General features: G+C 68.4%; 53 protein-coding genes (2 of these 53 cut by a window edge). 30 read left to right on the plus strand and 23 right to left on the minus strand.

The features are described 5' to 3' along the window. The 7 genes from CSC78_RS08560 to CSC78_RS08590 all read left to right on the plus strand — a co-directional run. On the plus strand, window positions 1-1030 hold the 3' portion of the coding sequence (locus tag CSC78_RS08560; RefSeq protein ID WP_162337550.1) for a Do family serine endopeptidase. The gene continues 440 nt to the left of window position 1, outside the view; the window shows 1030 of its 1470 coding nt (coding positions 441-1470); its start codon lies beyond the left edge, outside the window; it ends in the stop codon at window positions 1028-1030. Window positions 1031-1210: 180 nt separating this feature from the next. After that, a complete protein-coding gene (locus tag CSC78_RS08565) occupies window positions 1211-1573 on the plus strand; it encodes a hypothetical protein (RefSeq protein ID WP_202924151.1) in 363 nt (120 codons plus the stop codon). A 9-nt stretch (window positions 1574-1582) separates the two neighbouring features. Next, window positions 1583-2056, plus strand: a complete 474-nt coding sequence (locus CSC78_RS08570) for a phage holin family protein (RefSeq protein ID WP_162337492.1) — start codon at window positions 1583-1585, stop codon at window positions 2054-2056. Then, window positions 2056-2487, plus strand: coding sequence for a hypothetical protein (locus CSC78_RS08575; RefSeq protein WP_162337493.1), 432 nt, complete (start codon window positions 2056-2058; stop codon window positions 2485-2487). Before CSC78_RS08570 ends, CSC78_RS08575 begins: the two co-directional genes overlap by 1 nt. A 170-nt stretch (window positions 2488-2657) precedes the next feature. Continuing rightward, window positions 2658-3755, plus strand: a complete 1098-nt coding sequence (locus CSC78_RS08580; protein WP_162337494.1) for an AI-2E family transporter — start codon at window positions 2658-2660, stop codon at window positions 3753-3755. A gap of 873 nt (window positions 3756-4628) precedes the next feature. Next, complete coding sequence (locus tag CSC78_RS08585) at window positions 4629-5369, plus strand: HAD family hydrolase (protein ID WP_162337495.1); 741 nt, start codon at window positions 4629-4631, stop codon at window positions 5367-5369. Beyond that, complete coding sequence (locus CSC78_RS08590; RefSeq protein ID WP_162337496.1) at window positions 5366-6739, plus strand: leucyl aminopeptidase family protein; 1374 nt, start codon at window positions 5366-5368, stop codon at window positions 6737-6739. The genes CSC78_RS08585 and CSC78_RS08590 overlap by 4 nt, the downstream gene beginning before the upstream one ends. Here CSC78_RS08590 and CSC78_RS08595 read toward each other — a convergent pair. The 5 genes from CSC78_RS08595 to CSC78_RS08615 all read right to left on the minus strand — a co-directional run bounded on the left by CSC78_RS08595 (window position 6724) and on the right by CSC78_RS08615 (window position 12250). Further along, the gene (locus CSC78_RS08595; RefSeq protein WP_162337497.1) at window positions 6724-8436 is read right to left on the minus strand and encodes a diguanylate cyclase; all 1713 of its coding nucleotides are present in this window, start codon (window positions 8434-8436) and stop codon (window positions 6724-6726) included. The two genes, CSC78_RS08590 and CSC78_RS08595, sit on opposite strands and share 16 nt — an antisense overlap. 104 nt (window positions 8437-8540) lie before the next feature. Next, complete coding sequence (locus CSC78_RS08600; protein ID WP_162337498.1) at window positions 8541-9143, minus strand: response regulator transcription factor; 603 nt, start codon at window positions 9141-9143, stop codon at window positions 8541-8543. Between the two features lie 200 nt (window positions 9144-9343). Beyond that, window positions 9344-10543 (minus strand): sensor histidine kinase, encoded by a 1200-nt coding sequence (locus CSC78_RS08605; protein ID WP_238391209.1) that lies wholly within the window; start codon window positions 10541-10543, stop codon window positions 9344-9346. 28 nt (window positions 10544-10571) lie between these two features. Further along, window positions 10572-11330, minus strand: coding sequence for an ABC transporter permease (locus CSC78_RS08610; protein ID WP_162337499.1), 759 nt, complete (start codon window positions 11328-11330; stop codon window positions 10572-10574). Then, window positions 11330-12250, minus strand: a complete 921-nt coding sequence (locus tag CSC78_RS08615) for an ABC transporter ATP-binding protein (protein WP_162337500.1) — start codon at window positions 12248-12250, stop codon at window positions 11330-11332. The genes CSC78_RS08610 and CSC78_RS08615 overlap by 1 nt, the downstream gene beginning before the upstream one ends. A 233-nt stretch (window positions 12251-12483) precedes the next feature. Here CSC78_RS08615 and CSC78_RS08620 point away from each other — a divergent pair, with 233 nt between their 5' ends. The 4 genes from CSC78_RS08620 to CSC78_RS08635 all read left to right on the plus strand — a co-directional run bounded on the left by CSC78_RS08620 (window position 12484) and on the right by CSC78_RS08635 (window position 17112). Continuing rightward, complete coding sequence (locus CSC78_RS08620; protein WP_162337501.1) at window positions 12484-13728, plus strand: efflux RND transporter periplasmic adaptor subunit; 1245 nt, start codon at window positions 12484-12486, stop codon at window positions 13726-13728. Between the two features lie 194 nt (window positions 13729-13922). Beyond that, entirely contained in the window at window positions 13923-14615 is a 693-nt protein-coding gene (locus CSC78_RS08625; protein WP_162337502.1) for an ABC transporter ATP-binding protein, read from the plus strand. Between the two features lie 12 nt (window positions 14616-14627). Next, the gene (locus CSC78_RS08630; RefSeq protein WP_162337503.1) at window positions 14628-15788 is read left to right on the plus strand and encodes an ABC transporter permease; all 1161 of its coding nucleotides are present in this window, start codon (window positions 14628-14630) and stop codon (window positions 15786-15788) included. A gap of 13 nt (window positions 15789-15801) precedes the next feature. After that, window positions 15802-17112 (plus strand): ABC transporter permease, encoded by a 1311-nt coding sequence (locus CSC78_RS08635; protein WP_162337504.1) that lies wholly within the window; start codon window positions 15802-15804, stop codon window positions 17110-17112. 39 nt (window positions 17113-17151) lie between these two features. Here the strand turns inward: CSC78_RS08635 and CSC78_RS08640 are convergent, their stop codons facing one another. After that, on the minus strand, window positions 17152-17757 hold the full coding sequence (locus CSC78_RS08640) for a nucleotidyltransferase family protein (protein ID WP_162337505.1): 606 nt from the start codon (window positions 17755-17757) through the stop codon (window positions 17152-17154). Beyond that, a complete protein-coding gene (locus tag CSC78_RS08645; protein ID WP_162337506.1) occupies window positions 17754-18713 on the minus strand; it encodes an XdhC family protein in 960 nt (319 codons plus the stop codon). Before CSC78_RS08645 ends, CSC78_RS08640 begins: the two co-directional genes overlap by 4 nt. A 171-nt stretch (window positions 18714-18884) precedes the next feature. Between CSC78_RS08645 and CSC78_RS08650 the strand changes: the two genes are divergently transcribed. From CSC78_RS08650 to CSC78_RS08660, 3 genes are all read left to right on the plus strand, one after another. Next, window positions 18885-19340 carry a (2Fe-2S)-binding protein gene (locus CSC78_RS08650; RefSeq protein ID WP_162337507.1) on the plus strand — a complete coding sequence of 152 codons (456 nt, stop codon included), beginning with the start codon at window positions 18885-18887 and terminating at the stop codon, window positions 19338-19340. A gap of 64 nt (window positions 19341-19404) precedes the next feature. Continuing rightward, on the plus strand, window positions 19405-21597 hold the full coding sequence (locus CSC78_RS08655; protein WP_162337508.1) for a xanthine dehydrogenase family protein molybdopterin-binding subunit: 2193 nt from the start codon (window positions 19405-19407) through the stop codon (window positions 21595-21597). Between the two features lie 8 nt (window positions 21598-21605). Continuing rightward, the gene (locus CSC78_RS08660; RefSeq protein ID WP_162337509.1) at window positions 21606-22187 is read left to right on the plus strand and encodes a hypothetical protein; all 582 of its coding nucleotides are present in this window, start codon (window positions 21606-21608) and stop codon (window positions 22185-22187) included. Between the two features lie 87 nt (window positions 22188-22274). Here the strand turns inward: CSC78_RS08660 and rarD are convergent, their stop codons facing one another. The 12 genes from rarD to CSC78_RS08720 form a co-directional block, all read right to left on the minus strand. Then, the gene (gene rarD, locus CSC78_RS08665) at window positions 22275-23180 is read right to left on the minus strand and encodes an EamA family transporter RarD (RefSeq protein WP_162337510.1); all 906 of its coding nucleotides are present in this window, start codon (window positions 23178-23180) and stop codon (window positions 22275-22277) included. Further along, window positions 23177-24082 (minus strand): drug/metabolite exporter YedA, encoded by a 906-nt coding sequence (gene yedA / locus CSC78_RS08670; protein WP_162337511.1) that lies wholly within the window; start codon window positions 24080-24082, stop codon window positions 23177-23179. Before yedA ends, rarD begins: the two co-directional genes overlap by 4 nt. A 228-nt stretch (window positions 24083-24310) precedes the next feature. After that, window positions 24311-25156: a methylated-DNA--[protein]-cysteine S-methyltransferase gene (locus CSC78_RS08675; RefSeq protein ID WP_162337512.1), complete on the minus strand. Its 846-nt coding sequence runs from the start codon at window positions 25154-25156 to the stop codon at window positions 24311-24313. Between the two features lie 155 nt (window positions 25157-25311). Beyond that, complete coding sequence (locus CSC78_RS08680) at window positions 25312-27492, minus strand: carboxy terminal-processing peptidase (RefSeq protein ID WP_162337513.1); 2181 nt, start codon at window positions 27490-27492, stop codon at window positions 25312-25314. Window positions 27493-27673: 181 nt separating this feature from the next. Continuing rightward, window positions 27674-28690: a lipoyl synthase gene (gene lipA / locus CSC78_RS08685; protein WP_162337514.1), complete on the minus strand. Its 1017-nt coding sequence runs from the start codon at window positions 28688-28690 to the stop codon at window positions 27674-27676. Window positions 28691-29181: 491 nt separating this feature from the next. Further along, a complete protein-coding gene (locus CSC78_RS08690) occupies window positions 29182-31359 on the minus strand; it encodes an AsmA family protein (RefSeq protein ID WP_162337515.1) in 2178 nt (725 codons plus the stop codon). 37 nt (window positions 31360-31396) lie between these two features. After that, complete coding sequence (locus CSC78_RS08695; RefSeq protein ID WP_162337516.1) at window positions 31397-32920, minus strand: carotenoid oxygenase family protein; 1524 nt, start codon at window positions 32918-32920, stop codon at window positions 31397-31399. Window positions 32921-32930: 10 nt separating this feature from the next. After that, complete coding sequence (locus CSC78_RS08700) at window positions 32931-33362, minus strand: DUF2141 domain-containing protein (RefSeq protein ID WP_162337517.1); 432 nt, start codon at window positions 33360-33362, stop codon at window positions 32931-32933. Window positions 33363-33463: 101 nt separating this feature from the next. After that, the gene (locus tag CSC78_RS08705; RefSeq protein ID WP_162337518.1) at window positions 33464-34543 is read right to left on the minus strand and encodes a 3-deoxy-7-phosphoheptulonate synthase; all 1080 of its coding nucleotides are present in this window, start codon (window positions 34541-34543) and stop codon (window positions 33464-33466) included. 214 nt (window positions 34544-34757) lie between these two features. Further along, on the minus strand, window positions 34758-35366 hold the full coding sequence (locus tag CSC78_RS08710) for a DUF6445 family protein (protein WP_162337519.1): 609 nt from the start codon (window positions 35364-35366) through the stop codon (window positions 34758-34760). Window positions 35367-35466: 100 nt separating this feature from the next. Next, window positions 35467-37107, minus strand: coding sequence for a chaperonin GroEL (gene groL / locus CSC78_RS08715; protein ID WP_162337520.1), 1641 nt, complete (start codon window positions 37105-37107; stop codon window positions 35467-35469). Between the two features lie 134 nt (window positions 37108-37241). Next, on the minus strand, window positions 37242-37535 hold the full coding sequence (locus tag CSC78_RS08720) for a co-chaperone GroES (RefSeq protein ID WP_162337521.1): 294 nt from the start codon (window positions 37533-37535) through the stop codon (window positions 37242-37244). Between the two features lie 207 nt (window positions 37536-37742). On the opposite strand from CSC78_RS08720, the gene cutA reads away from it, so the two are divergent. The 7 genes from cutA to accC all read left to right on the plus strand — a co-directional run bounded on the left by cutA (window position 37743) and on the right by accC (window position 43969). Continuing rightward, entirely contained in the window at window positions 37743-38078 is a 336-nt protein-coding gene (gene cutA / locus CSC78_RS08725; RefSeq protein WP_162337522.1) for a divalent-cation tolerance protein CutA, read from the plus strand. Window positions 38079-38082: 4 nt separating this feature from the next. Then, window positions 38083-40380 carry a protein-disulfide reductase DsbD family protein gene (locus CSC78_RS08730; RefSeq protein WP_162337523.1) on the plus strand — a complete coding sequence of 766 codons (2298 nt, stop codon included), beginning with the start codon at window positions 38083-38085 and terminating at the stop codon, window positions 40378-40380. Continuing rightward, complete coding sequence (locus CSC78_RS08735; protein ID WP_162337524.1) at window positions 40377-40970, plus strand: TlpA family protein disulfide reductase; 594 nt, start codon at window positions 40377-40379, stop codon at window positions 40968-40970. The genes CSC78_RS08730 and CSC78_RS08735 overlap by 4 nt, the downstream gene beginning before the upstream one ends. A 205-nt stretch (window positions 40971-41175) precedes the next feature. Next, a complete protein-coding gene (aroQ, locus tag CSC78_RS08740) occupies window positions 41176-41616 on the plus strand; it encodes a type II 3-dehydroquinate dehydratase (protein WP_162337552.1) in 441 nt (146 codons plus the stop codon). 52 nt (window positions 41617-41668) lie between these two features. After that, complete coding sequence (accB, locus tag CSC78_RS08745) at window positions 41669-42148, plus strand: acetyl-CoA carboxylase biotin carboxyl carrier protein (protein WP_162337525.1); 480 nt, start codon at window positions 41669-41671, stop codon at window positions 42146-42148. Between the two features lie 16 nt (window positions 42149-42164). Next, on the plus strand, window positions 42165-42545 hold the full coding sequence (locus tag CSC78_RS08750) for a four helix bundle protein (RefSeq protein ID WP_162337526.1): 381 nt from the start codon (window positions 42165-42167) through the stop codon (window positions 42543-42545). A 56-nt stretch (window positions 42546-42601) separates the two neighbouring features. Next, the gene (accC, locus tag CSC78_RS08755; protein ID WP_162337527.1) at window positions 42602-43969 is read left to right on the plus strand and encodes an acetyl-CoA carboxylase biotin carboxylase subunit; all 1368 of its coding nucleotides are present in this window, start codon (window positions 42602-42604) and stop codon (window positions 43967-43969) included. Between the two features lie 84 nt (window positions 43970-44053). Here accC and CSC78_RS08760 read toward each other — a convergent pair whose 3' ends face one another. Both CSC78_RS08760 and CSC78_RS08765 read right to left on the minus strand, forming a co-directional pair. Further along, complete coding sequence (locus CSC78_RS08760; RefSeq protein ID WP_162337528.1) at window positions 44054-44410, minus strand: hypothetical protein; 357 nt, start codon at window positions 44408-44410, stop codon at window positions 44054-44056. Beyond that, window positions 44407-45342 carry a hypothetical protein gene (locus CSC78_RS08765; RefSeq protein WP_238391210.1) on the minus strand — a complete coding sequence of 312 codons (936 nt, stop codon included), beginning with the start codon at window positions 45340-45342 and terminating at the stop codon, window positions 44407-44409. The genes CSC78_RS08760 and CSC78_RS08765 overlap by 4 nt, the downstream gene beginning before the upstream one ends. 137 nt (window positions 45343-45479) lie before the next feature. Between CSC78_RS08765 and prmA the strand changes: the two genes are divergently transcribed. From prmA to purD, 6 genes are all read left to right on the plus strand, one after another. After that, window positions 45480-46394, plus strand: a complete 915-nt coding sequence (gene prmA, locus CSC78_RS08770) for a 50S ribosomal protein L11 methyltransferase (RefSeq protein ID WP_162337529.1) — start codon at window positions 45480-45482, stop codon at window positions 46392-46394. Window positions 46395-46455: 61 nt separating this feature from the next. Beyond that, window positions 46456-47373 carry a DUF3426 domain-containing protein gene (locus CSC78_RS08775; protein ID WP_162337530.1) on the plus strand — a complete coding sequence of 306 codons (918 nt, stop codon included), beginning with the start codon at window positions 46456-46458 and terminating at the stop codon, window positions 47371-47373. 121 nt (window positions 47374-47494) lie between these two features. Continuing rightward, entirely contained in the window at window positions 47495-47767 is a 273-nt protein-coding gene (gene fis / locus CSC78_RS08780) for a DNA-binding transcriptional regulator Fis (protein WP_162337531.1), read from the plus strand. A 62-nt stretch (window positions 47768-47829) separates the two neighbouring features. Then, window positions 47830-49416 carry a bifunctional phosphoribosylaminoimidazolecarboxamide formyltransferase/IMP cyclohydrolase gene (gene purH, locus CSC78_RS08785; protein WP_162337532.1) on the plus strand — a complete coding sequence of 529 codons (1587 nt, stop codon included), beginning with the start codon at window positions 47830-47832 and terminating at the stop codon, window positions 49414-49416. Between the two features lie 37 nt (window positions 49417-49453). Beyond that, the gene (locus CSC78_RS08790; RefSeq protein ID WP_162337533.1) at window positions 49454-49888 is read left to right on the plus strand and encodes a hypothetical protein; all 435 of its coding nucleotides are present in this window, start codon (window positions 49454-49456) and stop codon (window positions 49886-49888) included. Window positions 49889-49898: 10 nt separating this feature from the next. After that, window positions 49899-51191 (plus strand): phosphoribosylamine--glycine ligase, encoded by a 1293-nt coding sequence (purD, locus tag CSC78_RS08795; RefSeq protein WP_162337534.1) that lies wholly within the window; start codon window positions 49899-49901, stop codon window positions 51189-51191. Window positions 51192-51195: 4 nt separating this feature from the next. Here purD and CSC78_RS08800 read toward each other — a convergent pair whose 3' ends face one another. Further along, window positions 51196-52302 (minus strand): NADH:flavin oxidoreductase/NADH oxidase, encoded by a 1107-nt coding sequence (locus tag CSC78_RS08800; protein WP_162337535.1) that lies wholly within the window; start codon window positions 52300-52302, stop codon window positions 51196-51198. Between the two features lie 142 nt (window positions 52303-52444). Here CSC78_RS08800 and CSC78_RS08805 point away from each other — a divergent pair, with 142 nt between their 5' ends. The 3 genes from CSC78_RS08805 (at window position 52445) to CSC78_RS08815 (ending at window position 55254) form a co-directional block, all read left to right on the plus strand. Next, a complete protein-coding gene (locus CSC78_RS08805) occupies window positions 52445-54340 on the plus strand; it encodes an MFS transporter (protein ID WP_162337536.1) in 1896 nt (631 codons plus the stop codon). A gap of 165 nt (window positions 54341-54505) precedes the next feature. Beyond that, complete coding sequence (locus CSC78_RS08810; RefSeq protein ID WP_162337537.1) at window positions 54506-54844, plus strand: CD225/dispanin family protein; 339 nt, start codon at window positions 54506-54508, stop codon at window positions 54842-54844. Beyond that, complete coding sequence (locus tag CSC78_RS08815) at window positions 54844-55254, plus strand: DUF2752 domain-containing protein (protein ID WP_162337554.1); 411 nt, start codon at window positions 54844-54846, stop codon at window positions 55252-55254. The genes CSC78_RS08810 and CSC78_RS08815 overlap by 1 nt, the downstream gene beginning before the upstream one ends. Before the next feature lie 48 nt (window positions 55255-55302). Here CSC78_RS08815 and CSC78_RS08820 read toward each other — a convergent pair whose 3' ends face one another. Further along, window positions 55303-56031, minus strand: the 3' portion of a protein-coding gene (locus CSC78_RS08820; protein ID WP_162337538.1) for a hypothetical protein. It continues 156 nt past the right edge of the window; only the last 729 of its 885 coding nucleotides appear in the window; its start codon lies off the right edge, out of view; its stop codon occupies window positions 55303-55305.

A 56031-nucleotide genomic window follows, 5' to 3' on the forward strand; every position in this document is an offset into this window, starting at 1 on the left:
CCAGGTGGAAGCCGAGTTCATCGGTTCGGACCCCGACACCGACGTGGCGCTGATCCGCATCCCGACCCAGGGCCTGACCGCGGTGCCGATGGCCAACAGCGACCAGCTGCAGGTCGGTGATTTCGTCGTCGCGATGGGCAACCCCTACGGCCTGGGCCAGACCGTGACCTCGGGCATCGTGTCGGCGGTGGGACGCAGCGGCATTCCGGTGGCGGGCTACCAGAACTTCATCCAGACCGATGCGTCGATCAATCCAGGCAATTCCGGCGGCGCGCTGGTCGACCTGCAGGGCCGGCTGGTCGGCATCAACACCGCCAGCTTCAACCCGCGCGGCAGCATGGCCGGCAACATCGGCTTGGGCTTCGCGATCCCGATCAACATGGCGCGCGGCATCATGGACCAGCTGATCGCCAACAACGGCGTGGTCCGGCGCGGCACGTTCGGCGTGGAATCGCAGGACGTGGACGAGCGCACCGCGCGCGGCCTCGGGCTGGACGTGGCGCGCGGCGCGCTGATCACCCGCGTGTATCCGGGTTCGGCCGCGGCCACCGCCGGCCTGCAGCCGGGCGACGTGGTGCTGTCGGCCAACGGCCAGCGCGTCGACAACCGCGCCGCCCTGCATAACTTCGAGGGCCTGCAACCGGTGGGCACGCAGGTGGCGCTGGACGTGCGCCGCGACGGCAAGCCGCTGCAGCTCAGCGTCGCGTTGAAGGAAGGCGTGCGCAACGCCGAGGGCGCGACGATCGATGCGCGCCTGACCGGTGCCACGTTGAAGGAGCTGGACGAATCGGCGCGGCAGCAGCTGCGCAGCATGATCCGCGGTGCGCAGGGCGGCGTGCAGGTCGGCAACGTGGTGCGCGACAGCCGTGCCTGGAACAGCGGCCTGCGGCCGGGCGACATCATCGTCGCCAGCAGCAGCGGCGAGTTCGGCGACCTGCCGGGCTTCCGCGCCAGCTTCGAACGCAAGCCTGCGCAGCTGGTGCTGAACATCCTTCGCGGACGCGGCACCGGTCGCCTGCTGATGCAGTGAGGGAGATGACGCGGGAATGGGGAATGGGGAATGGATTCTTGCGTCCGCCGAAAGTCGCCGGACTTCCGGCGACGATATCGCCTCATTCCCCGTTCCCCATTCCCTGCTCCACCTAACAGCCCGTTCACTCCCGTGCATTAGAGTGACCGCATCCCCCGCCTGCAGGAGACACCCATGAGCATGCCCACCAACACCGATGCCCTGAAGTCCAACCTCGGCGAAGCCGGATCGCACCTCGCCTCGGCCGCTGCCGCTGCCGGCGAAGCGATCAAGGGCGCGGCCAGCGCCGCCGGCGACGAACTGCGCCTGGGCAAGGCGAACATCAAGTCCGAGCTTGCCGACGGCGCGCTGTCCGGCCTGGCCGCGGCCGAAGCGGGCGGCGGCGCCGCCCGCGAGCAGGTCGATGCGCTGATGGACAAGGGCCGCGACCTGATCGACAGCGCCGCCGACCTGATCCGCGAGCGCCCGATCGCCTCGTTCGGCGTCGCCTTCGCCGCGGGCTGGATCATCGCCAAGCTGGCGCGCAGTGGCGGCGACAAGTAAGCCCGCCGCGTGAGCGACGCGCCCCGCGACACCGAGACGCCGCCACCGCCCGACCTCATCGACAGCCTGAAGGAGGTCGGTGAGGCTGGCCGTGCCGCGTACGGCTCGGCCAAGGACACCGGCCGCGCGATGCGCGCGCTGGTGTCGGCCGACTTCGGGCTGGCGCGCAGCGCCTTCGGCCGCGCGCTGGCCTGGGCCGGCGTGGCCATCGTGTTCGGCGCCTCGGCCTGGCTGCTGGTCACCGGCGCGCTGATCGCGCTGATGCAGCGCTTCGGTTTCTCCTGGCTGCAGTCGCTGTCGTTCGCGGCGCTGCTCAGCCTGGCGGTCGCCGCGCTGGCGGCCTGGAAGGTGGGGCGCTACTTCGACTACACCGGCATGCACGCCACGCGCCGGCAGCTGTCGAAGCTGGGCCTGTTCGACGAGGACCGCGCGGACGAGGAAGATCCGCCGGCGCCGCCCCCCGCCGGCAACGGAGGCGCCTGATGCGTTTCGAGCAACTACAGCAGCACGTGGAGCGCGCGGAGAAGCGGGTGGAACTGCGTGGCGCGCAGACGTCGCTGTACTGGACCATCCTCAAGCAGACATGGAAGGACGGCTGGACGCCGGGCCGCATCGTCATCGCCGGCGTGGTCAGCGGCTTCCTGGCCGGGCGCGCCGAACCGCTGCGCGCGATGAACGGCGCACGCTGGATGCAGATGTTCACCGCGGTCTCCAGCTTCGTGGCGAGCGCGCAGGCGGCGGCCGCGGCCGACACCGCCGAGCAGGCAGCCGATACCGCGCAGGACATGCAGGAACAGGCCGAGGGCGTGCAGGCCGACGAGGAGCCGCTGGTGGACGAGGCCTTCGACCAGGACGACATCGTGGTCACCGCCCCGCGCCCGGCCGAAGCGGCGACGGAGCTGTCCGAGCGCTGAGGTCCAGCGTTGTGGGTGCGACGTAAGTCGCGAGCTCTTCATGTGGCCGTGTCCCGCCTAGCGCGCGGGTGAACGCACCACACGCCCGACCTTCCGCGCCCATCGCGACTCACGTCGCTCCCACAGGATTGCCGCCACAATCGCGCATCCTTCCAGGCGGCCACCTGCCCATGAGCACACCCGCTCCACCCGACACACCGCCCGCCCCGGTCACGCCGCCGCCTTCACGCCCGCGCGCGTCGACGCCGCTGCTGGTGCTGGCCACGCTGGCCGTGGGCTACACGCTGTGGGCCGCGCAGGAAGTGCTACTGCCGGTGCTGCTGGCGATGTTCTTCGCCCTGGTCGGTAACCCGATCATCCGCGTGCTGCGGAAGCTCTACATCCCCCGCTTCGTCGGCGCGCTGATCGTGCTGGTGGGTGGCATGGCCGTGGCCGGGCTGCTGGCGCAGAAGATGCTGCCCTCGGCGATGGAATGGGCACAGCAGGCGCCGCGCGAGATGCGCCAGTTGGCGCCCAAGTTGCGCGAACTGACCAAGCCCGTGCAGGACGCCAACAAGGCCGCCGAGAACTTCGCCCGCGCCGCCGCCGGCAGCCAGACCGGACGGCAGCCGCAGATCGTGCAGGCCAGGCCGGACGACCCGTACGGCAAGCTGCTGGCCACGCCGCGCGTGGTCGCCTCGCTGCTGGCGGTGGTGCTGCTGACGTTCTTCTTCATGGTCTACGGCGAGAACCTGCAGCGCAACGCGATCGCGCTGCTGCCCGGACGGCAGCAGAAGAAGTTCACCGTGGAGATCCTGCATTCGATCGAGCGCGAGGTGTCGCGCTACGTGCTGACCATCAGCATCATCAACACGGTGGTCGGCTTCGTGTTCGCAGGTGTGCTGTACCTGCTGGGCCTGCCGCTGGCCGAGGCGCTGCTGTGGGGCACGATGGCGGCGCTGCTGAACTTCGCGCCCTACGTGGGACCGTTGATCGGCATGGTGGCGATGCTGCTGGTGGGTTTCATCAGCTTCGAACAGCCGTTCCAGTCGCTGCTGCCGGCGATCGCGTATCTGGTGCTGCACACGATCGAGGGTCAGATCGTCACGCCGATCATCCTGGGCAGGCGGATGGCGCTGTCGCCGCTGATCCTGATCCTGGCGCTGATGCTGTTCGGCTGGTTGTGGGGAATCATCGGGTTGTTGCTGGCGGTGCCGCTGCTGGTGTGCGTGAAGCTGGTGCTGGCGCGGGTGGAAGGGATGGAAGGATGGGCACGGCTGCTGGAGTGAGCTAAGCCTCTCTCCCTGCGGGAGAGGGGTTGGGGTGAGGGGCGACGAAGCCCGCTTCCTCAATCTGCCCGGTTTTCCCAACATCCGCGATGGCTCTTCTGTTCCATGGCCTTGCGGAATGGATCTCTTTACTCACGCATGGCGCCGCTCGCCGCGGAGGGCATTCTTGACCAGCCATCCGGCTGTTGAAAACCGCTTCTTTGCTTGTGCAAAGAAAGAATCAAAGAAACACACCCCAGGCGGCACGCCCTCCGCGCTGCGCGCTCCGGGTCCGCGAGCAGGCCGGGAACTACGTAAGGCACATCCATGTGCCATACGAAAACGCCGTCATCCATGACGGCGCCCTTCGGGTTGTACCCGGTCCACTCGCCGTGCCTCATGGGGGCCCGAAGGCAAACAAAAGCAGAGCAGCGGTCTGGAGGTCTCAGGCGTGGCTCTTGGGGCCCCTGAGGTCCGGCAGGCCCGGCGTGTAAAACCCGCAGGGCGGCGCACAAGGATGTACGCCGTTTTCGTACAGGGCAGAGCCTGCCCCGTACTCGATACGGGGATGCCCTGCACGAAAATTCACGCCGGAACTGCGCACCCGTCGCGCAGCGACGGGCGGACCGCCGGGGTGTGTTTCTTTTGCCTACTTTTCTTTGCACAAGCAAAGAAAAGTAGGGCCCCCGCGGCCAGCGGCACCATGCCTGCAAGCCTACAGAGCCCCCCGCCAGGCCACGCAACAGGAAGCGACAGCGCGCGTCTGGAAAGGCGCAATGTCCGCGCAGGCGACGGACTTCGTTGGCCCTCACCCCAACCCCTCTCCCGCAGGGAGAGGGGCTCTATCCGGGCCCGGTGAAAGGCCCCCGGCCGCCCGGGTGTAAAATTGTGCCGATGAGCTTCCCCGTCCGCGCCATCACCCTCGACCTCGACGACACCCTCTGGCCGTTCGCCCCCATCGGCGCACGCATCGAGCGCGTCCTCGACGACTGGCTGCGCGAGCACAGCCCCGCCACCGCCGCCATGTTCCCCGTCGAACGCATGCGCGCCTTGCGCGAAGACATTTTCGCCGCCCACCCGCAGTACCTCCACGACCTCAGCCGCCTGCGCCGGTTGACGCTGGAACACGCCCTGCGCGAAAGCGGTGCCGACATGGCCCTGCTGGAACCGGCGTACGAGACCTTCTACGCCGCGCGCAACCAGGTGGAGTACTACCCGGACGCACTGGACGCGCTGCAGCGCATCGCCGCACGCTTGCCCATCGCCGCGGTGACCAACGGCAATGCCGACCTGCAGCGGATCGGGCTGGGGCACTTGTTCGTGCACCAGGTGCATTCGCGCGAGCACGGCGCGGCGAAGCCCGATGCCAGCATCTTCCACGCCGCCTGCGACCTGCTTGGCGTGCCGCCGGGCGACGTGCTGCACGTCGGCGACCATATCGAAATGGATGCCGTCGGCGCGTTGAAGGCCGGCCTGCGCAGCTGCTGGATCAACCGTCCGGAAGACCACGGCGGGCATCCACGCGCATGGCCGCACGACGCGCTGCGTCCTGATCTGGAATTCGCCACCCTCACCGCGCTGGCCGACTGGCTGGACGCCCACCCCGACTTCGCCACGGAACACGCCGCCGCATGAGCGCTGCCCTCGCCTATACCGATTCCTCCCCCAACGCGCGTCCGCTGCATGTGCTCGAACGCGCGCAACTGGCGACCTGGCGCGCGACGCAGTCGCCGGCGGTGAACGCCTGGATCGACGCGCAGAATTTCACCGCGTCGCCCGGCTCGCTGCTGCCGCTGCCGGGCGAGAACGGCCTGGCCGGCGCGGTGATCGGCATCGGCGACGCGCTCGATCCGTATGCCTATGCGCATGCCCCGTTCGGTTTGCCTGCGGGCGACTGGCAGGTCGCCAGCGACCTGTCCGCCGAGGCACGCACCGCGCTGCAACTCGGCTGGGGCCTGGGCAGCTACCGGTTCGACCGCTACAAGCAGCCGCCGCGCAAGCCGGCGCGCTTGGTGTTGCCGCAGGCCGATGCCGAAGCGCTGGACCTGCTGGCCGCCAGCCTGCAGGTGCGCGACCTGGTCAACACGCCGACCGAGCACATGGGTCCGGACGATCTGGAAGCCGCGGTGCGCGACCTCGCCGCCACCCATGGCGCCGAGGTGGAGGTCGTTGCCGGAGACGCGCTGCTGGCGCAGAACTTCCCCGCCATCCACGCGGTGGGCCGCGCCTCGCACCGCGCGCCGCGGCTGATCGCGCTGCGCTGGGGTGATGCCTCGCGGCCGCACGTGGCGCTGGTCGGCAAGGGCGTGTGCTTCGACACTGGCGGCCTGGACATCAAGCCGGCCGACGGCATGCGCCACATGAAGAAGGACATGGGCGGCGCGGCGCACGCGATCGCGCTGGCGCGACTGGTGATGGCGCGCAACCTGCCCGTGCGGCTGACCCTGCTGGTGCCTGCGGTGGAGAACAGCATCGGGCCGAACGCGTTCCGCCCCGGCGAGGTGATCGCCACGCGCAAGGGGGTCAGTGTCGAGATCGACAACACCGATGCCGAAGGCCGCGTGATCCTGTGCGACGCACTGACCTACGCCGGCGAGCAGGCGCCCGACCTGTTGCTGGACTTCGCCACGCTCACCGGCGCGGCGCGCATCGCACTGGGCCCCGACCTGCCGGCGCTGTTCGCCAACGACGACGCGGTGGCCAACGACTGGATCGCCGCCGGCGAGCGCATGCGCGACCCGGTGTGGCGCATGCCGCTGTGGCGTCCGTACCTGCGCTATCTCACCAGCGGCATCGCCGACCTGGCCAATGCCGGATCGCGCATGGCCGGCGCGGTCACTGCGGCGCTGTATCTCGAACGCTTCGTGCCGGACGGCATGGCGTGGGCGCACCTGGACGTCTACGCGTGGAACGACAGCGATCGCGCCGGACGCCCGGCCGGTGGCGAAGCGCTGGCGCTGCGCAGTGCGTACGCGATGCTGAAGGCGCGCTACGCGGCCGACTGATCGCCGGCGGGGTCCAGCGTTGCGGTTTCAACGCGGTTGCGGCCGGCGCGCTTGGCGCGGTACAGCGCCGCGTCGGCCTGCCGCATCAGGCTTTCGCCGAGCCCGCCATGCTGCGGGAACATCGCCACGCCGATCGACACGGTCACCGGCGGCAGTTCCTGCCCCAGGTGCGTCACCCGCATGCCTTCCACGCCGGCACGGATCGCCTCGGCGCGCGCCTGCACGGTGATCGGGTCGGCTTCGGGCAGGATCAGGGTGAACTCCTCGCCGCCGTAGCGGCAGGCGATGTCCTCGTCGCGCGACAGCGCCTGCAGCAGGCGACCGAACTCGGACAGCAGCGCATCGCCGCCGGCATGGCCGTGCAGGTCGTTGAAGCGCTTGAAGTGGTCCAGGTCCAGCATCATCAGGCCCAGCGGCATGTGCCGGCGCTCGCAGCGCGCCAGTTCGCGCGCCAGCGATTCTTCCAGGTAGCGGCGGTTGAACAGGCCGGTCAGCGGCTCACGGATCGACTGCACGCGCAGGCGCGCCTGCAGCTCCAGGCTGGAGAGCGCCATCGACAGCTGCTCGGCCGCCGTCTTCACCAGATCCATCCGCGCGAGGAAGGCATCGTCGTGGCTGGACAGGTACAGCAGGCCCAGCTGGCTGCCCTGCGCGATCAGCGGCACGCAGGCGTAGCTGGGCGTGGCACCCAGCGACGGCGTGGCCACGTGGCTGCACGGCAACAATTCGTGATGCGCGCGATGCACGTGCGGCTGGCCGCGACGCAGCGCCCAGCAATCGGGCAGCGGGAACATCGCCGGTCCGTTGATCGCGTGCTCGCCCCAGTGCGCGACTTCTTCCGCGTAGTCCTGCGAGGCGCGGATGCGATACAGCGTGCCGCCGGTGTCCGGCAGCAGCCGCGAGAAGTACTGCGTGGCCAGGCCGATGGCCTCTTCGGCGCGCACGCAGCTCTGCAGCATGCCGCCGTAGCGGCTCAGTTCATTGAGGTCGGCGCCATGCTGTTCCAGCGCCTGGATGTTGCGCAGCAGGTCGCCGCGCGCGTCGTCGCCATCGGCCTCGGCGCGGGCACGGTGGCGGATTTCGGCGACCAGCCAGCCGTAGACCACCGCGATGATGACCAGGCCCAGCGGAATGCCGAGGATCGCCAGTGCGCGCAGCAGGTTGGCGCTGCTGCGGCTGGATTCCGCGCGCTGTACGAGCAGTTGCTGCTCGCTGGCCACCAGTTGGCGGGCCTGCGCGCGCAGCGCGGCCGACGTCCGCCGCACTTCCTGACCGATGGACCGCTGCGCCGAGACAAGCCCGCCGGTGGCGTAGTTGCCCAGCGTGGCATCCATCTGTCCGAGCCGACGCTCGATCTCGAGTTTCCACGCCAGCACCCGCCGGCTCTGGTCGGGGTTGTCGCGTACCAGCGCGTGCAGCTTCGCCAGCAGTTCGGGCAGGTCGCCGCGGCTGCGCTGGTAGTCGGCCAGGTAATCGACGTCGTCGGTGAGCAGGTAGCCGCGCTGCGCAGCTTCGCCATCGCGCAGCTGCGCCTCGATGGCGACCACGAGGGCGATCACTTCGTTGGTGTGCGACACGCGGTTGGCGTCGACGATGAAGCGCTGCGCGCCAAGCACGACGCCCACGCCGACCGCGACGAAGATCAGGGCGGCCGCGAGCAGGCCGAGACGGTTGGCAAGACGACGACGCTGGGGCATTCCGTGGGGGACGCGACAGAGTTCCCGGGCAGACTAGGTGGCAACGTACCGCGGGACAACCCGGCGCACGCCCGAACTGCCAACCACGGCACATCTTCGCCGGGCTACAGCCACCCGCGCTGGCGTGCGAGCCGGTACGCCTCGATGCGGTTGGCTACGCCCAGCTTGCCGATCGCCTCGGACAGGTAGTTGCGCACGGTGCCCTGCGAGAGGTTCAGCTGTTTGGCGATATCGCCCGCCGACTGGCCTTCGCCGGCGAGCCGCAGTACTTGGCGTTCGCGGTCGTTGAGCGGATCGGCGTCGGACCAGGCTTCCAGCGCGAGTTGCGGATCGATGGCGCGCCCCCCGCGATGCACCTTGCGCAGCGCCTCGGCCAGGTCTTCGGCGGGTGCATCCTTCAGCAGGTAGCCGGACACGCCCGCATCGAGCGCGCGCCGCAGGAAGCCGCCGCGCGCGAACGTGGTGACGATGACGACCTTGCACGGCAGTTCGTGCCGCTGGATGCGCTGGGCGAGTTCCAGGCCGCTGAGGCCCGGCATCTCGATGTCGGTGACCAGCAGGTCGGGCTTCAGCCGCTGCAACTCGCGCCAGGCGGTCTCGCCATCCGGCGCGCTGCCGACCACCTCGATGTCGGTCTCCATGCCCAGCAGTGCGGTAAGCGCGCCACGCACCATGGCCTGGTCTTCGGCGAGGAGTACGCGGATCATCGGGAGGCCGGAAGGGAAGGATCGGGTGACACGCTAGCAAATCATCGAGATGAAGTGGACCGCTCGTTGTAGGAGCGACGTAAGTCGCGACCGCAAGGCTTGAGCTCTCTGATATACCGGCGGAAAGAAGGGGTATCCGTGTGCAACCGACCGCACCGCTTCGATCGTCCTCACTGGAACCGACGCAATGCGGTCGCGACTTACGTCGCTCCTACAGTGCCTTCGTCTTGCGTCGCAGTGCGTGCCGGCTCGTCCTCCCGCGACGGCAGCGGCAGCACGATCTCCACGCACGTCCCCTGCCGCAGCGTCGAATCGATGCGCAGGCGACCGCCGCGCGACTCGACCCGCTCGCGCATGCCACTCAACCCGTTGCCCGGCACGGCGGCGCTGCCGACGCCGTTGTCGCGGATGCGCAGCCGCACATGCTCGTCCGTCGATGCGAGCGACACCTCGGCGAGCGTGGCGCGGGCGTGGCGCTGGATGTTGGTGACCGCCTCGCGCAAGGCCAGGGCAAGGACGGTTTCGAGATCCGGCGGCACGACGGCCTCCTGTGCGTCGTAGCGCAGGGTGACGCCGTCCGACTCCAGCAGCAGCTTCGCCGATGCGAGTTCGGCCGCCAGGCCGGCGGCACGGATGCCGGTGACCGCGCGACGGACCTGCGCCAGCGCATCGCGGGCGACGCGGCTGACCTCGACGATCTCGTTGCGTGCGGCCTGGGGATCGCGCTCGATCAGGCGACCGGCGAGATCCGACTTCAACGCCACCAGCGAGAGCGTGTGGCCGAGCAGGTCGTGCAGGTCGCGGCCGATGCGTTCGCGCTCGGCGAGCGCAGCGAGGCGGCGGACTTCCTCGTGCGACAGCTTCAGCTCCGCACGCTTGCGCACGGTCTCGGACTGGAAATAGTTGCCGGTGAACACCGCCACCGAGATGATCGCGGTCAACACCGGGACGAACACCGGGAACCCCAGCCACACGGACAGGCCGTAGTACGTCCCCAGCAATGCCGCCAGCGCGACCAGCCGCGTCCACAGCGTGCCGGGCAGCAGCGCGACGAACGCCGCCGCATAGATGATGTAGGTGTTGGAGAAGGCGTTGTACGCCATCAGTCCGCAGCCGAGCGCGGCGATGCCCAACGTGCACAGCACCCGCGTCATCGCGCTGCCGCGGTATGCGAGGAAGTACATCGGCAGGAACACCACGATGGACAGCAGCGTCGGCCACAGGCGCCATGGCAGACTGTCGCCCCAGTTGCTGTCCGACGGCACCAGGACCGGCATGAACAGGAACAGCAGATAGCCCAGCAGCAGCACCGGCATCCAGCCCAGGCCCAGCGCTTCGGGCACCAGTGCATCGCGCAACCGGGTGAGCGTGCGCAGCCATCGCGGGGAAGAAAGGTTCATCGACGACTCCTTGCGGCGGATGCCGCGTTCAACGCAACAGCCGGCGGCGCGCCAGCAGGAAGAACACGACCGTGATGGCGGCCAGCACGGCGACGTGCAGCAGCAGCGGACGCCCCGCATCCACGCCGATCACCTGCTGTGCGATCTGCGCCAGATGATACGCGGGCCATGCAGGTGCGATGGACTGCAGGACCGCAGGCAGCATGTTCAAGGGCACCCACAGGCCGGACAGGAACGCCATCGGCAGGTAGATGAGGTTGATCAGCGCAGGCGCGCCCCGGCCACTGACCAGCGTGCCCAGCCACAGGCCGAGCGCACTGAACGGCAGCACGCCCACCAGGCAGGTCGCCACCAGCGCCAGCCATTGCAGCGCCGACAGGCGCACACCGGCCACGCCGATCGCCAGCACGGCGAGCAACGCCAGGATGATCGCGGCGAACAGCGCCGCCATCGCCATCTTCGCGACCAGGTAAGCGCCCGGCGGCATCGGCTGCGCGCGCTTCAGCGTCAGCAGGCCCTGCTCGCGGTCCATCGCCACGGTCACGCCGAAGCCGAACAGCGCCACGCCCATCACGCCGAACACGCTGTAGCCCGCCAGCAGGTAGGTCGCGGCGGCGGGCCCGCCCTTGCCCCCCAGCAGCACGCCGAACAGCAGGTAGAACACCGGCGGGAACAGCAGGCACGGCAGCGAGAACGAGGGCGTCCGCAGCAGGCGCAGGAATTCGTAGCGCGCTTCCAGCAGGTAGGCGCGACGGGAGGAGAACGGAACGGCGGCGATCGTGTCCATCAGGCGGCTTCCTGGTCGGCGGCATCACGGGTGAGGGCGAGGAAGGCGTCGGCCAGGCCGGCGCGCTGCACTTCCAGGTCGGACAGGGCAGCGTCTTCGGCCAGCAGGCGGCGGACGACGGTTTCGGCGGATTCGGCGACGATCTCCAGCCTGGCGCCGTCGCGCTGGACGAACTGCACGCCCGGCCAGGCGTGCACCCGCTCCGCCGGCAGCGCACTGATGCAGCGGATGCGGCGTTGCGCCACATGCGCGCGGATCTGCGCGACGGTGCCTTCGGCGACGAGGCGCCCGTGGTTCACCACCACCACGCGGTCGGCGAGCGCCTCGGCTTCTTCCAGATAGTGCGTGGTCAACAGCACCGCGCAGCCCTGTGTGCGCAGTTCGCGGATCGCCTTCCACAGCGTCTGCCGCGCATCGATGTCGAGGCCGGTGGTGGGTTCGTCGAGGAACAGCAGCTCCGGTCGGCCGCAGACGGCCATCGCGAACTGCACGCGCCGCTGCTGGCCACCGGAGAGCTGCCCGTAGCGGCGCGCCATCAGGCCGTCGAGACCGGCCAAGGCCACCAGGTCCGCGACGCTGCGCGGCTGCGGGTAGTAGGCGCGCGTCAGGTCGATCAGCTCGCGCACCTTCAGCGTGTCCGGCACCGCGGCGGACTGCAGCATCACGCCGGTGCGGCGCCGCGCCTCCAGCGACTGCGGCGGCAGGCCGAACAGCTCGGCGGTGCCGGCGTCGGCGCGCTGCAGGCCCAGCAGCAGGCTGATCGCGGTGCTCTTGCCTGCCCCGTTGGGGCCGAGCAGCGCCAGCACCTGCCCCGCAGGCAGCGCCAGGTCCAGGCCGTCCAGGGCCAAGGTCTTGCCATAGTGGTGGCGCACGCCGCGCAGGCGGGCCAGCGGTGCGGTGGTAAGGCTTGCGACGTTCATGCGACGGTCTCGCCGGAGGGTGTGGCCATGCTGCCGGCCCGCCGGCCCGGTGATGAGTGCGGCCCCTCAGGCGAATCACCTGACAGTTGTCACTGGGATGTGGGCCACGACTGGCCCACGATGCGCCCCGTGGCAGGCCGTGGCCCGCCATCGCCGCAGGAAGTGACTTCCGGCAACTAGGCTTCCGTTACCCTTGCTGGTCACACTTCCCCGCATTCACCGTCTGGATACGCATGAACACGTCTGCCGACCTGCTGAAGGAACTCCGTATCGACCGCAAGGCGCCGCCGCCGGCCCCGCCGTCGCGCCGTGGCCTGGGGATCACGCTGGGCGTGGTGGTGGTGCTGCTGGCGCTGGCCGCCACGGGCTGGGCCGTGTTCGGCCGCGAGAAGCCGCTGGAAGTCCGCACCGCGCCGACCGTCGCGCTGGGCAACAACGCCGCGTCCGCCTCGGTGCTGGACGCGTCCGGTTATGTGGTCGCGCGCCGCATGGCGACGGTGTCGGCCAAGGTCACCGGCAAGGTGCAGGAAGTGCTGATCGAGGAAGGCATGCGTGTGGAGGCCGGCCAGGTGCTGGCGCGGCTGGAGCCGATCGACGCCGACGCCGACCGCGCCCTGTCGCAGAGCCAGCTGCAGGCCGCCCGCAGCCAGACCACGGGCGTGCAGGCGCAGCTGGTGGAAGCGGAAGCGAACGCGCGCCGCCTCTCGTCGCTCGTCGCCCAGCAACTCGTGTCGAAAGCGCAATACGACCAGGCCGTCGCCCAGCGCGACCTGCTGCGTGCGCAGGTGCAGACCGCGCAGCGCAACGAGCGCACGGCCGCCGACCGCCTGAAGATCGCCGACATCGGCCTGGACAACACCATCGTGCGCGCGCCGTTCGCCGGCGTGGTGATCGCCAAGGCCGCGCAGCCGGGCGAGATCGTCTCGCCGCTGTCGGCCGGCGGCGGCTTCACCCGCACCGGCATCGGCACCATCGTCGACATGGAGTCGCTGGAAGTGGAAGTGGAGGTCAATGAATCCTTCATCGGCCGCGTGCAGCCGAAGATGCCGATCCAGGCCACGCTCAACGCCTATCCCGACTGGCAGATCCCGGGAGAGGTCATCGCCATCATCCCGACCGCCGACCGCAGCAAGGCGACCGTCAAGGTGCGCGTGGCGCTGGGCGTGAAGGATCCGCGCATCGTGCCGGACATGGGCGTGCGCGTGAGCTTCCTGGAAGCCGCCAAGCCGCAGCTGGCCGAACAGCCCAAGGGCGTGCGCGTCCCCGGCGCCGGCGTGGTCGAGCGCGACGGCGCGCAGGTGGCCTTCGTGGTCGGCGACGACGACACCGTGCAGCAGCGCAGCCTCAAGGTCGCCGGCAAGCTGGGCGACGACGTCCACGTCACCGACGGGCTGCAGGCCGGCGAAACCGTCGTGCTCGATCCACCGGCCGAACTGAAGGACGGCGCCAAGGTCGTGCTGGCCGAAGACGCCGAGTAAGGATTCCACCGCGTGAGGATCTTCCCCGCGCGGCGAATCACCGGAATATCCGCGCCGCCCCACCGGCGCGTGTCGATCCCGGACGACGCCATCCGTCGTCCCACGGACGGACCGTGTCCATCGGGGACACGATCCGCCCTGTTCGAACCGCACCATCGCCGTTCGCCTTTCCGCCTCCAACAAGGACCTTGCCGATGTCTTCCCTGGTTTCCATCCGCAACCTCACCAAGACCTACCAGCGCGGCCCCGAGAAGGTGCAGGTGCTGCACGGCATCGACCTGGACATCCCGCACGGCGACTTCGTCGCGCTGATGGGGCCGTCCGGCTCGGGCAAGACGACGCTGCTCAACCTGATCGGCGGCCTGGACACGCCCAGCGGCGGCGAGATCGAGATCGAGGGCCAGCGCATCGACCGCATGAACGACGGCCAGCTTGCGCACTGGCGCAGCTCGCACGTCGGCTTCGTCTTCCAGTTCTACAACCTGATGCCCACGCTCACCGCGCAGCGCAACGTCGAACTGCCGCTGCTGCTGACCAAGCTCGGTGGCGCGCAGCGCAAGCACAATGCGGAAATCGCGTTGCAGCTGGTCGGCCTGGCCGACCGCAAGTCGCACCGGCCGAACGAGTTGTCCGGCGGCCAGCAGCAGCGCGTGGCCATTGCCCGCGCCATCGTGTCCGACCCGACCTTCCTGATCTGCGACGAACCGACCGGCGACCTTGATCGCCAGTCCGCCGAGGAGATCCTCAACCTGTTGCAGATGCTCAACAAGGAACACGGCAAGACCATCATCATGGTCACGCACGATCCCAAGGCAGCCGAGTACGCCACCCACACCATCCACCTGGACAAGGGCGAACTGGCCGACGCTCCGGCCGGCGCGCACTGACCGGAGGCGACCATGAAATATTTCTCGCTGATATGGTCGGCGCTGTTCCGCAGCAAGACGCGGACGCTGCTGACCCTGCTCTCGGTGGTGGCGGCCTTCCTGCTGTTCGGCCTGCTCGACTCGGTGCGCGTGGCGTTCAACTCCGGCGGCAGCGTGGCCGGCGCGGACCGCCTGGTCGTGGCCTCGCGGCTGTCGATCACGCAGATGCTGCCGTACAGCCTGGCGGCCCGCATCGACGCGACGCCGGGCGTGAAGAAGAGCGCCTATGCCGCGTGGTTCGGTGGCATCTACAAGGACCCGAAGAACTTCTTCCCCAACTTCTCGGTCGGCCCCGGCTACATGGAGATGTACCCGGAATACATCATCGACCCCGCGCAACTGAAGGCCTGGGAAGCCGACCGCACCGGCGCCATCGTCGGCGAGAACCTGGCCAGGCGCTTCGGCTGGAAGATCGGCGACACCATCCCGCTGCAGGCGACGATCTTCCCGCAGAAGGACGGCAGCAACGCGTGGCCGCTGACGCTGCGCGGCACGTTCAAGCTCGCCGACAGCAAGCGCAAGGGCGAGGAGAACCAGCTGCTGTTCCACTGGAAGTACTTCGACGAGGCCAACCAGTACGTCAACGGCCAGATCGGCTGGTACATGGTGAAGCTGGACAACGTGAACCACGCCACCCGCGTGGCCAACGCCATCGATGCGATCTCGGCCAACTCGGCGCACGAGACCAAGACGCAGACCGAGCAGGCCTTCAACCAGTCCTTCGCCAAGCAGTTCGCCGACATCGGCCTGATCGTCACCGCGATCATGGCGGCGGTGTTCTTCACCCTGCTGCTGCTGACCGGCAACACCATGGCGCAGGCGGTGCGCGAGCGCGTCCCCGAGCTCGCGGTGCTGAAGACGCTGGGCTTCACGAACGGCACGGTGCTGGTGCTGGTGCTGGTGGAATCGGTGCTGCTGATCGTGCTGGGCGGCGTGCTGGGCATGGCGATCGCCTCGGCCATCATTCCGGTGGTCAGCGGCGCCAGCAACGGCATGATCGCGCTGCCCTCCATCCCCGCACAGACCTGGGGCATGGGACTGGGCTTGATGGTGGCGATCGGACTGATCGTCGGCGCATTGCCGGCGACCCGTGCGATGCGGTTGAAGATCGTCGATGCATTGGCCGGCCGCTGACAGGAGACATGACATGAAGAAGCAATGGTTGGGCAATCTCATCTCCATCGTGGCGCTGGTCGTCGGCCTGGGCGTGTGGATCGTGTTGCCGTGGTTCGCGGTACTCGGCATCGCGGTGGCGCTGATGCTGTGGCTGTTCCTCACCCGCAGCGGACGGTTGTCGCTGGAAGCGGCCAAGATCGGCATCGCCAGCCTGCCGCAGCGCTGGGGCGCGTCGTCGGTGATCGTGGTCGGCATCGCCGGCGTGGTCGGCGTGCTAGTGGCGATGCTGGCGATGGGCGAAGGCTTTTCGGCGACGCTCAAGCAGACCGGCGGCGAGGACACCGCCATCGTGCTGCGCGGCGGTTCGCAGGCGGAGACCAACTCGGTCATCAGCCGCGACCAGGTGCCGCTGATCTCCACGCTGGCCGGCGTCGCCAAGGGCAAGGACGGCCGCGCGCTGCTGTCGCCGGAGCTGTCGCAGATCGTCAACCTGCCGACCGCCAGCACCGGCGAAGACGCCAACGCCCAGTTCCGCGGTGTCAGCGAAGCCGCCTGGGCGATCCGTCCGCAGGTGAAGCTGACCGAGGGCCGCAAGTTCAACGTCGGCGTGCGCGAGATCGTGGTCGGCCAGGGCGCGAAGGGCCAGTACCGCGGCCTCGACGTCGGCAAGACGCTGAAGCTGGGCAACCAGGAATGGACGGTGGTCGGCGTGTTCGCCTCCGGCGATGCGCACGACTCGGAGCTGTGGACCGACATCGACACGCTGTCGTCGGCCTATGATCGCCGCGCCTACCAGTCGGTCACCGTGCGCACCGAAGGCAAGGCAGGCTTCGACCAGTTCAAGCAGGCGATGGAGAACGACCCGCGCCTGAAACTGGACGTGCTGACCACGCGCGACTACTACACCAAGCAGTCGACCGGCCTGAACACGCTGATCAAGGTGCTCGGCACGGTGATCGGCACCATCATGGCGATCGGCGCGGTGTTCGGTGCGCTCAACACCATGTACGCCGCCGTCGCCGGACGTGCGCGCGAGATCGCCACGATGCGGGCAATCGGTTTCCGCGGCCTGCCGGTGGTGATGGCGGTGATGCTGGAGACGATGCTGCTGGCGTTGCTGGGTGGACTGCTGGGCGGGCTGATCGCCTGGGTCGTGTTCAACGGCTACAGCGTCGCCACGCTGGGCAGCAACTTCAGCCAGGTGGTGTTCCAGTTCAAGGTCACGCCGGAACTGCTGTGGAGCGGGCTGAAGTGGGCGCTCGGCATCGGGCTGGTCGGCGGGCTGTTCCCCGCGTTGCGGGCGGCACGCCTGCCGATCACCCAGGCGCTGCGCGCGATCTGAGGCATGTTCAGGGGATGCCGGCGCATGCCGGCATCCTTGTCACCCCAGTGGATCGAGCCACCCCCGCGACACGGCCACGGCAACGTCGTCCGGCGTGTCGATATCGAGACCGAGGTCGGGCGCATCGCAGGCGATGACGCCGGCGCCCTCCGCATTCAGCACATCACGCAAGCCGCGATCTCCCTGCACGGCCAGCGCGGCACGCATTAGCGTCGGCGCGACGACGGCCGGAATACCCACGCGGTCACCAAAACGCGTTGCGGCGGAGCCTGATGGCGCCCGCCGGGACGCGTCGAGCAGGGACTGCAGGTGGTCGACTTCTAACGCAGGCTGGTCGCAGGTCAGCAGCAGCGTCGCGTGGGCATGTGTCGCGAGCGACTCCGCGGTGATGCGTACGCTGCCCGCCAACCCCTCGCTCCATCGCCCGTTGACCACGCGCTCCACGGGCGAGTCGCGCACCGCTGCAGCGACGTCGTCCGCATACGCGCCGACAACCACCAGCACACGCGACGCGCCGGACTCCAACGCCAGCCGCGCGGCACGATGCACCAGCGTTTCACCATCACGCGTCAGCAATTGCTTCGGTCGTCCCAGCCGCGTGCTGCCACCGGCTGCCAGCACCACCGCCGCGTGCGTTGCGATCATGCCGGCTCGCCGTGATGCCATGCCTGCAATTGCGCAGCGATGCTCAGCGCGATCGCTTCCGGCCCCTGCCCGCCCAGCTTCAAGCCGATAGGAGAACGCAGCCGCGACAGCAGCGAGGCATGCAGCACGGACGGGATCACCCGCAGCAGATCCTCGCGCCGACGCACCGGACCCAGCAGGCCGACGAAGGGAATCGTCGTTGCCGCCAGCGCTTCCAGCGCTTCGCGGTCGTGTTCGAAATGGTGATGCATCACCAGCGCAGCATCGGGCGAAGGATGCAGCATCTGCAGCGCTTCCTCCGGCGAATGGATCCGCCAGTCGTCGGCCAGCTCATCCACGGATATCCAGCGGGCGCGCCGCTCCACCACGGTGACGTGCCAGCCGAGCTGACGCAGCCACGCCACCAGCATCCGGGTTTCGGGGCCCGCGCCGAAGATCGCCACGCGCGGCGGCGGCGACACCGTCGCTTCGCCGGCGATGTCTGCCGTCGCGGAGGCCGACACGGGCAGCGACCATGCCCGCTCGATATCGCCAGCGCGCGCGGACACCCCACCGTCGGCGGTCAGCTGCAATGACAGCGGACCTGCGCCCTGCCACCACGTCTGCACCACCTTCGACCAGCCAGGCAGGCAATCCAGCGGCAGCAGTGCCAGATGCAGGCGCCCGCGACAACCGACCGCCGATCCGGCAAGCAGATCCTCGTCGTCGCGCGTGTCGATCTCCATCGCGTCGAGATACCCGCCGGCCACTGCATGTCGTGCGCGCCGCGCGATCTCGGGCTCCAGGCAACCGCCGCTCAGCCAACCCGTCTGCGTATCGTCCGCCGCGAACACGGCCATCGCCCCTTGCCGCACGTAGGTCGAGCCTTCGGTGGCGACGACCACGACCAGTGCGCTGCCATCGCCGGCCTCGCTGGCGCGCGCGGACACTTCCAGCGGGTGGCGATGGACCGACATGCGCACCACGATGGCGCAAGCGTAGGGCCGAAGGCAACGCCCCGGATGCCGTCCGGGGCATCAGGCAAGCATTCCGCAGGATCGTGCAAGCGACATCGCCCGTTTTCACTGGCAGCCCACGCAGGCACGGAGTATCGTCGACCGGTCCCACGCCGCCGCCAGGGAGACACCATGAAGTTGAACGTCAATGGGTCGGAGCGCGAAGTCGACGCGACCGACGACATGCCGCTGCTCTGGGTCCTGCGCGACCTGATGGGCCTTACCGGAACCAAGTTCGGTTGCGGCATCGCGCAATGCGGCGCCTGCACCGTGCACGTCGATGGCTCGCCATTGCGTGCCTGCGTGACGCCCGCGTCCGCCGTCGCCGGCAAGAAGATCACCACCATCGAAGGCCTGTCGGCCGACGGTTCGCATCCCGTGCAGAAGGCGTGGGCGGAACTGGATGTCGTGCAGTGCGGTTACTGCCAGTCCGGCCAGATCATGTCGGCCGCCGCGCTGCTGGCGGTGGTCCCGGCGCCGACCGACAGCGACATCGACCACGCACTGTCCGGCAACCTCTGCCGCTGCGGCACCTACCAGCGCATCCGCGCCGCCGTGCATCGTGCGGCCGAGCTGGGCAAAGCCTAAACCCCACGCCGCCGCGGCATGCGTTGCCGTGGCTCCGATCCGATGTTCGACGGAGGTCGTGTCCGTGAACCTTGAACTGAAATCCTCGCGTCGTGGCTTCCTGCGCTCCACCGCGCTGGTCGGTGGCGGCCTGGTCGTCGCCATCGCCGTGCCCGGTGCCCGCCGCTTCGCCTGGGCGCAGGAGGCGCAGGCCGCCGCGGCGCCCGCATTCGTGCCCAACGCCTTCCTGCGCATCGCGGCCGACGACTCGATCACCGTGCTGCTCGCGCATGCCGAGATGGGCCAGGGCATCTGGACCACGTTGCCGATGCTGATCGCCGAAGAGCTCGACGCCGACTGGTCGAAGATCCGCGTCGAGCACGGCCCCGCGGACAAGGCCTACACCAGCCCGGTATTCGGCATGCAGGGCACCGGCGGCTCGACGACCACGTGGTCCGAGTTCGACCGCTACCGGCAGGCCGGCGCGACCGCGCGCGCGATGCTGCTGCAGGCGGCGGCTGCACGGCTCAACGTACCCGCCGACCAGCTGCGCACCGAGAACGGCGCCGTCGTGTCCGGCACGACGCGGCTGCGCTATGGGGAACTCGCCGACGACGCCGGCAAGCAGACGCCCCCCGCGCTGGAGTCGCTGACACTTCGCGACCCCAAGGACTGGAAGCTGATCGGCAAGGCGACCAGGCGCCTGGACACGCCGGAGAAGATCACCGGCAAGGCCAAGTTCGGCATGGACATCCAGTTCGATGGCCTGTTGACCGCGGTGGTGCTGCGCTCGCCGGTATTCGGCGGCAAGGTGAAGTCGTTCGACGCCACGGCGGCGCGCGCCGTCGCCGGCGTGCGCGACGTGGTGCAGGTCCCCAGCGGCGTGGCCGTGGTGGCGGATCATTTCTGGGCCGCCAAGCTCGGCCGCGATGCGTTGCAGGTCGTGTGGGAAGCCGGCGAAGGCGCCACGCTGGACAGCGTTGCGCTGCGACAGCAGTTCTCGCAACTGGCGACCGAGGACGGCCCGACCGCCGCACGCGCCGGCGACGTCATCGCCGCCCTGAGCAAGGCCGCGAAAACCGTCGATGCCGAATACGCCGTGCCCTATCTCGCGCATGCCGCGATGGAACCGCTGAACTGCACCGTCAAGATCGCGGACGGAGAGTGTGATATCTGGTGCGGCACGCAGTTCCCCACGCTGGACCAGAACAGCACAGCGAAGATCCTCGGCATTGCGCCGGAGAAGGTCCGCATCCATACGCCGTTCCTCGGTGGCGGCTTCGGTCGCCGCGCCACGCCCACCTCGGACGTGGTGTCGGAGGCCGTGGAAGTAGCGAAGGCGGCGAAGGCGCCGGTCAAGACCGTGTGGACGCGCGAGGACGATACGCGCGGCGGCTACTACCGGTCGGCCTTCGTCGAGAGAGCCAAGGTTGGTCTGGGCGAGGACGGCCTGCCGGTCGCCTGGCACCAGGTGATGGTGGGCCAGTCGATCATGGCCGGCACCTTCATGGAAGCGATGATGGTGAAGAACGGCATCGATGCCACCTCGACGGAAGGCGTCGCCGATTCGCCCTACGTGCTCGGCACGCCGGCGCACCGCGTCGACCTGCATTCGCCCAGGACCGGCATCCCTGTTTTGTGGTGGCGGTCGGTGGGCCACAGCGTCAACGGCTTCGTGATGGAAAGCCTGGTGGACGAACTGGCGCATGCCACCGGCAAGGATCCGGTGGAGTACCGCCGCACCCTGCTGAAGGATCATCCGCGCCATCTCGCGGCGCTGAACCTCGTCTCGGAGAAGTCCGGCTGGACCACGCCCGCGCCACAGGGTCGCGCACGCGGCGTCGCCGTGCACGAATCGTTCGGCAGCTATGTCGCGCAGGTGGCCGAGGTTTCCGTCGAGGATGGCCAGATCCGCGTGCATCGCGTGGTCTGCGCGATCGACTGTGGCGTGGCAGTGAATCCGGGCGCCGTCGAGGCGCAGATGGAGTCCGGCATCGTGTTCGGCCTCGGCGCTGCGCTGCACGGCGCGCTGACGCTGAAGGAAGGTCAGGTGCAGGAGTCGAACTACCACGACTACCGCGTACTGCGCCTGCACGAGATGCCCAAGGTCGAGGTCCACATCGTGCCGAGCACCGAGAAGATGGGCGGTGTCGGCGAACCCGGCACGCCGCCGATCGCACCAGCGGTGGCGAATGCGGTGTTCAAGCTGACCGGGCAGCGGTTGCGCGAACTGCCGCTGCGCCTGCCGACGCCCGCCTCCTCCACCCCTGCCGCCTGAGGCCCGCCATGCGCATCCTGATGATGTCGTTGACCGTCCTCCTGCTGGTGGCCTGCAAGCCCCGCATCAGCGAGGAGCAGCGGGCGCAGGCGCTGACCGCCTTCGCCACCGTGGAGCAGGTGTTCCAGCACCCACGCTGCAGCAACTGCCATATCCCCGGCGACGCGCCGCTGCAGTTCGATACGCAGACGCCTCACGCGATGAACGTCGCACGCGGACCGGACGGCAAGGGCGCGCCCGGCCTGCCCTGTTCCACCTGCCACGCCGAACAGAACGCGCCGGCGAGCTACGGCCCGCACGCGCCGCCCGGCGCGCCGCACTGGCAGCTGCCGCCGCCGGACCACAAGATGGCGTGGATCGGCCTGCCGGCCGACCAGCTGTGCGAGATGATCCAGGACAAGAAGCGCAACGGTGGTCGCGACTTCGACGCGCTGCTCAAGCACGTCGCCGAGGACAAGCTGGTGCTGTGGGGCTGGAACCCCGGCGGCGAACGTGCGCCAGTGCCGGTGCCGCACGACCAGTTCGTTGCCGCCTTCAAGACCTGGAAGGAGGCCGGCGGCCCCTGCCCCGCGCCCGCTGGACAAGGCTAGACGGGCACACGCGTCCACAACCGCGTACAGCCGGGCTCGTCCGGCGTGCGCATCTCGTGTCGGAAAAGCAGCGGAGCAAGCTCCGCTCTACGCCGCCGCCACATCGCGGCGGCGCGCGCGCCACAGTCCATCGCTGGCGAAAATCAGCAAGCCGATCCAGATGGCGGCGAAGCCGATCGCGCGCTCGATGCCGAACGCTTCCTTGAAGACCAGCACGCCGATCAGCAGCTGGATGCTGGGCGCGATGTATTGCAGCAGGCCGACCACCGACAACGGAATGCGGCGCACGCCGTGGGCGAAACCGATCAGCGGCACCGCCGTCACCACGCCACCGAAGATCAGCAGCAGGTCGTTCTTCCAGCCGTAGCCGCTGACGAAGCCACCGCCATGGCCGAACTCGCCCCAGATCACGTAGGCCAGCGCAGGCAAGACCAGATACAGGCTCTCGACACCCAGACCGGCCACCGGATCCACCGCGACCAGCTTGCGCACCAGTCCGTACAGGCCGAACGAGAACGCCAGCCCCAGCGCGATCCACGGCGGCGAACCCGCCTGCAACGTCAGCCACGCCACGCCCACCAGGGCAAAGCCCACGGCGATCCATTGCGCGGTCGACAACCGTTCGCGCAGCACCAGCACACCGAGCACCACATTGATCAGCGGATTGATGAAGTAGCCGAGGCTGGTTTCCACCACATGCCCCGCGTTTACCGCCCAGATGTACAAGCCCCAGTTGAACGCGATCAGCAGGCTGCTGACGCCGAGCAGCGGCACCGCGCGTGGCTGGGCGCGCACCTGCCGCCACCACGTGCGTCCGTTCTTCAACAGCAGCCAGCCGATGACAAGGACCGCACTCCAGACGATGCGGTGCGCGATGATCTGGAACGACGGCACGGCCTTCAGCAGGTGCCAGTACAGCGGCACCACGCCCCAGATCAGGAACGTGCCGGCGGTGATCGCCAGCCCCTTGCGATCGATGGGCGATACGCTCATTTCGACTGCCGTGCGCGTGCCAGCGTGATGACCACCACGCCAGCGAGGATCACCGCCATCGCGCCGAGATCATGCGGCGTGAAGGTTTCACCCGCGATGAAGGCGCCCAGCGCCACCGCGATGACCGGATTGACGTAGGCGTAGCTGCCGACCAGCACCGGGCGCGCATGGTGCAGCAGCCACACGTAGGCGGTGAACGCGATGATCGACCCGAATACCGCCAGGTACGCGACCGCCAGCCCACCGGTGAGCGTCCAGCCGGCGGCATCGAAACGCTCGCCATGCAGCAGGCCGGCAACGACCAGCATCACGCCGGCCGCCAGCATCTGCGCCGCCGCGGTCATGAACGGCGATGGCAGGTCGCGACCACGCGACCACACCGAGCCGTAGGCCCACGCGATCGGCGCGATCAGCAGCAACACCAGGCCCACCGGCGAGCCGGTCAGCGAGCTGCCGGCGTTGAGCCAGACCACACCGGCGAAACCGACGACGATGCCGAGCCATTCGCCGCGCGTCGGATGCTGTCCGCGCATCGCGCCGAACAGGCCCATCCACAACGGCATCGACGCCACCGCCACCGCGGCCAGGCCGGACGACACCGTCTGTTCGGCCAGCACGACCATGCCGTTGCCCATCAGCAACAGCAGCGCTCCCATCACCAGCACGTTCTTCCACTGCGCGCGTGTGGGCGGCGCGACGCCCCGCCACAGCAGGAACAGGAACATCACGCCTCCGGCGACCACGAAGCGGCTGCCCGACACCATCAGCAGCGGCGGAAAGCCGCCTTCCAGGGCGAAGCGGATGCCAAGGTACGTCGAGCCCCAGACCACGTAGACGATGGCCAGGGCGGCAGCGACGGCAAGGCCGCCACGCGCGGGCGCGGCGGAAACGGAGGACGTCATGGGGGGAACCGGAGGGAATGCGGTGTGGTGCAATTCTAGGCCAGTCGCGTACCCGCGGCGTGGCCGCAATGCCCTCGGTTGCTTGAAACCTTTCCGGGCAGGCTTGAACACCGCTCAAGCCACATCCCTGGAAACTGCAGGAGCGCCCCATGGGCGCGATGCTTGTGCGTCGACAAGCTCATAGAAAAAGCATCGCGCCCAGGGGGCGCTCCTACCGGATGTGGTCGGTCAGCCGCGCTCGCGCGCCAGCAACTGCTGCTTCCGCGGCAATCCCCAGCGGTAGCCACCGAGCGAACCGTCGCCACGGATCACGCGATGGCAGGGCACGACCACGGCGATGCGGTTGTGCGCGCAGGCGCTGGCCACCGCCCGTGCCGCGCGTGGCGCGCCCAGCGACTGCGCCAGGCCCGCATAGCTGACCGTCTCGCCCGCCGGAATCTTCATCAGCGCATCCCAGACGCGCTGCTGGAAACCGGTGCCGAGCAGGTCCACAGGCACCTCGGCATCGCCGCCCGCCAGACGCTCGGCCACCGCACGCAGGCGCGGCGCGAGGAAGTCGTCGCGTCCGGCCTCGACGCGCTCGAGCTGCGCCAGCGGAAATTCCTCACGCAGCTTCTGCTCCAGCACGGAATCGTCGCCGCCCAGTTCCACCGCGCAGATCCCGCGCTCGGTGGCGGCCACCAGCGTGCGGCCGAGCACGGTGTCCACCAGCGTCCAGCGGATCGCCACGCCGCGCCCGCCGGCGCGATACGTCGCGGGCGTCATGCCGAGCTTCGACGCGCCCTGCTCGTACAGGCGCGACGGCGAGCCGTAGCCGGCGTCGTACAGCGCGGTGGTGACGTCGCGCCCTTCGCGCAGCGCACTCTTCAGCGTCCCCAGCTTCTTGCGGGCCAGGTACTCGGCAGGACTCAGGCCGAAACGCGCACGGAAGCGCCGCTGCAGATGCGACGCACTGAGGCCGGTGCGAGCGGCCAGGTCCGACAGCGAGGGCTCACCTTCGTCGAGCAGGCGGCGCGCCAGCTCCAGCGGATCGGTGGAGATGGCGGAAGACGTGGGTAACGATCGGCGCGGCATGGTGTCCATGCGCCCAGACTAGGGCGCGCGCATCGGGCAGGCTATCCGGATCTTGCGCTTGGATTCTGCAGGAGGGGCTTCAGCCCCGACCGCACTTCAAGACCACGCGACGCTGGTCGAAGAGCATCGGGGCTAAAGCCCCTCCTACAGAGGATTTACTGCGCCCAGCGACCCGGACCCGGCGAATCGGGCAGGACCTGCGCCGACAGCTTGCGATCCTGGCCCAGGATGTCGATGGCGTCGGACAGGATGGCGGCGGACTCTCGCAGCAGCGGATCGGGACGCTTGTCCGCCAGCTTCTCGCGCTGCGCATCCTTCACGATGTCGCGCTCGGACGCACCCAGGCCGTCATCGGCCAGGTCTTCGGCCAGCGGGTCCAGCGCCAACCCCAGCGTCTTGCGCTCGGCCTGCCGCTCCTTGCGCTGCGTGTCCTGGCGATCGCGCTCGGCGCGACGCTCGGCCTCGTTGAGCGAAACGTACTTCTTGGCCGCTTCGGCACGGAACTGCGCCACGTCCTCGGACCACCACTGGAACTCCTTGTCCTTCGCCGAGCGCGCCGCATGCAGCGCCTCCAGCTTCGGCAGCAGCGGCGCGAAATTGCCGTACTGCGTATGCGGCACGGCGGCGATCCGCGTCCACGGCAAGGCGTTGTCGTAGGTGCTCTCGCCATACTCGGTGGCGTCGACGCTGACCGGGAACGCGATGTCCGGCACCACGCCCTTGTGCTGTGTGCTGCCACCGGCCACGCGGAAGAACTGCGCGATGGTCAGCTTGACCGAGCCGAAGCGCGGCGCTTCGTTCGCCGGCCAGCGGTCCAGGTCGACCATGTTCTGGACGGTGCCCTTGCCGAAGCTGGTCTCGCCGATCACCAGGCCACGACCGTAGTCCTGGATGGCGCCGGCGAAGATCTCCGACGCCGATGCCGACGCGCGGTTGATCAGTACCGCCAGCGGACCGTCCCACGCCACGCCAGGCTTGCGGTCGCTGTTGACGGTCACCCGGCCACCGGATTCGCGCACCTGCACCACCGGCCCCTTGTCGATGAACAGGCCGGTGAGTTCCACCGCCTCGTCCAGCGAACCGCCGCCGTTGTTGCGCAGGTCCATCACCACGCCGTCCACGCCCTGCGACTTGAACTGGGCGAGCAGCTTGGCGATGTCGCGGGTCGCGGAATTGAAGTCGTTCGGATTGCGGCGACGGCCCTCGAAGTCCTGGTAGAACGCGGGCAGCTTGATCACGCCGATGCGCCGCGCCGGCTCGTCGCCGGTGGCCGGCAGCGTGATGGTCTCGGCCTTCGCCGCCTGCTCTTCCAGCTTGACCTTCTGGCGGGTGATGGTGACCTGCGCGTGCTTGCCGTCGATACCGGCTTCGACCGGGATGTATTCGATGCGGACCTGCGTGTCCTTCTTGCCGCGGATCTGCGCCACCACGTCGTCGATGCGCCAGCCGATCACGTCGGTCATCGGGCCGGACTTGCCTTGACCGACGGCGACGATGCGGTCGCCGATCTTCAGCTTGCCGCTGAGGTCGGCCGGGCCGCCCGGCACGATCTCGCGGATCGCCACCAGATCGTCCTGCCGCTGCAGCACGGCGCCGATGCCTTCCAGCGACAGCGACATCGACTGGTTGAAGTTCTCGGCGGTACGCGGCGTGAAGTAATCCGTGTGCGGATCGATCGCGCTGGTGTAGGCGTTGAGGAAGGTCTGGAAGACATCCTCGGTCTTCAGCTCGTTGATGCTCCGCTGCAGGTTGGCGTACCGCTTGTCCAGCGTCTTGCGGATGTCGTCGGGCTTCTTGCCCGCCAGCTTCAGTCGCAGCCAGTCGTTCATCACGGACTTCCGCCAGATCGCGTCCAGCGCCTTGCCGTCCTCTGCCCACGGCGCGTCCTTGCGGTCGTACTCCCAACGCTCGTCACCGGCGAAGTCGAAGTCCTGCTTCAACAGCGCGCGCGCGAACGCCACGCGCTGGCCGACGCGCTGCTTGTAGACAGCGAAGATCTCGTACGCTGGGGCGAGGTCGCCCGAGCGGATGGCGTCGTCCATCCTGGTCTTGTACGGCGCGAAGCGCGCCACATCCGCCGCGGTGAAGAACTGCTTGCCGCCGTCGAGCGCTTCGAAGTACCGCTTGAACACGTCCTGCGACAGCGTGTCGTCCAGCGGGCGCGGCCGGTACGCGTAGCGGCTGTCAGACAGCAGGCCGTACACGAGCTTGGACGTGTTGGCCTGGTCGGCGGTGGGGGCCACCGTGATGGCATCGCCGTCGCCGCGCGCGAGCAGCGCCAGCGGGGTCGACAGGGCCAGGACAAGCAGCAGCAGGGGGGCTTTCTTCAGTGTCATTGCGTACTCGTGGCCCGGAGGCCCGTCAGGCTGGAACGGATTGCGGATTCGACAGAGGGACAGTGCACAAAGTTGCGTGCGTTGTCATCTGCCTGTCGGCAGCCTAAGCGCCACGATGTAGGGAAAGGTGAACCGCGGCCGTGCCACGGCCAGACACCGGGCACGCGCCGGAGAATCCGGTTCAGCCCGCCTGGCGGGCGGTGAAGGCGGCCTGCGCGGCCTGCTGGTCGGCGTGGTACGACGAGCGCACCAGCGGACCGGAGGCGACATGGCTGAAGCCCAGCGCCATGCCGTAGTCCTCCAGCGCCTTGAACTCGTCCGGCGTCCAGTAGCGCAGCACCGGGTGGTGGTGCGGCGTGGGCTGCAGGTACTGGCCGATGGTGACCATGTCGACGTCGTGCGCGCGCAGGTCGCGCAGCGTGCCCTGCACCTGCTCCATGGTCTCGCCCAGTCCCAGCATGATCCCGGACTTGGTCGGCAGGTGCGGATGCTGCTGCTTGAAGCGCTGCAGCAGCGTCAGCGACCACTGGTAGTCGGCACCCGGGCGGACATTCGTGTACAGCTCCGGCACGGTCTCGATGTTGTGGTTGAACACGTCCGGCGGATTCACCGCCAGGATCTCCAGCGCGCGGTCCATGCGGCCCTTGCCGCGGAAATCAGGGGTCAGAATCTCGATGCGCGTGGCCGGCGAATGCTCGCGGATGGCGCTGATGCAATCCACGAAATGCTGGGCACCGCCATCGCGCAGGTCGTCGCGGTCCACGCTGGTCACCACGACGTACTTCAGGCCCATGTCGGCCACGGTGTTCGCCAGGCTCAGCGGCTCGGACGGATCCGGCGGCTTCGGCCGGCCGTGGGCGACGTCGCAGAACGAGCAGCGACGTGTGCAGACTTCGCCCAGGATCATGAAAGTGGCCGTGCCATGACCGAAGCACTCATGGATGTTCGGGCAGCTGGCCTCTTCGCACACGGTCACCAGGCGGTTCTCGCGCAGCTTGGCCTTCAGTTTGGCGACCGAGCCGTCGGACGGAATGCGCACGCGGATCCACGAGGGCTTGCGCAGCACCGGCGCGTCGGCGAACTGGACGGGCGAGCGCGCGATCTTGTCGCCACCGAGCTGCTTGGCGCCCGTTTCCAGCGGTGCGGGAACGGAACTGACGACCTGGAGGGGAATCACGCGTGCGGGGGTATCGGCCATGAGGTAATTCTAGCCGCTTTCACCGGCAGGCCTCCGCTCGGCACGAACCCCACAGGCGCGAGAGATGGGACTGGGGCGAAGCCCCCTGAGTCAGGGGGCGCGGCAACGGCGCGGGGTGTGGCGGCGCAGCTCGGGGCCCGAGGTTTGCGCAGCGGACCTTGGGTTTTTGTTCCTGCGGCGCAGGAATAAAAAAGCCCGCAACAGCTAGGCTATTGCGGGCTTGCTCCCTCCCCCACGTCGGGATGCGGGGCCATCGTGAAGGGTGGGTTACAGGTGTTGCACGCTGCACTGCAAAAACAGAACCGGACGGTTCACTCGCCACTGTTGTGATGTCACGAATATGAATGCGAGCAAAACCCGCGCCAATGCTGCGTGTTACCGATATCAGACCAATTTCCGTGCCACTCGTCAGAATTGCCATTACGTTCTTCACCCTGTTTACCTGAACAGGGGTGGCGCACCGTTCCGGCGCAAATGCGTTCGCCAGCCGTCTACTTGAGGTAGTGGGGACGCCCGTCGTACCAGGCCTTGGCGCGGACAAGATGAAGCTTGCGCTGGTCCCCCTGCACTTCCATACCGACGCTCAGCGCGCGCCAGCGGGCGTAAAGATCGCCCTGCCGCTGACCGCCCTGCAGGCGCAGCCGCGCCAGCATGTCGTAGCGGTCGTTGCGCGCATGCATCCGGTCGAGGATCAGGACGTCGTCGCGCCATTCCACGCGGCCCTGCACCTGTGCCTGGCCATCGTCGACAAGCCGGTACACCCAGGCCGGACACTCCTTCTGCCGGGAGAACAGCGCCAGCAGGAAGCCCACATCCTTCATGGTCACGTCCGCACCACCGCCGGCGCTGATCGGCCGGTCCGCGTCCAGCCGCGCGCGGTCCAGCGTCACCCGCGCCCACCAGCCCCGGCGCGATTCGCCTCCGGGCTCGGTGAAGCCGACGTTGCGCACCTGCACCGTGCTGCCGTCGGCGACGAACAACCGCCGCTTCAGGTCGGCGCGGCGCAGCTTCAGGTCGAGGTCGATGTCGCCCCGCAACTGCACCCCCGCCATCTGCATGCGGGTGCCACGCCCGGCGATGCGTACGGTCCCGCGCCCCACTTCGCCTGCGGCGTCCAGCGACAGGTCGCCGCTGAGCACGCCCGCGCCGGCGTCGAAGCGCATCTGCCGACGCGGCAGGAATGCGTTGTACACGCGCAGGTCCGGCACGCGCGCATCCTTGAACACCACCCTCGCCTGCAACGCATCGCGCAGCTGGGCCAGCGGACCCTCGGCGTTGATCGACAGCGCCAGGTGCCGTCCCTGCACGTAGGGGGTGCCGGGCGTTTTCAGTGACGCCACGTCGAACCGATCCATCGTCGCCTGCAGCCGTGGCACCAGCGCCCCGTCCTTGCCCGCATCCAGCCGGATGTCGGCCCGGGCGAGACCGCGGATGCGGTTACCCATCACCTCGGCCACCGCGTCGACCTCGGGCACCGCGATGCGGCTGCCGGCCGCCAGTTGGCCCTCCGCCACCTGCACGTCGGCGCTGACCGAACCGGCACCATCGAGTTTCAGCCACGGCGCCTGCGGGAACAGGTCCGACAGCCAGCGCAGCGAATCGAAGTGCCAGACGCCGACCACATTGCCGGACGCGCGCGGCAGCAGGCTGGCGACGTCGCGCAGCGGCACCTGCCGGCCACGCAGGCGCAGGTCGGCGTCGACCGCCAGCCTGCCGTCGGCCTGTGGCGGTACGGTCGCTTTCAGCACGATGTCCTCGTCCACCGCCACGTCGATGCCCAGGATGTCGTTGCGCGCCGCGCCGGCGATGTCGTTGCCGCCGACGGCCATCGTCCATTGCGCGCGACCGCCCGGCTTGAGCAGCCCGCGTTCGAAACCCAGGTCGATATCGGCGCGCCCTTCCCCGGGCACCAGCGTCACCACCACGCCACCACGCGGACCGACGGCAACGTTCAAGCCAGCGGTCCGTCCACCCATCTTCACGTCGACGCGGGTCTTGAGCAGCTTGTCGATGCCGGCCGCCTCTTCGCGCCGATGCCGGTCGATGGCGAACCGCGCCTCCAGCGTCGCTTCGCGCAGCACTTCCTTGCCATCCCGGGCCAGCCGCGCGCCGGTGAACTCCACGACCGAGGGCATCAGTTCCATCGGCCCGCCGCGCAGTTGCTTGTAGAAACCCACCTCGCCGCGTCCCGTGCCAAGCAGTTCGAACCCGCCGAAGTAGCCCCGCCGGATCGAGTCGCTGGCGATACGGTCGAACTGCAGTTCCCAGCCGCCGTCGCGGGGCGGCGGTGGCGCCAGTTCCCTGGCAACGCGATGGACCCCACCGCGCACCTCGTACGCACGTAACTCGGGGACATGCAGGCGCCGCGACAGCAAGGGCAACAGTGCAATGCGTCCTTCAACACGGTCCGCCTTCGCCTCCCAGCCGATGCGCCGTGACTGGCCCTGCAGCGTCACGCCACGCAGGCTGACCCGACCCGGCCACCACGTCCGTCCAGACGCCCACTGCATCTGGAAGCGGTCGGGCTTGCGGTTCACCGCCTGCTCGCCCAGCGACGTGTTGAGAAACACGTTGCCCGCGACCAGATAGAGCACATAAGTAGCGAGCAGGGCGACCAGCGTTCCCGCGAGCCAGCGCAGGGATCTGTTGCGAAAGAAGATCCGTTCCATCCGCACAGGATGCCGCATCCGGTGCCGACGGAGGGCATCAGCGCGCGGCGAAATGCCCGTGGAAGCCGAGCGGCACCGTGTACGGCAGCCACGCCTGCGCCAGCGGACCCGCGTCCACCCGCCGCGCATCCAGCACCGCGATGCCACTGCGGCCCTTCGCCGCATCCAGCAGCGTGCCGACCAGCCAGCCGTCGTCGGGGCGCGTGCTGCCAGGCCACGGCACGAACAGGTGTTCTTCCACCAGCACGTCGCGCCCGTAGTCGTGCACCTGACGACGGCCGCGCGCCAGATCGAAAGCGCCGATGCGGCTGAAGTACGGCGCCGTCGAACCGTCGGCATGGATCGGCGCGTACAGGCGCGCGGCGTCGCGCGACGGTGTGCGTGCGTCGAACACGGGGAACTCGATGCCGGCGACACCCGTGTCCTCCCATTGCGCCTTGCCGCTGCGCAGGTCCAGCACCAGGTCGCGCAGTGGACCCTTGCCGCCGTGCACATCGGCGTGACCGTCGCCGCTCATGGCCGCCTTCATCGGCGAGCGCGCTTCTTCCACGTCCAGGTGCTGCACGGCACGCACGGTGATGCGGCCGTCGCGCTCGGACGCATCGCCGAAGTGGTAGATCGCGGCGAAGTCCGTCTCGAACCATTGCGCCTTCGACGGCGTGGCCTTGTCGACCACCGCCACGCGCAGCGGCTGGTCCTGCCGGAAGCGCAGGCGTTCGAAGAACGCGCCCTTGCCTTCGAGGTAGCGGAACGGGATCAACGCGAACACCAGATGCCGGTCGGTCATCGCGAAACTGTGCAGGTAGCCCGGCACCGGCGTCTCCAGCACGTCCGCCGACGCGAGCGCGCCGTCGCGGCCGAGATGCCACACCACCAGCCCGTTGCCGCCCATCATCGAGATGGAACCGAAATTCCACATCGACCCGTCGCGGTCCACCAGCGGGTGCGCGGAGAACGGAATGGCGGCCAGGTCGGGACGCCAGGTCACCGGACCGAGCGTGGTAAGTTCGTCCGGATCCAGCTCGAATGCCGAGCCCGCTTCGGAAAGCGCGAACAGGCGGCCGTTGATCATCGTGACCGACGTATTCGCGGTATTCGCGTCATCGTTGTTGCGGATCGGCTGCATGTCGGGAATGGACGTGCCCGCCGTCGGATACAGGAAGCGCCCGGCTTTCTGCTCTCGCGTGAACTTGGGCGTGGCCACCATGCGCGCGTGGTGGCTCAGCGTGCCGTCGCCATTGAAGCGCCACCCGTGCACCATGCCGTCGCCATCGAACCAGTGTTCGTAGCGGAAGCCGGCACGCTCGGTCCATGCGGGTCCGTTGCGGTACAGCGTGCCCGCGAAACCTGCCGGCAGCCGTCCTTCCAGCGGCACGGTCGCCGGGCCCAGCGTTTCGGATTGCACGGATTTCCAGCCCGCGAGCCATGGCTGTTCCCGCAAACCCGCTGCGAAGCGAGCGGGGTCGCCGGCGAAAGCGTGCTCGCTTCGCAGCAGCGCGGGCGCGACGGCCAGTGCGGTGGCACCGGACAGGAGAGTGCGCAGGAAGCGGCGGCGATCCATGGCCAGTTCCTCAACGCAGGGTGATGTCGATGGCGGCATCCTGCGCGCCGACCTCGAACCGGGCTTCGTCCCAGGTCGGCTTGCGCATCACGTTGGGATTGTTGCTGAAGCCGTAGGCCTCGACCGGCATGCCGATCATGTTGCTGTCGAGCGTGCCGTTGCCGTTTTCGTCATGGGTCACCAGCACGGCATAGGCACCCGGCTGCAGATCCTTGAACACGAACGTCGCCACGTTGCCCTGCGGCGGAGCGCCATCGGCCTGTATGGGCTTCGCCTGCCCATCCCAGCCAGCCTGTGAGTCGACGACCGCCAGCTTCAGCAGGCCGGTCTGCGCGCGCACATCGTGCAGCGTCACGGTGAGGTCGGCCGCCCACGCGGGCAGGGCGGCACAACAGGTGAGTACAAGGGAGAGCGGCAGCGTGTAGTGCCTGGGACGGGACATGGCGGACTCCGGTGGCGGGTGTGCGGCCAGTCTCGTCCGCCACCCCGCTCCGGTCAGTTGCCAGCCGTCATCTCTTCGACCTGCCGGAAGTCACTTCCTGCTTACGCCGCCTGTTCCACTGCATCGGCACGCTGCCGGCGCTCGCGCACCGCCGCGGCGAGTCGTTCCAGCACCTGCATCGAGGCGTCCCATCCAAGGCAGCCATCGGTGATGCTCTGCCCGTACGTCAGCGGCTGGCCATCGATCAGGTCCTGGCGGCCACCAACGAGGTGGCTCTCCACCATCACGCCGACGATGCGCTGTTCGCCGGCTTCCAGTTGCGCGGCGATATCGTCGATCACGGCCGGCTGGTTGTCCGGGTTCTTGGCACTGTTGGCGTGGCTGGCATCGACCATCAGGCGCGCCGGCAGTCCCGACTTCGCCAGCACCTGGCTGGCAGCCTCGATGCTGGCGGCATCGTAGTTGGGTGCCTTGCCGCCGCGCAGGATCACATGGCAATCGGGATTGCCCGCGGTCGCCGCGATGGCGGAGCGGCCTTCCTTCGTCACCGCCAGGAAATGGTGCGGATGCGAGGCCGCCCCGACCGCATCCACCGCGATCTTCACGTTGCCGTCGGTGCCGTTCTTGAAACCGACCGGGCACGACAGACCGCTGGCCATTTCGCGGTGCACCTGGCTTTCGGTAGTGCGTGCCCCGATCGCGCCCCACGCCACCAGGTCGCTGATGTACTGCGGCGAGATGGTGTCGAGGTACTCGCAGCCGGCTGGCAGGCCGAGCGCGTTGATGTCGCGCAGCAGGCCGCGCGCCAGCCGCAGTCCGCGATTGATGTCGAAACTGCCGTCCAGCGCCGGATCGTTGATCAGCCCCTTCCAGCCGACCGTCGTACGCGGCTTCTCGAAATACACGCGCATCACGACTTCCAGATCATCGGCCAGCGCATCGCGCAGCGGCTTCAGGCGCTTGGCGTACTCGATGGCCGACGTGGGATCGTGGATCGAGCAGGGCCCGATCACCACCACGAGGCGGTCGTCGCGGCCGTGCAGGATGTCGTGCAGCGCGGCGCGCGATCCGGACACGGTCTGCGACACCGCGTCGTCGCACGGCAGTTCACCGATCACGGCGGCGGGCGTGACCAGCTCATCGAGTTTTCGGATGCGCAGGTCGTCGGTATGGGGGGCCATCGGGGTTCTCCGGGTCAACAAAAAAGCCGCCAGGTTCGCTGGCGGCTTCAAGGGGATTCTTCTGGTGTTTCGCTAGAAGGAACACAGCCTCGCCGCCGCGGAAGGATCGCGGTAATACCAGAACCAAAAGCGGGCGCGGGCAGTGTTCACGCGGCCATTGAGCCACGCATGGAGAGGCTTGTCGAATGTTTCATCGGCAACGGAAGCCGCAGGATCACGCGGCGGTGAAGAACATCAGGTAGACCAGCCGTCCGTCCTCCATCGTGCTGCCGAACGCGGGACCGGCGGTATGCCACAGCCAGGGACGCAGCAGCACCAGCCGGTTGAATCGCATCGGCACCTGCATGGTGGGTTCCCACACGCTGTCGTCGTTGCTGTGCTTCTCGATGATCTCCTGGTGCATCTGTGCATGCGAGGTGAACCCCATCTCCGCGAGCTCCGCATCGTTGAGCGGCGCGCGGTCGCGGTTCGACGGACGATGACGGAAGAACTCCGTACCGCCGCGGCAATCCTCCGGCTTGCTCAGATAGAGGATGCCCGACCAGTACGCCTGGTCGATGTGCACCTTCGCGCTGCCGACATCGCTGGCCAGTGTGATGCGGAACTTGCCGTGCGACTGCAGCGGGTTGATCGGCTTGAGGCGCTCGCCGGTGAGATGCGAGGCGATCTCGGACAGGCCTTCGATCTCGATGCGCTCCAGCGAGTTGCGGCCCGGGAAGGGACCACGCAGGTCGGGATAGGTCAGCTTGAGCGCCGCCTCGCGCAACGACAGCGCGTCCTGCTGGCCGAGGAAGTCGTCGACGACGATAAGCGAGGTATGCATGACGTGCAGGCTAACGGTCGACCCGCATCACGACAAGGCAAAAAGAAACCCCGCCTTGCGGCGGGGTTCCCGGTACTGCGGTACAGCGGACGCGGACTTCTTAGAAGTCCATGCCACCCATGCCGCCCATGCCGCCGCCGGCCGGCATCGCCGGCTCGTCCTTCTTCGGAGCCTCGGCCACCATCGCTTCGGTGGTGATCATCAGGCCCGCGATCGAGGCGGCGTTCTGCAGCGCGGAGCGCGTGACCTTGGTCGGGTCCAGGATGCCGAACTCGATCATGTCGCCGAACTCGCCGTTGGCGGCGTTGTAGCCGAAGTTGCCCGAACCTTCCTTGACGCGGTTGACGATCACCGACGGCTCTTCGCCGGCGTTGGTGACGATCTCGCGCAGCGGGGCTTCCATCGCGCGCAGGGCGATCTGGATGCCGTGGTTCTGGTCTTCATTGGCGCCCTTCAGGTTGCCGATAGTCTGCAGCGCGCGGATCAGCGCGACGCCACCGCCCGGGACCACGCCTTCTTCCACCGCCGCACGCGTGGCGTGCAGGGCGTCTTCGACGCGGGCCTTCTTTTCCTTCATTTCGATTTCGGTCGAGGCACCGACCTTGATCACGGCCACGCCGCCGGCCAGCTTGGCCACGCGTTCCTGCAGCTTCTCGCGGTCGTAGTCCGACGAGGTCTCTTCGATCTGCGCCTTGATCTGCTTGATGCGCGACTGGATGCGCTCGGCATCGCCGGCGCCGTCGATGATGGTGGTGTTCTCCTTCGAGACCACGACCTTCTTCGCACGACCCAGGTCGTTGATGGTGGCCTTCTCGAGCTGCAGGCCGACTTCCTCGGAGATCACCGTGCCGTTGGTCAGCGTGGCGATGTCTTCCAGGATGGCCTTGCGGCGGTCACCGAAGCCCGGCGCCTTGACGGCGGCGACCTTGACGATGCCGCGGATGGTGTTGACCACCAGCGTGGCGAGGGCTTCGCCTTCCACTTCCTCGGCCACGATCAGCAGCGGCTTGCCGGCCTTGGCGACGCCTTCCAGCACCGGCAGCAGTTCGCGGACGTTGGAGACCTTCTTGTCGTGGATCAGGATGAAGGGGTCGTCGAATTCGACCTGCTGCGACTGCTGGTTGTTGATGAAGTACGGCGACAGGTAGCCGCGGTCGAACTGCATGCCCTCGACGACGTCGAGTTCGTTCTCCAGGCCCGAGCCTTCCTCAACGGTGATCACGCCTTCCTTGCCGACCTTCTTCATGGCCTCGGCGATGATGTCGCCGATGTTGCTGTCGGAGTTGGCCGAGATGGTGCCGACCTGGGCGATCGCCTTGTCGTCGGCGGTCGGCTTGGAGAGCTTCTTCAGCTCTTCGACGGCGGCCTTCACGGCCTGGTCGATGCCGCGCTTCAGGTCCATCGGGTTCATGCCGGCGGCGACGGCCTTGGAACCTTCGCGGATGAACGCCTGCGCCAGCACGGTGGCGGTGGTGGTGCCGTCACCGGCGTTGTCGGAGGTCTTGGACGCGACTTCCTTCACCATCTGCGCGCCCATGTTCTCGAACTTGTCGGCCAGTTCGATTTCCTTGGCGACGGAGACGCCGTCCTTGGTGATCGTCGGGGCGCCGAAGCTCTTCTCGAGCACGACGTTGCGGCCCTTCGGGCCGAGGGTGGCCTTGACGGCATTGGCGAGGACATTCACGCCGCGCACCATGCGCGTACGGGCGTCTTCACCGAAACGGATATCTTTGGCTGCCATTGTGTGGAACTCCGGGAATGGGGAATTGAGAATCGGGAATCGTCGAAAGCGGGAGCGTCGTCTGGGGATCGGAGGCGAGGACCGAGGGAACCGCTTCAACGATTCCCCATTCCCGCCTCCCGATTCCCACGCACTCAGCCGAGGATCGCGAGGACGTCGTCTTCCTTGATGATCTTGTACTCGACGCCGTCCTGCTTGTAGGCCGAGCCGGAGTACTGGCCGTAGATCACCTTGTCGCCGACCTTGACCTTCGGGGCGCGGACATTGCCGGTGGCCTCGACGAACTTGCCTTCGCCGACGGCGACGACTTCACCCTTGGTGGGCTTTTCCTTGGCGGCGTCGGGAATGATGATGCCGCCGAGGGAGGTTTCTTCGGCTTCGATCGGCTTGACCACCAGACGGTCGTACAGCGGCTTGATGTTGCTCATGTCAATCCTCTTAAGTGATTGATTGGACTAGGAAAGGGGCGGCGATGTTAGCACTCGCCTCGGGGGACTGCCAACGTCGCGGACACAAAAACCCGGCAACGCCGGATGCCGACCGATGTTGGGAGGGCCCGCGGCGCTTTCAAGGGCCGGGCCGCAGATTTTTTTGCGGGAGGGCCGGACCGGACGGTCTGCGATAATCGCCGGCCCATGCCCGTCTTCCTGATCCTGTCCACCTGCCCGGACGCCGCCACCGCCCAGCGGCTGGCGCGGACGCTGGTGGACGAACGGCTGGCGGCCTGCGTGAACCTGCTGCCGGGCGTGGTCTCGACCTACCGCTGGCAGGACGCCGTGGAGCAGGCGACCGAAGTCCAGCTGCTGGCCAAGACCGCCGGGGACCGGCGCGATGCGCTGATCGCCCGGCTGGCCGAACTCCACCCGTATGAACTGCCGGAGATCCTGGCGGTCGAAACCGCCGCTGGCCTGCCCGCCTACCTGGACTGGGTGACCGCCGAAACCCGGGCCGACGCCCGCGCCCCCGAGTGACCCGATGACGCCGATCCGCACCCTGTTCGCCTGCCTGCTGCTCCTCGCCTCGCTGATCGCGCCGGCCGCGTCCGCCGCGATCACCCAGGATGACCTGCTGCCGGTGGACGAGGCCTTCGTGCTGACGGCGACCGCGCCGACGCGCGACCGCATCGAGGTGCGCTGGAAGATCACCGACGGCTACTACCTCTACCGCCATCGCACTGGCGTGGAGGCCGATGCCGGCTTCGCCGCACAGCCGCTGCAACTGCCCAAGGGCAAGGCGTACCGCGACGAGTTCTTCGGCGACGTCGAGACCTACCGCGACGAACTGCTCGCCACCCTGCCCGGCCAACCGACGGCGTCGACCGACAGCGTCACCCTGAAGATCAAATACCAGGGCTGCGCCGACGCCGGCATCTGCTACCCGCCGCAGACGCGCACGCTGAAGGTGGCGCTGCCGCCAGCCGCGGACGGCGGCGCCTTCGTCCCGCTGGGATCCGGCGCGCTCACCGGCGGCCTGCTCGGCCAGAAACCGCAGGCCGGCATCGACGCGCTGCCGTTGCCGGCAGAGCAGGCCTTCGCCTTCGAGGCGATCGCATTCAACGGCAACGAACTGCTGCTGCGCTTCACGCCGGCACGCGGCTATTACGTCTACCGCGACCGCACCTCGATGGCGCTGGAAGGCGCCAAGGGCATCGCGCTGCAGGCGCCGCGCTGGCCGAAGGGCAAGGCGCACCGCGACGAGCATTTCGGCGAGGTCACGGTCTACTTCGACCAGGCCGAAGTGCCGGTGCCGCTGCGACGCGACCGTGCGGACGCCACGCAGGCCACGCTGCGCGTCACCTTCCAGGGCTGCCAGACCGACGGCATCTGCTATCCGCCGATGACGCGGCGCGTGAAGCTGTCGATTCCCGCCGGCACGGTGACGCCGGACAGCACCCCGGACGTACCCGCTCCTGCTGCCGTCGCGCCGCTGCCAACGAGCGCGACGACACCCGACAGCACGCCGGCCGCGGCGCCGGACGCAGCCGCGACGACCACACCCGCCGCGGCCGAGGTCGAGCGCACGCGTCCGCCCGAAGACGTACTTGCACGCAACCAGGGCGGCGCCACGTCGCTGCTCGTCGCACTCGCGCTGGCGCTGGTCGGCGGCCTGATCCTCAACCTGATGCCGTGCGTGCTGCCGATCCTGTCGCTGAAGGCGCTATCGTTGGCCGAGAGCGGGCAGAACGAAGGCGACGCCCGTCGGCGTGCGCTCTGGTACACCGCCGGCGTGCTGGTCAGCTTTGTCGCCGTCGGCGCGCTGGCCATCGCGCTGCGCGCCGCCGGTCAGGCGCTGGGCTGGGGCTTCCAGTTGCAGCAGCCATGGTTGGTCGGCCTGTTGGCCTATGTGATGTTCGCGGTAGGCCTGAGTCTGTCCGGTGTATTCGCGGTCGGCCATCGGCTGGCCGGTGCCGGGCACGGGTTGGCGTCGCGACGCGGTCCGGTGGGCGACTTCTTCACCGGCGTGCTGGCGGTGGTCGTGGCCAGCCCGTGCACGGCCCCCTTCATGGGCGTGGCGCTCGCCTACGCCTTCACCGCACCCACGCCGCTCGCGCTGCTGGTGTTCGCGGTGCTCGGCCTGGGACTGGCGTTGCCGTTCCTGCTGATCGGCTTCGTCCCCGCGCTGGCGAACCGTCTGCCACGGCCCGGTGCATGGATGGAGACGCTGAAGCAGGTGCTCGCCTTCCCGATGTACCTGACCGCCGTGTGGCTGCTGTGGGTGCTCGGCAAACAGCGCGGCATCGACGCGGTCGGCCTGGCACTGGTCGGGCTGGTGCTGCTGGCGCTGGGCCTGTGGTGGTTCCAGCGCGTGCGCTTCGCCACGTCGCCGTTGCCTCGCGTGCTGGCGCTGGCGCTCGCCGCCGCCGCACTGGTGCCCTTGCTGATGGTGCACCGCTTGCCGGTGGCCACCGCCGCTGCACCGACGGCGGAAGGCCATGTGGCGTATTCCGCCGAACGCCTGGCGGCGTTGCGCGCCGAGGGCCGCATCGTCTTCGTCGACATGACCGCCGACTGGTGCGTCACCTGCAAGGCCAACGAAAAGGCCGTACTCAACACCGCGGCGTTCCGCGACCTGCTCGCCACGCACGAGGCGGTGATGATGACGGGCGACTGGACCAACGTGGATCCGGCCATCACCGCCTTCCTCGAACAGCACAAGGCCGTCGGTGTTCCGCTGTACGTGGTGTATCCGCGCAACGGCGGCGAAGGCGAGGTGCTGCCCACCGTGCTGACCCGCGACACCATGCGCCAGGCGTTCGAACGGGCCGCGCGTTGAAGATCACCACGCCGCGCATCGTCGCCGTCGCGATCCTCGCTGGCGGACTGGGCCTGGCGGCCAGCGTCTGGTTCAACGGCAATCCGTTCTGGCGCACGCTGATGGGAGAACGCGCCCTGCAGGCCGCCACGAACGCGACAGCGCCCACACCGCCTGCGGGCGTGACCCCAGCCGGGATCGGCGATCCGATGCCGGCGATCGCGCTTCCCGGACTGGACGGAACCGTCGTCGACCTGCGCACGCGCTACGCCGGCAAGCGGCTGCTGATTAACGTGTGGGCGAGCTGGTGCGGCCCCTGCATCGAGGAGATGCCGGAACTGGATCGTTTCGCCGCCTCGCAGGGCGCGGACGGCGTGCAGGTGATCGGGCTGGCGCTGGACACCCCGGACGGCGTGCGCGACTTCACCGCGAAGATCCCCGTGCGCTATCCGATCGTGCTGGATACGCCGGGTCCCGCCGACGCCAGCGTCTGGCTGGGCAACGCCAAGGGCGTGTTGCCCTACACCGTGCTGGTCGGGGCAGACGGGCGCATCGAGCGGCAGAAGATCGGTCCGTTCGTCCACGGCGAGATCAGCGGCTGGGCCCAGTAAGCCGCAACGTCGGCGAACCAGCCGTCAACGCGCGGAAGGACGCTGCCCTTGCCCAACCCGTAACCCGCGCACGGCGCCCACGATTGCGCGATCCGGGGACGAACCCGCCAGAAATCAAACATTCGTTTAAATCATGGCGAACTTCGGCGAACTGGACAGCATTGCCCGCTTCGCGCAGACTGCCGCCCTTCCGCTGGAGAGCCGAATGGCGAAGCTGCTGGTCCTGCATGGCCCCAACCTCAATCTGCTCGGCACCCGCGAGCCGGAGGTCTATGGCCATGCGACGCTGGCGGACATCGACCTGGCGCTGGTTGCACAGGCGCAGGCCGCCGGCCACCAGCTGGAGGCGTTCCAGTCCAATGCCGAGCATGCGCTGGTCGACCGCATCCAGGCCGCCCGCACCGACGGCACCGCCTTCATCCTGATCAACCCGGCCGCGTTCACCCACACCTCGGTCGCGATCCGCGACGCGTTGGCGGCGGTGGCCCTGCCCTTCATCGAAATCCACCTGTCCAACCCGCACAGCCGCGAACCCTTCCGCCACACCAGCTACCTCAGCGACAAGGCGGTGGGCGTGGTCTGCGGCTTCGGCGCCGACAGCTACCGCTACGCGCTGGACGCCGCCCTGCAGCGGCTGCCGGCCTGACATCCCTTCTTTTGGTTCCCTGCGGGGAACCGCGTTCAACCACGAGGCTCCCATGGATCTCCGCAAAATCAAGAAACTGATCGACCTGCTGGAAGAGTCGAACCTGGCCGAAATCGAGATCAAGGAAGGCGAAGAATCCGTGCGCCTGGCGCGCACGCCCAAGGGCGGCTACGCGGCGCCGGCAGCCCCCGCCCCGGTCCCCTACGCCGAACCGCGCCCGGCCGCACCGATGCCGATGAGCTCGCCGACCGAAGCCTCCACCGGCGGCACCGCCAAGGCAGGCAATGCGTTGCCCGAAGGCCATGTGGTGCGCGCGCCGATGGTCGGCACGTTCTACGCCTCGCCGTCGCCGGACAAGCCGTCGTTCGTCAGCGTCGGCCAGTCGGTGAAGGCCGGCGAGACCCTGGCGATCATCGAAGCCATGAAGATGTTCAACCCCATCGAAGCCGACGTGTCCGGCACCGTGCTGTCGATCCTGGCCGAGAGCGGCCAGCCGATCGAATTCGACCAGCCGCTGTTCGTGATCGGCTGAAGCTCGGGAATCGGGAATGGAGAATGGGGAATCGCCAAAGCGGCCGCACGAACGGCTCGATGTGTGGCGCGACTCCATGGACCTGGTTGAAATGATCTACCGGCTCTCCGACGGATTCCCGCGCTCCGAACGATTCGGCCTGACGCCGCAGTTGCGCCGCGCCGCGATAAGCATCCCTTCCAACATCGCGGAAGGCGCGGCACGTCGCTCCACGGCGGAATACCTGCGCTTCCTGTCGATCGCACGCGGCTCCCTATCGGAGGCAAGCACGCAGCTACAGATCGCGCGACGGCTCGGCTACGCCCAGGCCACGACCATCGAGACTGATCGCTTGATCGACACTATTTTCGCGCGTCTGACAGCATTGATGAAGTCACTGGATAACCGCAGAGAATGACGATGCATCGCACTCTCCATTCCCGATTCCCCACTCCCAATTGCCGGCCCTAAACCATGCTCGACAAAGTCGTTATCGCCAACCGGGGTGAGATCGCGCTGCGCATCCTGCGCGCCTGCCACACCCTCGGCATCCGTACGGTCGCGGTGCATTCCACCGTCGACCGCAACCTCAAGCACGTGGCCATGGCCGACGAATCGGTCTGCATCGGCCCGGCCGCCTCCAAGGACAGTTACCTCAACATCCCGGCGATCATTGCCGCGGCCGAGGTGACCGACGCGCAGGCCATCCATCCCGGCTACGGCTTCCTGTCGGAGAACGCGGACTTCGCCGAGCGCGTGGAGCAGTCCGGCTTCATCTTCATCGGCCCGAAGGCGGACACCATCCGCATGATGGGCGACAAGGTCGAAGCGATCCGCGCCATGCAGGCCGCCGGCGTGCCGTGCGTCCCGGGCAGCGGCGGTCCGCTGGGCGACGACATCGTCGCCAACACCAAGATCGCGCGCGAGATCGGCTACCCGGTCATCATCAAGGCCGCGGGCGGTGGCGGCGGCCGCGGCATGCGCGTGGTGCATGTCGAAGGCGCGCTGAAAGCCGCCATCGAGACCACCAAGTCGGAGGCCAAGGCGGCGTTCGGCAACGGCGAGGTCTACATGGAGAAGTTCCTGGAGAATCCGCGCCACGTGGAGATCCAGGTGCTCGCCGACGGCCAGGGCAACGCCATCCACCTGGGCGAGCGCGACTGCTCGATGCAGCGCCGCCACCAGAAGGTGGTGGAAGAAGCGCCGGCCCCCGGCATCACCGAGGAACTGCGCAACGAGATCGGCAAGGTCTGCGTGGAAGCCTGCATCCGCATCGGCTATCGAGGCGCGGGCACGTTCGAATTCCTGTTCGAGGATGGCCGCTTCTACTTCATCGAGATGAATACCCGCATCCAGGTGGAACATCCGGTGACCGAGCGCATCACCGGCATCGACCTGGTCTGCGAACAGCTGCGCATCGCCGCCGGCCAGAAGCTCACCATCAAGCAGAGCGACATCGTGCTGCGTGGCCACGCCATCGAGTGCCGCATCAACGCGGAAGACCCGGACACCTTCATGCCGCACCCGGGCCTGATCCAGCACTTCCATCCGCCGGGTGGTCCCGGCGTGCGCGTCGATACGCACATCTACGAAGGCTATCGCGTGCCGCCGAACTACGACTCGATGATCGCCAAGCTCATCGTGCACGGGCCGGACCGCGAGACCGCCATCGCCCGCATGCGCGTGGCGCTGAGCGAGATGGTCATCGACGGCATCAAGACGAATATCCCCTTGCAGCAGCGCATCATGCGCGACCAGGGCTTCCAGGCCGGCGGCCAGAACATCCACTACCTGGAAAAGCGCCTCGCCGAACGCAAGAACAAGGCGATCTCGCTGGTCTGAAGCCTTCGCATCATGCAAAAAAAGAAGGGCCGGGATGGCGACATCCCGGCCCTCGCTTTTCGAGCGGTAACGCTTACGCCGTCGTCACTCCGGCGCCTGCTGCGTACCCGGCACCGGTGTCGCGCCGAGCGGCGAGGAAGGATCGGTGATCCTCACCACTTCCGACGAGCCGTCAGGCCACACGACCTTGATCGTGCTGCCGGGGGACAGCGTCGAGAACGGCGTGCCGCTGCGCGCGCGGTAGAGCGCGGCGACCTGCGAGGCACCAAGGCGGCGTGCATCGTCCGGCGCGTGGATGGTCATGTGCCCGATCCGCGAGAGGTCCCGGAAGCCGGGGTCGCGCGTTTCGATGACGATCGTGGCGGCCGCGGCGGCATAGGCCACCACCACCAGTCCCCAGACCAGGAGATTCACTCCCGGCCGCGTGCGCTTGTATTTCATCCGTCCACTCCCGGGCGGGCCAGCAAGGTGCCCACCATCTCGTCCACGTTGTCCGCACCCTGGCGCGGGACACCGGCGTCCCGTGCGAAGGTGGTGAAATCCTGCGATTCGTCCTGCGAGCAGATACCGCCGTTCACGCAGTAGCTCGTCATCATCGAACCGTCGGGGCTGCAATCCATGCCCAGTTGGCATGACGCGATGCGCCATGCGATCTCGCTCAGGTCGCTGCCCGACACCTCGCCCAGCGTGTCCCGCCGCCCGCTCCCGATCGTGCCCATCGCGGGCGCGATGGCGAGATACGCGAAGGGATCGCCCGAATCGAGTACGCGCTGCACCAGGTCGCGCCGGTAGTCGTCGCCATCTTGCAGCGGCTGGTCCATCGCGAGCAGCGAAGCCTCGGCCGCGAGACTGCCGGCGCGCGCGGCCTGCATGCGCTGCGTGATGAGCGTGGGCAGCGAGAAGCCATCCTGCGGCACGAAACGCGCACAGCGCTGCTGGATGCGCTGGCGCGCGGACAGCATGGCCCGGCCGTTGGACAGGCCCAGCCCTGCGATGACACGCGTGTCCTGGGCATAGCCAATGGGATCGGCCGCGAACCCGGCGCAGTGATCCTGCACCAGGCTCAACAGCCACATCGCATCGGCATCGCCGGCGGCGGCAAGCGCCATCAGTTCGCGCGAATAGGCGAACAGGTCGGCGCTGTCTTCGAATGCACGCCGCAGCGGCGACAGCGCGGGCACCGTCCGCACCGCCATCGGGCGCAGCTGCGGCCGCACGGATGAAGAAGGAGAAAACGCGAGGCCCGACTCGACGCCGGCTTCGATGGCCGGCACCGGCGCATGCGGCAGCCAGCCCGCCTGGCGCAGCGGTATCCACGCCAGCGCCCCCAGCAGGCCCACCAGCATCATCGGCAGCAGCAGCTTGCGGGGCATGCGGTCATTATCCCGGCGCCCCGCCGGCCTTTCAATGCAATGCGTGCGCGTTGACGCCCCGGCCACGTCCTTTCGTCGCCGACCCGCGGTGGCGTGCGTGAGACAATCCTCGCCCGTTCATCTTCATCCGGCCCCTCATGCCTTACCTCGAACTCTCCTTGCGCTGCACCGAAGCCGAGCAGCCGCGCTACGAGAACGCGCTGGACGACGTGGGCGCGCTGTCGGTCACGCTGCTGGATGCCGATGCCGACACCGGCAACGAACGCGCGATCCTCGAGCCGGGCGTCGGCGAGACGCCGCTGTGGAAGGCGCTGGTGCTGACCGCGCTGTTCGATGCCGACGCCGATGCGCTGACGCTGCTGGCTGCACTGGAAGCGTTCGATCCCGGGCTGGACTGGACGCAGGTCGGCTTCCGCAAGGTCGAGGACGAGGACTGGGAACGCGCATGGCTGGACCAGTTCACGCCGATGCGCTTCGGCGCGCGCACCTTCATCGTGCCGTGGAATCACGAGGTCCCCGATGAAGCGGGCGAGGACGCGGCGATCGTGCGGCTCGACCCCGGCTTGGCGTTTGGCTCAGGCACGCATCCCACCACCGCCCTGTGCCTGCGCTGGCTCGACGCGCTCGCGGACGAGGGGCGGCTGCAGGGACAGCGCGTGCTCGACTTCGGCTGCGGGTCGGGCATCCTCGCGCTGGCCGCACTGAAACTGGGTGCGGCCCATGCCATCGGCGTCGACAACGATCCGCAGGCCCTGCTGGCCAGTGCGGACAATGCGCAACGCAACGAGGTGGGCGCGGACTTCAGCGTCTACCTGCCCGACGACGAACCGGTGGCGACGTATCCGGTGGTGGTGGCGAACATCCTCGCGTCCGCGCTCGACGCGCTCGCCGACACCCTCGCCGCACGCGTCGCGCCGGGCGGCCGCATCGCCCTGTCCGGCATCCTCAAGGGACAGGAAGGCGATCTGCTCGTCCGCTACGCGACGTGGTTCGACCACCTCTCGGCCACGCAGGACGGCGACTGGATGCGCATCAACGGCGTGCGACGCTGACGCGATGATCGCCCCGCCCCGTCACAACACGCCTGTCGGCGAGCGTGGTTGAATAGCCGCCATGTTCACCGCCTGCCCGCACTGCCAGTTCCTTGTCAGCCGCGACCCGCGGTCGGATGCAGCGCCTGCCGACTGCCCGCGCTGCGGCAAGCCCCTGTCGACGGCTGACGACGCGCCGGCGCCGGCGCCCAGCCTGGCCACGCTACTGCACGCCGCACCGCCACCGGCGGCGTCGGTTCCTGCCGCAACGCTGGCCATCGACGGGCAGGTCGATGCATCGCACGCCTCACCATCGGAAGTACCCGCTCTCTCCGCGCCTGCCGATACCGCGGAGGAGCATGCCGCACCGGCGGAGGAGATCGTGCCCGACGCCGCCGCAGCGACAAGCGACACGCCGTCGCCCGATGTCATGACGCCTGCCTCCGTTGAGGCGGCCGCGTCCCCACCGCTCCTCGCCCGCAAGACAACGGGGCCTCGCTTCCTGCAGCGTGCGCGCACCACGCCGGTGCATACGCGCCGCGTGCGGCTTCAATGGGTGGTCGCGGCGGCGTTGTCGTTGCTGCTGTGCATCCAGGTGGTGGTCGCGGATCGTGCCCGGCTCGCGACACAGGCCGGCTGGCGTCCCGTCGTGCTGGGTTTGTGCGCCGTCTTCCGCTGCGACGTACCGACGTGGCGCGAGCCCGCCGCGTTCACCATGCTCAGCCGCGACGTACGTCCGCTGCCCGATGCGCCCGGCACGCTGCAGGCGCAGGCCACGTTCCGCAATGAAGCCCGCTGGCCGCAGGCGTGGCCGGTGATCCTGCTGACATTGAAGGATGCCGACGGCCGAACCCTCGGCGCGCGGGCGCTGCAACCGGTCGACTACCTGCCCGAGGACCAGCTGCTCGCCACCATCGAACCCGGGCAGAGCGCACAGATGGCCGTGCGCATCCGCGAACCCAGCGCCAGCGTCGTCGCGTTTTCCTTCGACTTTCGTTAAGCCCCGCGGATTCATCAAAAAGCGGATGCGCACGCCACGATCAGGCGCTAGACTCCTCCCCCCGCCGAATACCCACAAGCACAAGGCGGGCTTCTGAATCCGTAGCACCCAGGGGATCCGATTGAACGCTGCCACGACACGCCAGGACACGCCACGCACCGCGTCGCGCCCGCCGCTGCGCGAGCACGTTGCCCAGTCGGTGCGGCGTTACCTGCGCGACCTGGACGGTTGCGATGCGGACGATGTCTACGAGATCGTGCTGCGCGAGATGGAAATCCCGCTGTTCGTGGAAGTGCTGAACCATTGCGAAGGCAACCAGAGCCGCGCAGCGGCCCTGCTCGGCATCCACCGCGCCACGCTCCGCAAGAAGCTCAAGGATTACGGGCTGGCCTGAGGCCCGCGGTCGCGTTGCTGCGCCGCGCTATAATTCGCGCCCCGCTTCGCCACGCCTCTCCCATGACCGTCGATTTCCAGCCCGTGCGCCGGGCGCTGCTGTCCGTTTCCGACAAGACCGGCCTGCTCGAGCTGGCCCGCGCCCTCGCTGCCCGCGGCGTCGAACTGCTGTCCACCGGCGGCACGGCGAAGACATTGCGTGACGCCGGCCTCGCCGTGCGCGATGTCGCCGACGTCACCGGTTTCCCCGAAATGATGGACGGGCGCGTCAAGACGCTGCATCCCAAGGTACATGGCGGTCTGCTGGGTCGCGCCGGCACGGACGACGCGGTGATGGCCGAGCACGGCATCGGCGCCATCGACCTGCTGGTGCTGAACCTGTATCCGTTCGAGTCCGTCACCGCGAAGGCCGACTGCACGCTGGCGGACGCGGTCGAGAACATTGACATCGGCGGGCCCGCGATGCTGCGCTCGGCGGCGAAGAACTTCGCCCGCGTCGCGGTCGCCACCGCCCCCTCGCAGTACGCGGGACTGGTGGCCGAGCTGGACGCCAACGACGGCGCGCTGTCGGCGAAGACGCGCTTCGCGCTGTCGGTCGCCGCGTTCAACCGCGTGGCGCAGTACGACGCCGCGATCAGCAACTACCTGTCCGCCGTCACCGACACCTCGTCCGACGTGCCCGTGCGCAGCGCGTTCTCCGCGCAGGCGAACGGCAGCTTCGTCAAGGTCATGGACCTGCGCTACGGCGAGAACCCGCACCAGCAGGCCGCGTTCTACCGCGACCTGTACCCCGCGCCCGGCTCGCTGGCCACGTTCCAGCAGCTGCAAGGCAAGGAACTGAGCTACAACAACATCGCCGACAGCGACGCGGCATGGGAATGCGTGCGCCAGTTCGACGCGCCGGCCTGCGTGATCGTCAAGCACGCCAACCCGTGCGGCGTGGCCGTCGGCGTGGCCTGCGGCGATGCCTATGAACTCGCGTACGCGACCGATCCGACCAGCGCGTTCGGCGGCATCATCGCGTTCAACCGCACGCTGGATGCGGCAACGGCGAAGGTCATCCTCGACCGCCAGTTCGTCGAAGTGCTGATCGCGCCCGACTACGAGGAAGGCGCGCTCGACTACGCGAAGAAGAAAGCCAACGTGCGCGTGCTGCAGATCCCGATGGCGCCCGTGTCGCCGGGCTTCATCGACACCAAGCGCATCGGCTCCGGCCTGCTGCTGCAGACCGCCGACGACCGCGTGGTCACGCGCGATGAGTTGAAGGTGGTGACGAAGCTCGCCCCGACCGACGCGCAGTTCACCGACCTGCTGTTCGCGTGGAAAGTGGCGAAGTTCGTCAAGTCGAACGCCATCGTCTATGCAAAGGATCACCGCACCATCGGCGTCGGCGCCGGCCAGATGAGCCGCGTGTATTCGGCGCGCATCGCCGGCATCAAGGCCGCCGATGCCAACCTGGTGGTCGAGGGCTCGGTGATGGCGAGCGATGCCTTCTTCCCGTTCCGCGACGGCATCGACGCCGCGGCCGCCGCCGGCATCAAGGCGGTGATCCAGCCGGGCGGCTCGATGCGCGACAGCGAGGTCGTCGCGGCTGCGGACGAGCACGGCATCGCCATGGTCTTCACCGGCGTCCGCCATTTCCGCCACTGACGCATCGCAGCCCATTGCCCGGGAGTACGAGTCCGCCATGAACCGCCTGCGCAACGCGTTCTCCATCGCCATCCCGTCGGTCGCGCTGCTCGTGCTGGGCGGCTGCACGGACACGCGTGGGCGGCTCGATGAGGCGCGCACGAAGATCGCGGCCACGCTGCCGGCGCCCTACTTCGAGGACCTGGTGACCGAATCGGTCGCCGTCGATGGCCAGCGCCTGGTGCTGACCGTCCGCAGCCCGGCGGGCGACGCGGCGAAGACGCGCGAGGCGCCCGGCTTCGATGCATTGAAGGAAAGCGAGCAGATAGCGCTGCACGACCTGTGCGGCCTCCCCGAGATCGCACCACTGCTCGATACCGACGCGGTGCTCGCGCGCCGCTTCGTGGACCGCGACGACGCGCTGTTCTTCGACGTCGAACTCCCTGCGCGCGACTGCGCGAATCCGCCTGCCGAGCCGTCGGCGCAGCCATGAGGAACGCCCCTTGAAAGTCCTGGTCATCGGTTCCGGCGGTCGCGAGCACGCGCTGGCGTGGAAGCTGGCGCAGTCGCCGCGCGTGGACGAGGTGATCGTGGCGCCCGGCAACGCCGGCACCGCGACGGAAGCGAAGTGCCGCAACGTCGCCATCAAGGTCACCGACATCGACGGCCTGCTGGCGCTGGTGCGATCCGAAGGCATCGGCCTGACCGTGGTCGGTCCCGAGGTGCCGCTGGTGGCGGGCGTGGTGGATCGCTTCCGCGCGGACGGCCAGCGCATCTTCGGCCCCACCGCGGCCGCTGCCCAGCTGGAAGGCAGCAAGGCATTCGCCAAGGATTTCCTTGCACGCCACGGCATCCCGACCGCGTTCTACGCGGTGCACACCGAGGTGGACGCCGCGCTCGCCTATATCCGCGAGAAGGGCGCGCCGATCGTCGTCAAGGCCGATGGCCTGGCCGCCGGCAAGGGCGTGATCGTGGCGATGACCTTGCAGGAAGCCGAGGACGCCGTGCGCGACATGCTGTCGGGCAACGCGTTCGGCGATGCGGGCGCGCGCGTGGTGATCGAGGAATTCCTCGACGGCGAGGAAGCCAGCTTCATCTCGATGGTCGACGGCACGACCGCGCTGCCGATGGCGACCAGCCAGGACCACAAGCGCGTCGGCGATGGCGATACCGGTCCGAACACCGGCGGCATGGGCGCGTACTCGCCCGCGCCGGTAGTGACGCCCGAGGTGCATGCGCGCGTGATGCGCGAGGTCGTCAATCCGACCGTGCAGGGCATGATCGCCGACGGCGTGCCGTTCACCGGCTTCCTGTATGCGGGCCTGATGATCGACGCCCACGGCGCCCCGAAGGTCATCGAATTCAACGTGCGCTTCGGCGATCCGGAAACGCAGCCGGTGATGCTGCGCCTGCAGTCCGACCTGGTCGATCTGGTCGAGGCCGCCATCGATGGACGTCTTGCCACGACCGAAGCGCAGTGGGATCCGCGTCCATCGCTGGGCGTGGTGATGGCAGCCGCGCCGTATCCCGAAACGCCGGTGACCGGCGATGCCATCGCCGGCCTGGACGAGGTGCCGGCGACGGCGAAGATATTCCATGCCGGCACCGCGCTGGACGCGGAGGGTCGCGTGGTCAGCGCGGGCGGACGCGTGCTGTGCGTGGCCGCACTGGGCGAATCGGTCTCCGATGCACAACGACACGCCTATGCCGGCGTGGACAAGGTGCGCTGGACCCACGAGTTCCACCGCACCGACATCGGCTGGCGTGCGATCGCGCGCGAACGCACGAACGGCTGATCCGTTACGTCGCCTGCACGAAGCTCGCAGCGACCTCCCGCGGTGCGCTGCGCAGGTACTGCGGCGCGATGGCGATCGTCTCGCCCAGGGCCGCCGCCGCGTGCCACGGCCAACGCGGATCGTAGAGAACGGCGCGCGCGATGGCGATGGCATCGGCCTGCGCCTGCAGCAGGATGTCTTCCGCCTGTTGCGGCTCCGTGATCAGGCCGACCGCGATCACCGGCATCGCGACTTCACGCTTGATCGCCGCTGCGAAGGGCACCTGGTAGCCAGGCCCCAGCGCGATCTTCTGCGCCGGATGCAGGCCGCCGCTCGACACATGGATGAAGTGGCTGCCACGCGCATCCAGCGCCTTCGCCAGTGCGATGCTCTGCGCAAGATCCCAGCCGCCGTCGACCCAGTCGGTCGCGGAAATGCGGACCCCGACCGCCATCGACGCCGGCACCACGGCCTTGATCGCATCGAACACCTGCAACACCAGGCGCATGCGATTTTCCAGCGCGCCGCCGTAGGCGTCGTCGCGCCGGTTGCTCAGCGGCGACAGGAACTGGTGCAGCAGGTAGCCGTGGGCGGCATGGATCTCGATCAGGTCCAGCCCGAGTCGCACAGCGCGACGCGCACTGTCGGCGAAGGCGGCGATGATCGCGTCGATGCCCGCCTGGTCCAACGAGCCCGGCGGATGCTGCCCCTCGGCATAGGGCAACGACGACGCCGATACCGTCTGCCATCCCTGCGGCGCGTCGGGTGCTATCTGTGCGCCGTGATGCTCCCACGGGCGGTGCGTGGATGCCTTGCGTCCCGCATGCGCCAGCTGCACGCCGATCGGCATCGTCGAGTACCTGCGTGCCGCCGCCAGCGCGCGGGCGAAGGCGGCTTCCGTCGTGTCGTCCCACAGGCCAAGGTCCGCCCAGCTGATGCGCCCCCGCGGCTCGACCGCGGTGGCTTCGATGATCGCAAGCGCAGCACCGGACTGGGCCAGGTTCGGCCAGTGGAAGGCGTGCCAGTCGGTCGCACGACCTTCGTCGGCGGAGTACTGGCACATGGGCGCGATGACGATGCGGTTGGACAACGGCAACGGCCCCAGCGAGAGGGGCGAGAACAGGCGACTCATGAGGCAAGGACCGGACGACGTGGGGCGGCCACTATCCGCCTGCGCCACAGGTCCATCAACGCCATCGACGGAACACTGTCGGGCGCGACGGCTGGCACCGCCATCGCGATTTGCTAGGCTGCGCGCAACCCACGGAGGGCGCATGTCCAGCCACAGCCAGTTTTCGCTGCTGACACAACGGCGGTTCCTGCCGTATTTCACCGTCCAGGCGCTGGGCGCCTTCAACGACAACGTCTACCGGCAGGCGATCATCGCGCTGCTGTTCTTCCTGGGCGCCAGCGACGACCAGCTCTCGCTGTACGCCACGCTGGCGCCGGCGATCTTCATCCTGCCGTACTTCCTGTTCTCCGCCATCGCCGGGCAGTTCGCCGAGAAGCTGGAGAAACACCGGCTGATCGTCATCACCACGACGATGGAAATCGTGATCATGTCGCTGGCCGCGGTCGGCTTCCTGCTGCAGAACATGCCGCTGCTGCTGGTCGCGCTGTTCTGCACCGGCGTGCAGTCCACGCTGTTCGGACCGGTGAAGTATTCGGTGCTGCCCTCGATCCTCAAGCCGGAGGAACTGACCGGCGGCAACGGGCTGGTCGAGATGGGCACGTCGATCTCGATCCTGTGCGGCATGATCGCCGGCGGCATGATCTTCCAGGTGGCGGGCGCGTACGGGCCGCAGGCCGCCGCGGTCGCCATCGTGCTGCTGGCGGTGCTGGGCAACGTGATGTCGCGCCTCATCCCGCGCATGGATGCCGGGGCGCCGGACCTGGTGATCCGCTGGAACCCGATCCCGGAATCGCTTGCCGTGCTGCGCATGGCCAAGCAGCAACTGGCCGTACGCAACGCGATCCTCGGCGTGTCGTGGTTCTGGTTCTTCGGCACGCTGCTGACTTCGCAACTGCCGGCGTACGCCAAGCTGCACCTCGGAGCGGTGGACGGCTCGTCGACGCTGTACGTGTTCGCGCTGGCGCTGTTCTCCATCGGCACCGGTGTGGGCTCGCTGCTGTGCGAACGGCTGTCGGGCCGCACGGTCGAGATCGGCCTGGTGCCGGTGGGCGCGTTCGGCATGACGGCGTTCCTGCTGGATCTGTACTTCGCGCGGCCGGGTATCGCGCCGGTCACCGGGCTCAGCGTGGGCGACTTCGTCCGCCAGGCCGGCAGCCTGCGCATCATGATCGACCTCGTCGGCATCGGCATGTTCGCCGGCATCTTCGTGGTGCCGCTGTTCGCGCTGATCCAGAGCCGCACGCCCAATTCGCAGATGGCGCGCGTGTTCGCCGCGCTCAACATCCAGAACTCCGGCTTCATCGTGCTGGCCGCGCTGGTCGGCCTGGCGCTGCATGCACTGGGGTGGAGCGGACCGCAGATCTTCCTCGCGCTGGCCATCGCCAATGCCGTGGTCGCGATCTGGATCTTCACGATCGTGCCCGAATTCCTGATGCGCTTCCTCAGCTGGCTGCTGGTGCGCGCCCTGTACCGCTTGCGCCTGCACGGCATCGAGAAGCACGTGCCCGACGAAGGACCGGCACTGATCGTCTGCAACCACGTCAGCTACATGGACGCGCTGATCCTGTCGGCGACGATCCCGCGGCCGGTGCGCTTCGTCATGTACTACAGGATCTTCCAGATCCCGGTGATGAGCTGGATCTTCCGCACCGCCAAGGCGATCCCGATCGCCGGCGCCAAAGAGGATCCGGAGCTGATGCGCCGCGCATTCGAAGAGATCGACGCGGCGCTGGCGGCGGGCGAGATCGTCGGCATCTTCCCGGAAGGTGCGTTGACGAAGGACGGTGAGATCGCCGCCTTCAAGTCCGGCGTGGAGAAGATCCTGGAACGGCGTCCGGTCCCGGTGGTGCCGATGGCATTGAAGGGCATGTGGGCCAGCATGTGGAGTCGGCGCGATACGCGGCTCGGCCGCATGCGGGTGCCGCGACGGTTCCGCGCCCACATCGAGGTCATGGCGGGCGAGCCGATGGACGGCGCGACCGTGGACGCGGATCAGCTGGAAGCCAGGGTCCGGTCGCTGCGAGGCGATGCTGCGTGAGATGACCGGGCGTCGTCCTCGCTTCCGAGGGAGGTTGACGTGCAGGCATGCGGCGAATGGCGGTGCCGTGGTTCATTTTTCGCACAGGTCTGGCACTATTGGGCGGCCTGAGCGGCATGCACGCCGACTCGCACGCCCCTCCATCCCTGTACAAGGAAAGCCTGCATGAGCGCCGTACCTCCCATGCCGCCGTCATCCGCCGCACCCGGCAGTGTCCCCAACCATCTTGCCTGGGCCATCGTGTCCACGGTGCTCGCGACCTGCCTGTGCTGTCCGCTCGGCCTGATCGGCATCGTGGCGATCGTGTTCTCGGCGCAGGTGAACACCAAGCTCAACCAGGGCGACCTGGAAGGTGCGCGTCGCTCGTCCGCCAACGCCAAGACCTGGTGCTGGGTAGCCACCGCGTTCGCCATCATCGGCCTGCTGCTCAATATCGTCATGCTGGCCACCGGCGGCATGGAGCAGTACATGGAGATGATGCAGCAGATGCAGCAGATGCAGTGATCGCACTGCGTCCCCTGCATTACCTTGCGTTGACGGCGGCGGCCCTGGTGGCCGCCGTCGGCGTCTGGCTGCTGCTGAACTTCGATCCCAACGCGGCGGACAGCCCGTTCCCCGGCTGCATGTTCCGGGCGCTGACCGGTTACCTCTGCGTGGGTTGCGGGCTCACGCGCGCCTTGCACGCGCTGGTGCACGGCGACCTGCCGCGGGCGTTCGCGATGAACCCGCTGGGCGTGCTGCTGTTGCCGGTGATCCCGCTGATGGTGGCCCACAGCCAAGGCTGGCAGCCGCGCGTGCTGGAACCCCTGATGCGCGTCCTGCTGGCGCCGACGTTCTGGCTGGTCCTGTTGCCGGCCTACTGGATCGCGCGGAACCTGCCGTGGTTTCCGTTCACGCTGCTGGCGCCACCCTGATCCCCGCTTCCGCGCCGCGGCAGCGGCGACCTCGCGCCCGGCGACGGATCAGCTGACCCAGCCCCCGATCACGAACAGCGCCAGCACGGCGAGCCACAGCAGCAGGATGCGCCAGACCAGGCTCATCGCATCGCGCAGCTCGGGCAGTTCCCGCATGGCCTGCACCATGCCTTCTTCCGCATATTCCTCGGCTTCCTCCGCCAGTTCGGCGCGCACGCTGGCGCGTGCCGCCTGGGCCAGGAATCCCGTGTCCAGCCGGAAGCGCGCGCCACCGGCGTCGCGCCAGGTGGAGAACACCGTGTCGAAGTTGCCGACCAGCGCCATCGCCAGCGTCATCAATTGCGCGACCGGCCATTCCAGTGCGGTCCGCAGCGCGCGGGCCCCCGCACGGTTGCGCTCGGGCAGCGCCGTCGCCGCGGCGCTGTGCACCGCCAGCCGGTAGAGGATCGCGCCGACCGGTCCCAGCAGCAGGAACCAGAACAGCACGCCGAACCATCGCCGCAATGCATGGGTGAACACGGCCCCGACCAGGGCAGGACCGTCCAGCGCCGCGGTTTCGCCGGTAAGCCCGAGCCGCGCGATGGCGGCACGACGCGTTGTCGTGTCGTGCGCATCGATGACGGCTTCGACATCCACATCGAGATCGCGCGGTCCCCACGCATAGACCAGAACCGCGATGTCGAACAACAGGCCCGCGAGACCGTACACCGGGCCATCGAGCGACCACTGCAACAGCGCGACGACCAGCAGGACCGGCACCAGCGCCAATGCGATGCC

Source organism: Pseudoxanthomonas japonensis (genome assembly GCF_010093445.1).
GTDB lineage: Bacteria > Pseudomonadota > Gammaproteobacteria > Xanthomonadales > Xanthomonadaceae > Pseudoxanthomonas_A > Pseudoxanthomonas_A japonensis.

What these genes read in the sequence shown, in the direction of transcription:
- CSC78_RS08775 (WP_162337530.1), top strand. Translation starts at nt 46,456, where the DNA reads ATGTTCACCGCCTGCCCGCACTGCCAGTTCCTTGTCAGCCGCGACCCG.
- CSC78_RS08635 (WP_162337504.1), top strand. Translation starts at nt 15,802, where the DNA reads ATGAAGAAGCAATGGTTGGGCAATCTCATCTCCATCGTGGCGCTGGTC.
- CSC78_RS08710 (WP_162337519.1), bottom strand. Translation starts at nt 35,366, where the DNA reads ATGCATACCTCGCTTATCGTCGTCGACGACTTCCTCGGCCAGCAGGAC.
- CSC78_RS08805 (WP_162337536.1), top strand. Translation starts at nt 52,445, where the DNA reads ATGTCCAGCCACAGCCAGTTTTCGCTGCTGACACAACGGCGGTTCCTG.
- CSC78_RS08575 (WP_162337493.1), top strand. Translation starts at nt 2,056, where the DNA reads ATGCGTTTCGAGCAACTACAGCAGCACGTGGAGCGCGCGGAGAAGCGG.
- CSC78_RS08600 (WP_162337498.1), bottom strand. Translation starts at nt 9,143, where the DNA reads ATGATCCGCGTACTCCTCGCCGAAGACCAGGCCATGGTGCGTGGCGCG.
- CSC78_RS08810 (WP_162337537.1), top strand. Translation starts at nt 54,506, where the DNA reads ATGAGCGCCGTACCTCCCATGCCGCCGTCATCCGCCGCACCCGGCAGT.
- CSC78_RS08565 (WP_202924151.1), top strand. Translation starts at nt 1,211, where the DNA reads ATGCCCACCAACACCGATGCCCTGAAGTCCAACCTCGGCGAAGCCGGA.
- CSC78_RS08760 (WP_162337528.1), bottom strand. Translation starts at nt 44,410, where the DNA reads ATGAAATACAAGCGCACGCGGCCGGGAGTGAATCTCCTGGTCTGGGGA.
- CSC78_RS08800 (WP_162337535.1), bottom strand. Translation starts at nt 52,302, where the DNA reads ATGAGTCGCCTGTTCTCGCCCCTCTCGCTGGGGCCGTTGCCGTTGTCC.
- CSC78_RS08620 (WP_162337501.1), top strand. Translation starts at nt 12,484, where the DNA reads ATGAACACGTCTGCCGACCTGCTGAAGGAACTCCGTATCGACCGCAAG.
- accB (WP_162337525.1), top strand. Translation starts at nt 41,669, where the DNA reads ATGGATCTCCGCAAAATCAAGAAACTGATCGACCTGCTGGAAGAGTCG.
- CSC78_RS08690 (WP_162337515.1), bottom strand. Translation starts at nt 31,359, where the DNA reads ATGGAACGGATCTTCTTTCGCAACAGATCCCTGCGCTGGCTCGCGGGA.
- CSC78_RS08790 (WP_162337533.1), top strand. Translation starts at nt 49,454, where the DNA reads ATGAACCGCCTGCGCAACGCGTTCTCCATCGCCATCCCGTCGGTCGCG.
- CSC78_RS08720 (WP_162337521.1), bottom strand. Translation starts at nt 37,535, where the DNA reads ATGAGCAACATCAAGCCGCTGTACGACCGTCTGGTGGTCAAGCCGATC.
- CSC78_RS08645 (WP_162337506.1), bottom strand. Translation starts at nt 18,713, where the DNA reads ATGTCGGTCCATCGCCACCCGCTGGAAGTGTCCGCGCGCGCCAGCGAG.
- CSC78_RS08695 (WP_162337516.1), bottom strand. Translation starts at nt 32,920, where the DNA reads ATGGATCGCCGCCGCTTCCTGCGCACTCTCCTGTCCGGTGCCACCGCA.
- CSC78_RS08650 (WP_162337507.1), top strand. Translation starts at nt 18,885, where the DNA reads ATGAAGTTGAACGTCAATGGGTCGGAGCGCGAAGTCGACGCGACCGAC.
- CSC78_RS08660 (WP_162337509.1), top strand. Translation starts at nt 21,606, where the DNA reads ATGCGCATCCTGATGATGTCGTTGACCGTCCTCCTGCTGGTGGCCTGC.
- lipA (WP_162337514.1), bottom strand. Translation starts at nt 28,690, where the DNA reads ATGGCCGATACCCCCGCACGCGTGATTCCCCTCCAGGTCGTCAGTTCC.
- CSC78_RS08630 (WP_162337503.1), top strand. Translation starts at nt 14,628, where the DNA reads ATGAAATATTTCTCGCTGATATGGTCGGCGCTGTTCCGCAGCAAGACG.
- CSC78_RS08605 (WP_238391209.1), bottom strand. Translation starts at nt 10,543, where the DNA reads ATGAACCTTTCTTCCCCGCGATGGCTGCGCACGCTCACCCGGTTGCGC.
- cutA (WP_162337522.1), top strand. Translation starts at nt 37,743, where the DNA reads ATGCCCGTCTTCCTGATCCTGTCCACCTGCCCGGACGCCGCCACCGCC.
- rarD (WP_162337510.1), bottom strand. Translation starts at nt 23,180, where the DNA reads ATGAGCGTATCGCCCATCGATCGCAAGGGGCTGGCGATCACCGCCGGC.
- CSC78_RS08750 (WP_162337526.1), top strand. Translation starts at nt 42,165, where the DNA reads ATGGAGAATGGGGAATCGCCAAAGCGGCCGCACGAACGGCTCGATGTG.
- purH (WP_162337532.1), top strand. Translation starts at nt 47,830, where the DNA reads ATGACCGTCGATTTCCAGCCCGTGCGCCGGGCGCTGCTGTCCGTTTCC.
- CSC78_RS08675 (WP_162337512.1), bottom strand. Translation starts at nt 25,156, where the DNA reads ATGCCGCGCCGATCGTTACCCACGTCTTCCGCCATCTCCACCGATCCG.
- CSC78_RS08700 (WP_162337517.1), bottom strand. Translation starts at nt 33,362, where the DNA reads ATGTCCCGTCCCAGGCACTACACGCTGCCGCTCTCCCTTGTACTCACC.
- CSC78_RS08625 (WP_162337502.1), top strand. Translation starts at nt 13,923, where the DNA reads ATGTCTTCCCTGGTTTCCATCCGCAACCTCACCAAGACCTACCAGCGC.
- yedA (WP_162337511.1), bottom strand. Translation starts at nt 24,082, where the DNA reads ATGACGTCCTCCGTTTCCGCCGCGCCCGCGCGTGGCGGCCTTGCCGTC.
- CSC78_RS08640 (WP_162337505.1), bottom strand. Translation starts at nt 17,757, where the DNA reads ATGATCGCAACGCACGCGGCGGTGGTGCTGGCAGCCGGTGGCAGCACG.
- CSC78_RS08680 (WP_162337513.1), bottom strand. Translation starts at nt 27,492, where the DNA reads ATGACACTGAAGAAAGCCCCCCTGCTGCTGCTTGTCCTGGCCCTGTCG.
- CSC78_RS08765 (WP_238391210.1), bottom strand. Translation starts at nt 45,342, where the DNA reads ATGCCCCGCAAGCTGCTGCTGCCGATGATGCTGGTGGGCCTGCTGGGG.
- CSC78_RS08580 (WP_162337494.1), top strand. Translation starts at nt 2,658, where the DNA reads ATGAGCACACCCGCTCCACCCGACACACCGCCCGCCCCGGTCACGCCG.
- CSC78_RS08590 (WP_162337496.1), top strand. Translation starts at nt 5,366, where the DNA reads ATGAGCGCTGCCCTCGCCTATACCGATTCCTCCCCCAACGCGCGTCCG.
- prmA (WP_162337529.1), top strand. Translation starts at nt 45,480, where the DNA reads ATGCCTTACCTCGAACTCTCCTTGCGCTGCACCGAAGCCGAGCAGCCG.
- CSC78_RS08615 (WP_162337500.1), bottom strand. Translation starts at nt 12,250, where the DNA reads ATGAACGTCGCAAGCCTTACCACCGCACCGCTGGCCCGCCTGCGCGGC.
- groL (WP_162337520.1), bottom strand. Translation starts at nt 37,107, where the DNA reads ATGGCAGCCAAAGATATCCGTTTCGGTGAAGACGCCCGTACGCGCATG.
- accC (WP_162337527.1), top strand. Translation starts at nt 42,602, where the DNA reads ATGCTCGACAAAGTCGTTATCGCCAACCGGGGTGAGATCGCGCTGCGC.
- CSC78_RS08595 (WP_162337497.1), bottom strand. Translation starts at nt 8,436, where the DNA reads ATGCCCCAGCGTCGTCGTCTTGCCAACCGTCTCGGCCTGCTCGCGGCC.
- CSC78_RS08585 (WP_162337495.1), top strand. Translation starts at nt 4,629, where the DNA reads ATGAGCTTCCCCGTCCGCGCCATCACCCTCGACCTCGACGACACCCTC.
- CSC78_RS08610 (WP_162337499.1), bottom strand. Translation starts at nt 11,330, where the DNA reads ATGGACACGATCGCCGCCGTTCCGTTCTCCTCCCGTCGCGCCTACCTG.
- CSC78_RS08730 (WP_162337523.1), top strand. Translation starts at nt 38,083, where the DNA reads ATGACGCCGATCCGCACCCTGTTCGCCTGCCTGCTGCTCCTCGCCTCG.
- CSC78_RS08705 (WP_162337518.1), bottom strand. Translation starts at nt 34,543, where the DNA reads ATGGCCCCCCATACCGACGACCTGCGCATCCGAAAACTCGATGAGCTG.
- aroQ (WP_162337552.1), top strand. Translation starts at nt 41,176, where the DNA reads ATGGCGAAGCTGCTGGTCCTGCATGGCCCCAACCTCAATCTGCTCGGC.